We start from the raw sequence: 57671 nt of genomic DNA, 5'->3' as shown, positions 1-57671 counted from the left end.
GTTGCTTCGAGTAGGACGGCGGCGCTCGCCGGCGAGACGAGCCGGCCGATGATCCGTTCGCCCTCGTCGGTCTGCAACCGATAGACCCGCGCCGCCTCATCCGGGAGCCGGTTCCAGACCGGGAGCAGGAGGCCGGTCACGATGTGGAACGTGCCTTCGGTCAGTTCCGGAAGGGATGCGACCTCTATCTCCCACGCCCGCCGGAATTCTTCCGAGCTCGCGTCGCGCCAATGCGAGCGCTGCAAGGCCTCGACGGTGACCACATCGGCATGGGCCGGACGCAGCAGACGAACCCGCGGCTGAACCGAGCCGTCGTCCTGCATCAGCGCCGTCGCGGACAATTTGACGGCGGCGCGGCCCGATTGGTCGTTGATCATCAATCGCGATTTTTGCGAGGCGGTCGCATAGTCGAGCGCCTCGCCCAGCGTCGTGATCCGCGTCTTGTCCTTGCGCAGGATCGTCAGAAGCTGCGTCTCCGCGCCGCTCTTGCCATGCACGGCGATCGTCTGGCGGTTCGTGACGACAAGGCTTTCGGCCACCAGCGTCTCGACGCCGACGTCAAAGACGCCGCCCTGGATCGCCGCCTCGACCTGCGCTTCCATCAGCCCCTCGAACACCTCGAAGAGGAGGTTCTGCAGCGCGATCGGCAGAGCGAGGATGCGATTGAGGAAGGTCGAGATCGGCGGCAGCTCCTCCTTGAGGCTGCCGTCCTGGTCGGTGAGATCGAGCCCCGTCGCTTCCATAAAGCGCGTCAGCGAACAGCCTTCGACCTTGCCGGCATAGACCAGCTGATAGAGCCGGCGCAGCGCCGTGCGGCCGTAAGGGGATTCGAGATTGTCCTCGGGCCGGAACAGGCCCTGGCCGCCGGTCTGGCGCTGACCCCGCGTAATGGCGCCGAGCGTGTCGAGCCGCCGGGCGATCGTCGAGAGAAAGCGCTTCTCGCCCTTTACGTCGGTCGCGACGGGACGGAACAGCGGCGGCTGCGCCTGATTCGTGCGATTGGTGCGGCCCAATCCCTGGATGGCGTTGTCGGCTTTCCAGCCGGGTTCGAGCAGATAATGGACGCGAAGCCGCTGGTTCTTGGCGCTGCGCTCGGCGTGATAGGAGCGTCCCGTGCCGCCGGCGTCGGAAAAGACGAGGATGCGCTTCTCATCATCCATGAAGGCCTGCGTCTCGCCAAGATTGGAGGAGGCCGGACGTTTCTCGACGCAAAGCCGATCCGAGCCGTCGGCGTTGGTCTTGCGGACGAACCTTCGCGAGCGACCGGTGACCTCGGCCACCATCTCGGTTCCAAAGCGCTGCACGATCTGGTCGAGCGCGCCCTGCACGGCAGGAAGGGCGGCGAGATGCTCGATCAGACGATCCCGGCGCTCCATGGCCTCGCGCGACTGGACCGGATTGCCCTGCTCGTCGACCACGGGCCGAGAGTGCAGATCGCCGTTCTCGTCGGAATAAACTTCAAAGAGCTGGGTCGGGAAGGAATGGGTGAGATAGTCGAGAACATATTCGCGCGGAGTGATGTCGCAGGAAAGATCACCCCATTCTGAAGTGGGTATTTCGGCCAGGCGGCGCTCCATCAGCGCTTCGCTGGTCGAGACGATCTGAATGACGGCGGCATGGCCGGCTTCCAAGTCCCGTTCGATCGAGGCGATCAGGCTCGGGACCTTCATCGCCGTGATCAGGTGATTGAAGAAGCGCTGTTTATTGGACTCGAAGGCCGAGCGCGCGGCGCTCTTGGCGTTGCGGTTATAGGCTCGGCCGCCTTCGCCGGTGATATTCGCGGCTTCCAGCGCCGCGGTCAGATTGTTGTGGATGATCTCGAAGGCGCCGGCGTAGGCGTCATAGATGCGGATCTGCTCCACTGAGAGCTGGCGCTCCAGCATCTCGACTTCGACTCCGGCGTAGGAGAGGGCGCGCGAGGCATAGAGGCCCAGCGCTTTCAGATCACGCGCCAGCACCTCCATGGCGGCGATCCCGCCGGCCTCCATCGCCGCGACAAAATCCTGGCGCGTCGCGAAGGGCATGTCCGTCGAGCCCCACAGCCCGAGACGCGTGGCGTAGGCGAGATTGGCGACGGTCGTCGCCCCGGTCGCCGAGACATAAAGGACCCGGGCGTCGGGCAGGGCGTTTTGCAACCGCAGGCCGGCCCGGCCCTGCTGCGAGGCGCTCTTTTCGCCGCGCTCGCCTTTGTCGCCGACGGCGTTGGCGAGTGCGTGCGCCTCGTCGAAGACGATGACGCCATCAAAATCCGTTCCCAACCAGTCGACGATCTGCGACAGACGCGAAGCTTTCACCGCGCCGTCGCGGCCCTGGCGCTCGTCGGAGCGCAGGGTCGAATAGGTCGTGAACAGAATGCCCTCCGACAGCTGGATCGGGGCGCCCTGCTTGAAACTCGACTGCGGGACGATCTGCAATTTCTCCTGGCCGAGCGCCGCCCAATCGCGCTGCGCGTCTTCGAGAAGCTTGTCGGATTTGGAAATCCAAAGCGCCTTGCGGCGACCTTTGAACCAGTTGTCGAGAACGACGCCTGCGACCTGACGTCCCTTTCCGGCTCCGGTGCCGTCGCCGAGATAATAGCCGCGGCGGAAGCGCACGGCATTTTCGGCGTCATCCGGCGCGACGGAGACTGTATCGAAGCTTTCATCGACGAGGAAAGAGCCGGCGAGAAGGCTACTATGGGCTTCGCCGGCGTAGATGACGCTCTCGAGCTGCGCCTCGGAGAGGAGCCCCGACTCGACGACGCTTTTCGGGAGATGCGGCCGATAGGAAGGTTTTGGCGGCGCGACCGACGCCATGGCGGCGGATTGCACGAGCGTCGTCGGATGGGGCTTCGCGCCCGCGATCGCAATCGATTGCACCGCGTAGGACTCATAGAGCCCGGCGCTGAGCGCGTCGCCCGCAGGCGCTTTCCAATCACGCAGCTCATAGTCGAGTTCGATAGTCTCGACCGACGCCGCCGTGCGCGGCGCGGAAGCTGCAGCGACGCCCGCACTGGAACGCGGGGCAGGGCGCGCAGATTCCGCAAAGGCGAGCGGGGGAGTTGCACGATGCCTTACGGCGATCGGCGTCATCGATTTGACGCTCGCGCCAATGCCGCCGGGAACAGGCGCGTGGACGTCATCCTGCGCCCGCTCAACGAGAACCGCGCGCGGCGGCACCTCCCGCTGCACGAGCGCGAGCAATTCTGGAAGGTCCACAACCGGACCGAAGCCGCCGGGAAATTCCTTCGGGTTCTCAGCCGGCGTCTTGTCGAAAACCGTCATACGGCTCTCGACGCTCGTCCCATGTCGCGCGAAAAATCCACGGGCGAGTGACGCCGTAAACACAAGACGCCCTTGCTCCTGCAGGCGCTCGAAGCTTGCGCGCCAACTGTTCGATGTCGGCGCAAAGGTCTCGCCGGTGATCGCGACAAGCCGGCCGCCAGTTCGAAGCCTCGCAAGGCTCGCCCGAATATGCTCGAATGTCGCCGCAGCGTGCCGACCCTCGATCAGCGGCGACGAGGAGAAGGGCGGATTCATCAGCACGACGCTCGGCGTGACACTCGCGTCGAGGCGATCGTGAAGCTGCGCGCCGTCAAAACGGCTGAGCGGCGCTCCGGAAAATAGCAGCTTCAGGAGATCGGCCCTGGTCTCGGCCCATTCATTAAGGATGAGTTTCGCGCCGGCGAGCTCGGCGTGGATCGCGATCATCCCCGTGCCGGCGGAGGGTTCGAGCACAATGTCGCCGGCGCCGAGCCCTGCCGCGAGGCTCGCGACATAGGCGAATTCCAGCGGCGTCGAGAACTGCTGGAGCGCGTGGCTTTCTTCCGAGCGCCGCGTCTCGCTCGGCAGCAGCGCTCCGATCTTCGAGAGCATCGCCAGGACCCGCGCGGGCTCCTTGTTCGCGCGCGCAATCATCGCAGGGCCATAGCGGCGCAGGAACAGGACCTGCGCCGCCTCCAACGCCTCGTAAGCATCCTTCCAACGCCATGCTCCCTCCGCGTCGCTCGCGCCGAAGGCGCTTTCCATCGCCGCGCGCAGGCCGACGACATTGATCGGCTGGGCCTTGGCGAGCAGGTTGACCAGCGCTTGCGCCGCCATCATCAGGGCGTGCGGCTTGTCATCGGTCGCGAAGGAAAACTCGGCTTGGGTTGCTTTACTGCGGACAGCGGTGAAGCTCTGGCTCATCGATCATCTCCGGGATCATTGGCATCGGCCCGGGACGCTCTCTCTTGTCGCTTCCCGGGCTCGCCCTTCCCGGCAATGCCCTCTCGCTCTCCCTCTCCTCCCCGCCCACCCGCGCGCCAGCCGCCGAGCGCTGAGCGGTCCGAATATCCGGCTGATCGGCGAAAGGTCGCCGCTCATCACCGCGCTGACATATTCGGCGAGTTCGGCGGGGCGATCCAGTAACGACAGGGGCGCGAGATGATTGCGTCCTCCGTCATAGTCGTGCCGACCCTCGCAGGTTCGGATCAGAATTCCGCTGTCGGCGCCTGTCGCTGGTTGGCAAACTTGGACGTATAGCCGTTCATGGTGCAACGTGATTTCGCCGCTGACAGCGACGCCGCCGCGGTTCGAACGCAAGTCATATGCAACGTCCGGAAAGCGCAGTTCGCTTGCGAGTGCGCGCAACGCAGTCCGCGCTCGGCGATGGAAGGCTTTCTTCTGCTGATTGTCATAGGCGCAGCGTCGATACCAGTCGAACGTCATGACGACCTCCGCATAAGAAAAGAGCCCGCCGGTGAGGGCGAGCTCGTTCAAAGATGATTGGAATGAAGGAGTTGCGCCGACTATGGTCGTGTCCCGGGAAGTGGTGTAGCTCGGGCGGAGCAAGCGGCTCGCGACGCGCGCTTTTCATAGCGCCCTAGCGAGCGAGCGGCTTGCGGTGGTCATCGACGGTTCGCCGGTAGGATCGGGTTGCGACACGCCAACGCAACCGAGGAACTGCCGATGACCGATGAGATGATGAACCTGCGCGCGCTCGTGGAGAAGGCTCCCGACGCTGATATTTTGCGCGAGATGATCGGCTTCGCCGCCGAGCGGCTGATGGAACTGGAGGTCGGCGCGTTGACCGGCGCGGCCTACGGCGAAAAGAGCCCGGAACGCCTCGCCCAGCGCAACGGCTACCGTGATCGGACCTGGGAGACGCGTGCCGGCGCCGTGGAGCTGCGCATCCCCAAATTACGAAAGGGCAGCTATTTTCCGGGCTTCCTGGAGCCACGGCGGATGGCGGAGAAGGCGCTGACGGCCGTCATTCAGGAAGCCTACATCCAGGGCGTCTCGACGCGCGCGGTGGACGATCTCGTCAAGGCCATGGGCATGAGCGGCGTCTCGAAGAGCCAGGTCAGCCGCCTGTGCGAAGAGATCGACGAGCGGGTGAAGGCCTTCCTCGAGCGGCCGATCGAAGGCGACTGGCCCTACCTCTGGATCGACGCGACCTATGTGAAGGCGCGGCAAAACGGCCGCATCGTCTCGCTGGCGGCGATTGTCGCCGTGGGGGTCAACGCCGACGGCCGCCGGGAAGTGCTGGGCATGGACATCGGACCGTCGGAAGCCGAAACCTTCTGGACCGAGTTTTTGCGCAAGCTCCGTCGCCGAGGGCTGCGCGGCGTCAAACTCGTCGTCTCTGACGCCCATGAAGGGTTGAAGGCGGCGGTCGCCAAGGTTCTGCAATCGACCTGGCAGCGTTGCCGCGTCCACTTCATGCGCAACGCGCTCGCCCATGCCGGAAAGAGCGGCAGGCGGGTCGTTTCCGCCTTCATCGCCACCGCCTTCGCGCAAGACGACGCCGAAGCGGCGAAGGGACAATGGCGTAAGGTCGCCGATCAGTTGCGCCCCAAACTGCCGAAGCTCGCGATGCTGATGGACGACGCGGAACCCGACGTGCTCGCTTACATGGGCTTCCCGGCCCCGCATCGCGCCAAGCTGCACAGCACGAATCCGATTGAACGGCTGAACGGCGAGATCAAGCGCAGGACAGAGGTGGTCGGCATCTTCCCCAACGAAGACGCCGTCGTCCGGCTCGTCGGCGCCATCCTGCTGGAGCAGAATGACGAGTGGGCCGTGCAGCGAAGCCGCTACATGACGCTTGTATGGGGCTCTCTCCGTCAAGCCTGTTTTTTTGATCCTGTTCTTCCTAGCGACAAGAGCGTAAACGACGATAAGCGAGTTCGAGGGGAGCTATGGGCGGCGCACGGAACCGTGCCGCGACCTTGTATTCGGTGGGCTCGTTCGAGCCCGAACCATGATGCGCCATTCGCATCTGCGCCCGGCTCCGGGGCGGCGGTCCCTATCTGGAAAACGGCGTGAAAGCCACGTCATGTAACGGGTTGCCGCTGCCTCGGACTCGTCAGGCCCCTTGGGGCCATTCCGAAAATGCTCTTTGTTACGCGGGCCGCATCTTGAGCCCCTCCGGCGGCTCGGCGCCCATCGCCAAGCGCCAGAGCGCGATCAGCAGCTTGCGCGCAAACCCCACGATCAGCGACATGCGCCGCCGACCGCCTGCATCCGCGGAGCGCGCCCGAAACCAGAGGACAAGATCGCACTCTTTCTGGAAAACCAAAAAACGCCAGGCGAGCTGGACCATGCCGCGCCGAACGCGCGCGTTGCCGGCCCGCGAGAGGCCTCTCTCGCGTCGCCTTGATCCGCTCTCGTCGGGCGAGCCGGTCAATCCCGCGTAACGGGCGACGGCTCGTCTATCTCGTAAGTCGCGTAGAAAAATCTCGTGAGTGAGCATGTCTGCGGTCTCGACGCCAACGCCGACGACGCGAGTGAGCAGACGCACCATGCCGTTCGCTCTCTCTTCACACGGCTTCGCCTCATCGAGGCGAGCCACTCGCTGCTGTTCGATCTCCTTGATCTGCTCCTCGATGAAGCGTAGCCGGGCTATGTCGCGCCGCAGCTCGGCCATGGCGAGCGGCGGAATGGCGCCGCCTTCCGGGGTGCGCAGGCCGCCGAGCTGGTCAGCGGCTTTGCGCAGCGCGGGATTAAAACCGCGGACACCGAGACGAGCGAGCGACGCTTTCATACGGTTGATTATACGCGTGCGCTCGCCGACGAGATTTTCGCGTTCGCGTGTCGGCCGCTTAGCGTCTTCTTCCTCAATCGAAGGCGTCGCCGTCATGCTGCAATGGCCAGGCTCCCCCCGCAGCCAGCCGAGCAATACCCGCAGGAGAAGAGCGGCGTCGAGACGATCTGTCTTGGCGCGGCGGCGATCCCTGGACACAGCCACGCTGCTGGAGTGGATGACGTGCGCCTCAACGCCGCGAGCTACCAGCCAGCGCGCCAGCCAAAAACCATCCCGCCCAGCCTCATAGGCGACGACGAGACGTTCGATCCCTCGACCTGCTGAGCGACATTCGTCGCACCAACGCCTTACGAGCGTGAGAAGATGATCGGGATCGGGGTCCAGCTTTTTCAGAGGTTGGCGCTCCAGGCCAGGAAGCAGCCCAGTGACGAGCCATGTCGACTGGCTCATCTCGACGACCACGACGAGGGTGCGATCCTGATCGAAGGCTGCCGCTGCGCGGCCAGGGATAAAGCGATGCAGCATGAGGGCGTCTCCACGCTATTGAAGAGCGCCAGCCTGCCACGCTCGGCGCATACCCCATAGCATCTGGAAACGATCGCCCCGTTGAGCGATGATCCCATCGTTGGGCTGCCCGCCGTGGCCCCCTGACCAGCCCGGCCCTCGCCGGCGACCGTGATGACCGCGCTCATCTACACCACGTCATGGGACACGATCCCGACTATTCTGCAGCCGCGGGATAATCTGGGCCTTCGGTTGTCTCGTCGAGAAACGCCGGCAGCTCGTCGCCCTGCGCGATCGAAGCATCGCTCTCTGAAGCGCTCGCTCCCTCAATTGGAGCGGGCGCATCGAGGCGAGATGTGCGCAAACCCTCCGGTAGCCATCCCGTTCCTTGCAAGAGGCGTTCGGCCTCAGCGGCCATGTCCGCCTTCTTCAGGTGAGCGATCATCTGCGCCGTCTCCTCGCCCTTCGCCTCCCGCACCGCCGCGAGGATATGGGCCTTCGTGACCTTGCCGAAGAAGCTCTCCGCGGTGGCGTTCCAATAGGCGCCCATATCGAGCGCGAGATGCTCGGCGAGATGGTCCGCGTGCCGGAGCGCGCCGGTTCGTCTCTCCCAGGGCATATTCAGCGCATTGACGCTGAGGGCGATGCACAGCGCGAAGAGTTCGGCACGGATGGTCTCGTCCTGAGCGAGCAGCCAGGACCAGAGATCGCCCGCATCGGCGGGCAGGCGCATCTGCCAGTTCCCGAAGGATTCGAGAAGTGTTCGCGCCGCGAGGCTGTCGCCGATGCCAGGGGCGTGGGACCCGAGCATAGCGCTGCGCTCGGAGAGATCGAGGCAGGAACGGGAGCTCTCGCTGTAAAAGGCGTTCAGCGCCAGAGCATGCGTCGCGGCGAGAAACGCGGCTTGGGGATTGCTGGCCAGGCTTAAACGCATCGCCACGGTGCGATGGGCCGAGAGCTCGGCGACCATGAGGCCGGAGAGTTTTGGCGAGGTCTCGACCTCTTCTTCCGCGAGGGCGCAAGAGGCGGGGCCCGTATTCGTGTCCGCGCTCACTTTCGCGTCGCAGGCGCTCAACGGAGCGCCGGATCGCGGCTCCCCCTCTGCGGCTGGAACGCCACCCTCCTTGCGCGCTTCATCCTCAGGACGGACAAATCCACGCTCGGCCTTCAGCCGGCCATCGTAATCAATGCTGACAAATACGCCGGCGCGGGCGATCTCGGCGCTATCATAGTTCGCGGGACGGTCATCGACCATTGCGATCTCCGCCTCGAGTTCGGCCATGCGCCGATCAACCTCTTCCGGCAGATCGTCGGCGCTTTCATGCTCCTCCGAGAGACGATTATACTCGGCGACAGCGGCGGCGTAGCGGACTTGCTCTTCGTCGGTGAGCGGCGCTTGGGTTCCCGGCAGTCGCCGCAGGCCATTGGTGTGGCCGTAGGGGAAGTCGATCGCCGTCTCTGACCACTTCCAACCTTCGGCGCGGATTTCCGCGCCAGCTAGTTCGAGCTTCTCGCGTGCGAGACGATCGAGCAGCGCGGCGTCCTGCAGCCATCCCCCGTCGTCGCGGTTGAAGAGGTCGCGAAGCACGACGCCGCCCGCGGTCTCGTAAGATCCGACACCGACAAACAGCGCACGCTTGTCGGAGGCCCGAACCGCGCCTTGCGTCAGCTGGCGGCGGATCGCATAAGGTCCCGTGTCATAGGAGCGCGACAAGGCAGCCCAGACTTCCTCCTGCCTTTCGTGATCATGCGTGACGCAAAAGGCCATAAGCTGCTCGAGCGACAATTCCTCGGCCACATAGAGATCGAGCAGTTTGGGGCTCGCGGCGGCGAGTTTGAGGCGCTGACGTACGACCTGAGAGCCGACGAAAAATCGCACCGCAATGTCTTCGATGCTCAGTCCTTGGTCATGCAGGTTCTTGAAGGCCCGGAATTGATCGAGCGGATGCAGCGCCTCGCGCATCGTGTTCTCGGCGAGCGAGTCTTCCTCCTCGACGCCATCCGTCTTCACGATGCAGGGGACCGGCGCGTTCTTCGCGAGACGCTTCTGCTTGACGAGAAGTTTGAGAGCGGCGAGGCGTCGGCCGCCGGCGATCACGCCATATTTTCCGGCCTCGGCGCCGTCGCCATCGAGCGGTCGGACGCTCAGCGATTGTAGCAGTCCACGCCGGGCGATATCCTCCGCCAATTCCTCGACGCTCACCCCCGCCTTAATACGCCGCACATTCGCATCCGACGCGACGAGCCTGTCCAGCGCAATATCGCTCGCACTCACCAGCGTGATCTTCGACATTTCCATCGACTCCGCGAAGGGTGGGCGAAAGCCTCTCTCTCGTCCACTATCCCTTCGCTGAGCCAGAAGGGCCTCTCGCTCTCAGGTTGCCGCCTGGGTCGCTTCCAGACAGCCAAGTTGCCACGTTGGCTCCGGGGTGAGGGTAAGCGGAACATAAGAAAGCGTGTTCCAGGGCAGCGGATCGGCCGGCCTACCGCTATCATCGTGCCGCGGATCGCGCATTCCGTCATTTGGATCGAGATCCACCTTGCGACCGTCGATCATGGCAAGCCGCGCTCGCTGGCGTCAAGAATCTAAGACCTTCACGCCTCAGTCTACCTTGAGCGTTACCGAACCGGACAAGCAACTCCGGTTCGAGCCCCGTCGTCGCGGACGGTGAAAAATTCTCTGTCAGCTAAATTCTTCTTGACTATGGCTTCGTGTCATATCCGGGACCGCCAATCGGCGGCCATTGGAGGCATCTCCTCTCACGCTTGCTGCTGTCGAGCCCGCAGATGGGCAAGGGCCGGACGGAGCAAGAGCCGCTACGACGCGCGGCTCTAAGGCACCTAGGTTTGGTCGCCGTACCCAACCTCTGCTGGAGAGGATCGAGGCGTTGGGGTGTACGAGACCGCTCCATGGCAATATCGTCTGGTCCACTCCAATTGAACACCCCCCGGGAGAAGGCACAAGCGAGTTCCGATTCCAAACTCCAGCCTATTCGGCGACATCACATGCGGGATTCGCTATGTCCCTGCCCAATGTATTACGCCAAGCTTGTTGTTCGGTGATTTCAGCGATGCGCGCGCCCGCGCGGATATGATCGGCTAGCTGCTCACGTGCCTTGGTGACAATAGCCTGCTGGCCTTCAGGATCGAACGGCATCGCGCTTCTGGCGATGGCTCCGATCTTTTCGATATTTAGCCAAGCAGCCTTGAAACTGGCATCGTCTGAAGCAAGACCCTGTTCTCGCGACAGCGCAAGAAACTGCGAGGCGCGATCACTGTGTTTTGAGCGCTCGGCGTCGTCGAGTGCCTGGATACGAGATAGGAGCAAAGCGAACATTGGGGCTGGATCGGCCGACTGAAAACCTATGCGCGAGGCCGAATACCACGGTTCCCGATCTTCTGGGCGAATCGAAAATTCATAGCCTGCACGCTCGGCGACGCCGGCGAGCCAGATGCGTTGCACACGACCATTACCCTCGATGAATGGGTGGGCTGCATTGATTTCATTGACCAGCACTGCCGCCTGCTCGGCGAAGGCTGTGGGAGCGAGGCCGCGAAGTTGGTTGGCGACGCGGAACGCCTCAAACTGGCGCTCCATCCACGGCGTAATCTGTTCCGGCACCGCAAACGGTGCCGGACCGCGACCAGTCGTATATTTTCGTTCATCACCGGCCCAAGAATAGAGATCTTGGAATAGATGGCGGTGAATAGCCCTGAAGGCACCGTACGTGGGCTCCGTACATTCAAACGGCAGACCTTCGGCGATACGAATATCAGTGAAGAGACGCTCGGCCGCGTCCAGCGTCGCGGCTTCGCGTATCCCCAGTTGATTCACTAAGACCTGCGTGTCGGGGTAGACGATCTTCTCGTATTCGGCGCGCTCAGCTTCGCCACGCGGGCTCACTTTGGCTTCTTGGAAAAATAGTTCCGCAAAGCCTCGCGGCGCTTTTCAATAGTAGCGCCTCCCGCTTCCAGGCGCGCGAGAAGCTTTTCGGCCTTGTCGTCCCGGCCGACGCCTTCAATGTCGTTGTTCGCGCTCATCTGCTTACGGCGCCACGTGACGTCGGCAGGGGCTGAAGAGGTCCATCGGCTCATTTTGCTCACCGCGTCTCAGTGATTCGGATCGTCGATCATGCTCATATTAGAGCATACCTTCGTCGGCGCTATTCGCCGGCCTGACGATCGAGCAGCCTTCGCGCCCGGCCAATCCGCTCCTCCAGGCCAGCACGGAAGTTAGGGTCGCGCCGTCTGAGCTCAATATGCTCGGAAATCGCAGCGCGAATGACATCGGAAATGGGCCGCTGCTCGACGCTGGCAACCGTCTCCAGCGCCTCCGCTTGCTCCGGCGAAAGGCGGATTGTCATGGCTTTGCTGTCCTTCATGCGTCTCTTTAGACACCAAAATTATTAGGTTGTCAATAGCCTCGGTATCGTGGTATCTCGGTATCAAGCATGGGAGATACCCGATGAGCGAAGCCGAGCAGCATCCTGATGCCAACCCCCTCAAGCCCAAAGATCCCGCATTTTCGATCAAGATCGACCGTGAGGTCTACAAGGTTCACGTAGATCAGATGACCGGCCTCGAACTGCGACAGCTGAGCAATCCGCCGATTGGGGCGGCCCGCGACTTGTTCGAGGTAGTCCCCGGCGGCTCCGACATTAAGATCCTCAACGAGCAGGTGGTCCAGATGCGCAATGGATTGCGGTTTTTCACTGCTCCGGCTCAGATCAATCCCGGTGCCAAGAAGGGATAACGGACCCGTGCTTCCCCAGATCGATCAGGATTGTCTCGCGGAGCGGGCGCCAGGCCACACCGTATCGAGCGACGCGGGCATGATTTGCGTCGTCATCCCGGAATTTCCGTTGGGCCCAGGCTTTGATCTCTCAACCGCCGACCTCATGCTGCGGTTGGCACCGGGTTATCCGGACATCGCGCCCGATATGTGGTGGTTCCATCCGCCGGTGCGTCGCACCGACGGTACCCAGATTCCGGCAACACAGGCTATGGAGCATCATCTCGGCCGCGAGTGGCAGCGCTGGTCACGCCATTTGCAGCCTGGCCAGTGGCGCTCAGGGATCGACTCTCTCGAAAGCTATCTTGCCATCGTGCGGAGGGAGCTTGCCCTGGCAGCTCCAAAGGCCGCATGAGTGTTACGATCGTTCTCACCGATGCGGTCGCTGCTGCACTGATTGAGGCGGCGAGCAATCCGCTGGAGGTCGCCGGCGTCCTCCTGGCGGCAGTCCATCAAAACTCGGATGGCGATATTCGGCTTCTGGTCCGCCATCATAGCATGGTTGATCCGGCTGCTTACCGTGAACGCGACCGGAACCATATGGCGATCACCCCCGAAGGCTATGTGCCCGCGCTTGCCGAAGCCGAGGCGCTCGGCGCCATGGCGATCTGGTTCCACACACATCCCGGCCTGAGCGGCACGCCGCTGCCGAGCCTCGCGGACGAATCGGTCGATGAAGCGATAGCCGAACTCTTCCGCATACGCTCGGGTTCACCCTATTATGGTACACTCATCGTATCACCCCGCGAAACGGAGTTCGCTTTCTCCGGCACACTGCAGCCGGAGGAAGGTTACGGCCCCATCCGCTCGATCGACCGGCTTTGGATCGTGGGCGATCGCTGGCGCCTGATGAGCGCGATCAACGCCGAAGACCGACCACCCTCTCCGATCTTTGACCGGAATGTTCGCGCATTCGGCGGCGACATTCAGCGCGCGCTTGGCGATCTCAGGATCGCCGTGGTCGGCTGCGGTGGTACCGGATCGGCCGTTGCCGAACAGCTCGTCCGCCTCGGAGTTCGCGATCTGCTGCTCATCGACGCAGATCACCTCTCAGCCAGTAATGTCACCCGCGTCTACGGCTCGACCCCGGCGGATGTTGGCCGCCCCAAAGCTGGAATTCTGCGCGATCATCTTAACGCGATCGCACCCGATCTTTGCTGCGAGGCAATCGATGCGATGATTACACTCGAACCGACGGCGAGGCGGCTTGGCGATCGCGACCTCGTGTTCGGCTGCACCGACGACAATGCCGGGCGCCTGGTTCTCTCCCGGCTCGCAACCTATATGCTGACCCCCGTCATCGATATCGGCGTCCTGCTCAGCAGCAATGCGGCAGGCTTGCTGATGGGAATCGACGGGCGCATCACTATTCTCTCGCCGGGATCGGCGTGCCTGGTCTGCCGTGATCGCATCGATCTCGCTCGAGCGGGTGCCGAAGTCCTGACCCCCACCGAGCGGAAGCGCCTAGCCGATGAAGGCTATGCGCCTGCACTGGGTGGGACCGAGCCGGCGGTGGTCGCGTTCACAACGGCCGTTGCCGCGGCGGCCGTCAGCGAGCTGCTCGAGCGATTGATCGGCTATGGACCGGATCCCCGCCCTTCGGAAATCCTTCTCCGCATCCATGAGCGCGAAATCTCAATCAATCGTGCGGCACCCCGTCCTGGCCATTATTGCGATCCAGCAAGCAAGAAGCTCGGCTTCTCTGAGGCAACCCCCTTTCTCGAACAGGTCTGGCCCAAAATATGAAGCTTCCGTGGTGGGAATGGCTGCCCTTCAGGCGCTGGCGAATTGTCGGAACGGTCGAATTCGCGGACGAAATCCCCCAACGCCTGCCCAAGCGCGCTATGGTGCTGGTCGCTTCGGGCGGTCCGCCCAAATGGGTAGGTTTCAAATGCCCCTGCGGTAAAGGCCACGATGTCCTGTTGAATCTCGACCAGGGACGCCGCCCCACATGGACCTTGACGCTCTCACCGAAAGGAAAAATCACGATCGCGCCGAGCATCGACTATCTGGACGGCGGACGCCGGTGCCATTTCTTTTTGCGGAAGAGCAAGATTCTTTGGGCTAAGGACAGCATACGATGACCGAAGGCGAAATTACCGGTGGCGGGGACACGCCCACAGGCGGTCCCAAACGCTCGTTTAGCAAAACACCCATGTTCACGGCCCGGAATTCCGCGCGCTATGAACGGCAAGAACTCGTCAAGCAAATTGACGAAGCCGAGGGCACGCATCTCATATGTTATATCGGCGGCCCAAATACCGAGATCGATCGCAACGACCTCATCGGCTTCGTCGATCTGCTCCACAACATCCCAGAGGGCGAGCCAATCGACCTCTTCCTGCACACCTTCGGCGGCGACGTGGATGCTTGCGAAAAGCTAATTAGGCTGATTCATGCCAATGTCGTCGATAGTTCTTTCAGGGTCATCATCCCCGATGTCGCCAAAAGCGCTGGAACGCTCATGGCGCTCGGCGCAAACCAGATCCTGATGAGCGACACCTCCGAACTCGGGATGATCGACCCTCAATTTCCGATGCGTGACAACCAGGGCAATGAATTTTGGCATTCCGTTATTGCTTACTTGGACGCGCATGACGAATACGCCGCCGCGATTAGGAACGATCGGAACGACCCGGTCGCGCTGCTGCGCCTCGACAATTTCGATGCCAAGGTGGTGCGCAAGTTCCAGGGAATTCGCGATCGCGTGCGCACGTTCGCCGAGGACTTGCTGAAGCTGCGGGGTCTTCCGGCCTCCACTATCTCGAACGAACTCATGAGCCCGAGCCGCTGGAAAACTCATGGTCAGCCGATCAGCCATGAGGATGCCGCACAGCTAGGACTTCCCATCGTCTATATTCCAACGAACAATCCACGCTGGACGCGCTACTGGAAGCTCTATTGCCTGCAGCGGCTTGCTATCGGTCAGAACGGGAAGATCTTCGAATCCTCCTACGTTTCGCAAGTGATTGAGGAATGATGGGCGGCCCGTCGGCACTGCGTAGCTTGATCAGAAGAAGTTGATATTCTCGGCGATGGTCAATCGTGTACCCTGGTGCAGCGCAGTCATCAGGTTGGCCGGGTTGACAAGACGGCCACGGGGGCAGCCCGACGATGGATCATCGCTCAACGGTACGATGGTATCCGGCGTCATGTAAGAGTTGCGCAGCAATGCCCACTCGTCCTGTTCGAGCAGGACGGCGCCGACGAGGCGAATGGCGGCAGCTTCGTTGGGGAAGATGCCGACGACCTCGGTGCGTCGCTTGATTTCTTCGATTAGCCCTTCGATCGGGTTCGTGCGGTGCAGCTCAGCGCGACGCGCGGGCGGGAAGTCCATGTGGGCGAGCGCATCCGCTTGGGCATCGTCCATCAGTCGGCGAGTCTAGGCAGCTTGGGGCGCAACTGATCGGCAACCCTGCGCCACTGCCCTTTCGCGGCCTCGGCGTCGTTTTGCGCGAAGGCGACGGCGACGAAAGCCGAGACGAAGCGCCGTCCGCTTTTCCTGCATAGGCGGCGACCGCCGCCTTCAACCCTTCATAGGCGTCGGAGACGATGAATTTTACGCCGCGCAGCCCTCGGCGACGGAGCTTGAGCAAAAACTCGGTACAAAGGATCTCGGCTTCCGAGGGGCCGATGTCCGGGCCCAGCACTTCCCGGCGGCCGTCGGCGTTGACGCCCACGACGAAAATCGCCGCCAGCGAGACGATGCTGCCGGTTTGCCGGGCTTTCACATAGGTCGCGTCGACCCACAGGTAGGGCCAGTCGCCTTCGATCGGCCGCTCGAGGAAGGCCTACACGTTCGTCGATCGCTTCGCATAGGCGGCTGACCTGTCTCTTAGAGACGGCGCTCGTGCCCGCGGCTTTGACGCCTGGACGAGGCGTTTCGGGCTTATTTTTCCCTATGCGGTGACGGTCAACACGCCGACCTCCAGCTCCATCAGGCGTCCGGCGAAGCCTTCATTTCACGCTCATGACAAACCGTGCCGCTTTTTTTTCGCGCGCCGTCTGGGATACCCTAGTATGGTGCGACAATCTGCGTGAGAAGACTCTCATGCTGATTGTCGCGCGGCACCCTAGCGCGTGCAACTCGGCGCTGCTAACAATTGGTGGCGTAAGTGAAGGGGGCAGCGAGCGGTTGGAGTTCCCACTCCCGCGCGAAATCAACACCCATCGTTGCCGGCGTCGCGATCCACACCTCGAACTCCGGGCGGCGCTCGAAGAACGAAAGCGCTGCCGATAGGCCCGGCGCATCGTAGTCGGCAAAAATCGTAACGCGCCTCACGATTGGTGGAAGCGCGACTATCGCATAGCGATCGGCGCCAAGCGTCGCCCAAACGGGGAAGTTCTCGTGAAGCAAAGACGCAGCTGAGGCCGTCTCGAAGCCTTCCGCGAGCCCGATATGCTCAGCGGCGGGCGCGAGGCGCAGAAGTCCGTCGCCGAGCGGTCCGATCGCGCGCCGTGGGTGCGGCACATGGGCCTTTCGACGCCCGGAAGCATCGAGAAAGGTCAATTGAACGGCGACGATCGCCCGTGACGGCGCCTGCACAGCCGCGATGAGGCATGGGAAACGCCGTGTTTCGTCATAACGATAGGAGGGAAGGAAACGAATGGTGGGCGGCGGTATTGGCGGCAAGCGGCGTGAGCGAAGATAGGTCTCGGCGGGCGTGCCGGCGACAGGAAGCGCCGCCTTCCAAAGTTTCTGCGCAAGGGTGGAAGTGGTCTTCGATTTCGTCGCAAATCTCTGAGGCAATCGGTTTTCGAAGCGGGGCTGGGGGCCCAGGTTCGGCGCAAGCGCGTTCAAAGCGGCGATGATTTCACGGGGTTTGCAGCCGGCGAAGCAATGGAAAACAAGCGCGCGTTTTCCGTCGGAGACGCTGAGCGATGGACGCAGATCACCGCGCCCCTTGCCGTGCCCTTTCACGGGACAGGAGCAGAGGTAGCCGCCTCCCTCCGGCTTTCCGCCAAGCATTTTGGCTATTGTCGCGGCGTCGTGTTTGATCAGGGAATATATCCGCAACCAGGAAAAAGAAGACGCTCCTTTGGGGCCGCCGCCCGCCCTTCCGTAATCACGCCCCGTGGATCACCTCGCGTTCCGTCCACGGAGTGCGCAAGAAACAAGTGTCATCAAGTGCTCTAGCAGGCTGTTGAAAAACCCCTCGCACTGACGACGCTGTTGTGATTCCCTTCGCTTCAGGCAAGGGGGGCTTGGAATGCGCGGCGGGGACGAGCGGTCTGGGGCGCTATTCAGCTATGTGGACATGGAGGCGCGCGTTCCGCAAGCGCATCCCTTGCGAGTCATCCGCGACCTAGCGAACCAGGCACTCGCCGCTCTTGCCGGGGAATTTTCGGCGCTCTACGCCTCGACAGGCCGGCCCTCCATCCCGCCGGAGAAGCTGCTGCGCGCGATGCTGCTGCAAGCCTTCTACTCGATCCGCTCGGAGCGCCAGCTCATGGAGCGGCTCGATTTCGACTTATTGTTTCGCTGGTTCGTGGGGCTCGGGATCGACGATTCCGTCTGGGATCATTCGACCTTCTCCAAGAATCGCGACCGGCTGCTCGATGGCGACATCGCGGCGAAGTTTCTTGCCGCCGTGCTGGCGCAGCCGCGTGTGAAGCGGCTTTTGAGCAACGATCATTTCTCTGTCGATGGCACGCTGATCGAGGCTTGGGCGTCCATGAAGAGCTTCACGCCGAAGAGCGCGGGCGAAGGCGAGGCGAACCAAACGGACGATCCACCTTCGGGCGACGGCGGATCGCGCAACCGCGAAGCGGATTTCCATGGCGAGAAGCGTTCGAACGACACACATGCTTCAACGAGCGATCCGGACGCACGGCTTTATCGCAAGGGCGCTGGCAAGGAGGCGAAGCTGTGTTTCATCGGTCATGCGCTGATGGAGAACCGTAACGCTCTTTTCGTCGATGCCTGCCTGACGAAAGCCGACGGCCACGCCGAACGCGTCGCTGCGCTGCATATGATCGAGCCGCGGGCCGACCGGCCGAGGCGGATCACACTCGCGGCCGACAAGGGCTACGACGCCGAGGACTTCGTCAACGAGTTGCGCTCGATGCGGGTTACGCCGCATGTGGCGCAGAATGTGAGCGGCCGGTCATCTGCGATCGATGGGCGCACGACGCGGCATGGCGGCTACGGGCTCAGCCAGCGCATCCGCAAGCAGATTGAGGAGGGCTTCGGCTGGATCAAGACAGTCGCCGGGCAGGAGAAAACCAAGTTTCGAGGCTGCGACAGGGTGGGCTTCGCTTTCACCTTCGCGGCAGCCGCCTATAATCTGGTCAGGCTACCGAAGCTGCTCGCCGCAGCGTGAGATGAGAGACCGAAGCGCGCAAAGCGCGCGCGCTTCCGAGCCCTATCAACCGCGCCCACCTCCCCCCGAAAATCCGCTCCAGAGCGGAAGGCGGCGAGTAGCCCCTTTTTTCAACAGCCTGCTAGGGGAGTGTGGCGGCGGGTCAGCGTGAAATTTACCGCCTTCCTGCCTATCTCGAAAAACCTGAATGGGAGCGCATCGTCTCGCAAGCTCGCAGGTTGACGCGCTGTTTCCGCATTGAGCGGCGCATTGCCGTGGCCTCAGCGCATTTGACGCAGGTCAGCCACCCATCGCAATTTTTAAGACAGCGAGGGCGCCCCCAATGCCAGTCGCAAAAACGAATCCCGTATTCGCCATCAGCAGCAGCGCCTTAGCTCTTTGTTCATGGACATAGTCTTCAATAATGGCCTTCATGCCGAGGCGCATGTGGACGCAAAAGTTTAATATCGTAAGAAGAAGCACAATCGCGACCATTGGATGATGGAAACGCGTCACTACTTTGGCATGGTCGACGCGGAGGCTCGAAACGAAGATGATGATCGCGGCGAGCGTCAGCGGAAGGCCGAGGATCGATGTGACGCGCTGACGCCAGAAATCGCGGGTTCCGCCTTTTTCCGAAGTTAACCCGTCGGCGGGAGCGAGCGGCTTCCTTAGGCCTGTCATGTCAGAACTCCTTCAGAATCTCGCAACCCAAAGAAAGACGGTTCCCAAGAGCGATCCCACGATGGTGGCTTGCGCGAGATACTCGCGCCATGGGTAATCATGGGCGAAGCCAAGATCCCAGATGAGGTGACGCACGCCGCCGAGCGCATGATGCAATAGCGACCAGGTGAAAAAGAAGAGGAAGGCTTGGCCGACGATCGAGTTCATGAAATCCTGCGCCCGCGCGTAATGCGCGGGACCGACGGAAATCGCCATTAGCCACCAAACGAACAGTATCGTGCCGAAATAGAGCGTCACGCCAGTCATTCGATGGGCGATGGACATCGTCATGGTCAACGTAGGGCGATAAACCTGCAGGTGCGGCGATCTTGGACGCGCTTCGAGTCGTTCAACCATGATGGGTCGCCTCATCCTGATTTGCCGGTCAATTCATGGGATTCCAGCCTTCGGCTTCGGTTGTTAAGGGCCGTCTTGGGCTCTCTTAATGCTGGCGTTCGACGAGCATGTTCTTGATCATGGCGATTGCCTTGGCGGGTTGCAGGCCCTTTGGACAGGTCTTGGTGCAATTCATGATCGTGTGGCAACGGTAGAGGCGGAAGGGATCTTCGAGCCTGTCGAGCCGACTCTCGTCCGCCTCATCCCGGCTGTCGATGAGCCACCGATAAGCGTGAAGCAGCACCGCCGGTCCTAGATAGCGATCGGCGTTCCACCAGTAGCTTGGACATCCTCCGCTACAGCAAAAGCAGAGTATGCATTCGTAGTACCCCTCGAGCTTGGCTCGATCATGGGGAGTCTGCAAGCGTTCCTGTTCCGGCTCGGGAGTCCTCACCTTGAGCCATGGCTCGATCAGTCGGTGCTGAGCGAAAAGGTGGTCCAAGTCGACGACGAGATCTTTGATCACCGGTATGCGATTAAGCGGGAAGATACGGATTTCGCCCCGGATGTCGTCAATCGCTTGCGTGCAGGCCAACCAATTCCGACCATCGATGCTCATCGCACACGAACCGCAAATTCCTTCGCGGCAAGAACGGCGAAACGTCAGCGTCGGATCAATCTCATTCTTGATCTTTATCAGAGCGTCGAGGACCATCGGTCCGCAGTCATCACGGTCGACGTAATATGTGTCCAGGCGAGGTCCTGCCCCGGAATCTGGATCGTAACGATAAATTTGGAAAGCGCTTACGCGGCCGGCGGATTTCGCAGAAGGCCAAACCTTGCCCTGTGCAATCTTTGATCCGGCTGGAAGGCCAAAATTGAGAGGCAAATAGGATTTCATTGCGCGCGTCTGTCGAGCCCGGTTACGCAACGAGGTAATTTAGCGTCGGCTGAAGATTTGTCTATATTCCGCCAACAATGACCGGCGGAGGCGACGATTCGTGGCGTCGGGATGCACAAGGATGCCGGGCGACGGCGGACGCCGCGGGGAACGATATTTCCTCGTCAATTTCTCAATTCGGGAGTCGACCCCTTGGTTGGCGGCGCCGCATTGCCCAAGCGAATATTCATCTGCAATAACTCAGTTGCCCTTTCGGCAGAATGCGCCTTTGCCCTCGCCGAGGCGGAATCCGGGCCCATCGAAGTTCTGATTTATACAGCCGGGCTGGCTGGTTGGGTTGATGCGGAGTGGCGACGACAGCCGAGCTTCGAAGAAACTTGCGGCGCCGGCACGCTCGGGCGCGCTTCCTTACCGCGCGCCACGCGATCCGTCGATTGACCACCCGCGATTTTACAGCGTGGTGCGGGGGCAGTATCTCTTGCGCCTCCTAATGCGACCTAGCGATCTTTGACCCAGTCGCTTGCCCGCCAACTTTCTCCCGACGGCGCCCACGTTTCGCTTTCCATAATTATCGGCGCATCGTGGAGGGACCCGGGGATGCGGGAGATATTCCTCGGCCGTCCTGATGGCTTCTTCGTCAAACCCACTGACGCCGCCAGAAATCGCGCCCAACCTCGTGCGTCAGGATCCGTCGAATCGGAGCTTTGAGGTGGAAGACCCCATCCTGTCTGCGAGAAATGGTCATAGCCCGGGCGCGCGGCCGGCGTTCGAGCTCGCTGCAAACAGAGTCTTGGGTGCGTCTCTGTCGCCAAAGGGAGCATTATGGGTGCGGCTCAATTTCCTCGGTCATCGCCGCTAGGGACACGGTCGAGTGCGCGTAAGCGCCGCCCGCCCGCATCTCGGCGGCAACCCAGATGGCCTCCATCAGTTCCTGCTGGGTCGCGCCACGTCGCAAGGCTGCTTTGGTGTGTCCTCTGATGCAATAGGGGCACTGAGTTATGTGGGCTGCAGCAACGGCAATGAGCTGCTTCATCTTAGCGGACAAGGCGCCGTCCGCAAAAACTTTATGGCTGAACTCCTCGAACGCCGCCTCGATCTCGGGAGCAAGCGGTCGTGTCCCGGGAAGTGGTGTAGCTCGGGCGGAGCAAGCGGCTCGCGACGCGCGCTTTTCATAGCGCCCTAGCGAGCGAGCGGCTTGCGGTGGTCATCGACGGTTCGCCGGTAGGATCGGGTTGCGACACGCCAACGCAACCGAGGAACTGCCGATGACCGATGAGATGATGAACCTGCGCGCGCTCGTGGAGAAGGCTCCCGACGCTGATATTTTGCGCGAGATGATCGGCTTCGCCGCCGAGCGGCTGATGGAACTGGAGGTCGGCGCGTTGACCGGCGCGGCCTACGGCGAAAAGAGCCCGGAACGCCTCGCCCAGCGCAACGGCTACCGTGATCGGACCTGGGAGACGCGTGCCGGCGCCGTGGAGCTGCGCATCCCCAAATTACGAAAGGGCAGCTATTTTCCGGGCTTCCTGGAGCCACGGCGGATGGCGGAGAAGGCGCTGACGGCCGTCATTCAGGAAGCCTACATCCAGGGCGTCTCGACGCGCGCGGTGGACGATCTCGTCAAGGCCATGGGCATGAGCGGCGTCTCGAAGAGCCAGGTCAGCCGCCTGTGCGAAGAGATCGACGAGCGGGTGAAGGCCTTCCTCGAGCGGCCGATCGAAGGCGACTGGCCCTACCTCTGGATCGACGCGACCTATGTGAAGGCGCGGCAAAACGGCCGCATCGTCTCGCTGGCGGCGATTGTCGCCGTGGGGGTCAACGCCGACGGCCGCCGGGAAGTGCTGGGCATGGACATCGGACCGTCGGAAGCCGAAACCTTCTGGACCGAGTTTTTGCGCAAGCTCCGTCGCCGAGGGCTGCGCGGCGTCAAACTCGTCGTCTCTGACGCCCATGAAGGGTTGAAGGCGGCGGTCGCCAAGGTTCTGCAATCGACCTGGCAGCGTTGCCGCGTCCACTTCATGCGCAACGCGCTCGCCCATGCCGGAAAGAGCGGCAGGCGGGTCGTTTCCGCCTTCATCGCCACCGCCTTCGCGCAAGACGACGCCGAAGCGGCGAAGGGACAATGGCGTAAGGTCGCCGATCAGTTGCGCCCCAAACTGCCGAAGCTCGCGATGCTGATGGACGACGCGGAACCCGACGTGCTCGCTTACATGGGCTTCCCGGCCCCGCATCGCGCCAAGCTGCACAGCACGAATCCGATTGAACGGCTGAACGGCGAGATCAAGCGCAGGACAGAGGTGGTCGGCATCTTCCCCAACGAAGACGCCGTCGTCCGGCTCGTCGGCGCCATCCTGCTGGAGCAGAATGACGAGTGGGCCGTGCAGCGAAGCCGCTACATGACGCTTGTATGGGGCTCTCTCCGTCAAGCCTGTTTTTTTGATCCTGTTCTTCCTAGCGACAAGAGCGTAAACGACGATAAGCGAGTTCGAGGGGAGCTATGGGCGGCGCACGGAACCGTGCCGCGACCTTGTATTCGGTGGGCTCGTTCGAGCCCGAACCATGATGCGCCATTCGCATCTGCGCCCGGCTCCGGGGCGGCGGTCCCTATCTGGAAAACGGCGTGAAAGCCACGTCATGTAACGGGTTGCCGCTGCCTCGGACTCGTCAGGCCCCTTGGGGCCATTCCGAAAATGCTCTTTGTTACGCGGGCCGCATCTTGAGCCCCTCCGGCGGCTCGGCGCCCATCGCCAAGCGCCAGAGCGCGATCAGCAGCTTGCGCGCAAACCCCACGATCAGCGACATGCGCCGCCGACCGCCTGCATCCGCGGAGCGCGCCCGAAACCAGAGGACAAGATCGCACTCTTTCTGGAAAACCAAAAAACGCCAGGCGAGCTGGACCATGCCGCGCCGAACGCGCGCGTTGCCGGCCCGCGAGAGGCCTCTCTCGCGTCGCCTTGATCCGCTCTCGTCGGGCGAGCCGGTCAATCCCGCGTAACGGGCGACGGCTCGTCTATCTCGTAAGTCGCGTAGAAAATCTCGTGAGTGAGCATGTCTGCGGTCTCGACGCCAACGCCGACGACGCGAGTGAGCAGACGCACCATGCCGTTCGCTCTCTCTTCACACGGCTTCGCCTCATCGAGGCGAGCCACTCGCTGCTGTTCGATCTCCTTGATCTGCTCCTCGATGAAGCGTAGCCGGGCTATGTCGCGCCGCAGCTCGGCCATGGCGAGCGGCGGAATGGCGCCGCCTTCCGGGGTGCGCAGGCCGCCGAGCTGGTCAGCGGCTTTGCGCAGCGCGGGATTAAAACCGCGGACACCGAGACGAGCGAGCGACGCTTTCATACGGTTGATTATACGCGTGCGCTCGCCGACGAGATTTTCGCGTTCGCGTGTCGGCCGCTTAGCGTCTTCTTCCTCAATCGAAGGCGTCGCCGTCATGCTGCAATGGCCAGGCTCCCCCCGCAGCCAGCCGAGCAATACCCGCAGGAGAAGAGCGGCGTCGAGACGATCTGTCTTGGCGCGGCGGCGATCCCTGGACACAGCCACGCTGCTGGAGTGGATGACGTGCGCCTCAACGCCGCGAGCTACCAGCCAGCGCGCCAGCCAAAAACCATCCCGCCCAGCCTCATAGGCGACGACGAGACGTTCGATCCCTCGACCTGCTGAGCGACATTCGTCGCACCAACGCCTTACGAGCGTGAGAAGATGATCGGGATCGGGGTCCAGCTTTTTCAGAGGTTGGCGCTCCAGGCCAGGAAGCAGCCCAGTGACGAGCCATGTCGACTGGCTCATCTCGACGACCACGACGAGGGTGCGATCCTGATCGAAGGCTGCCGCTGCGCGGCCAGGGATAAAGCGATGCAGCATGAGGGCGTCTCCACGCTATTGAAGAGCGCCAGCCTGCCACGCTCGGCGCATACCCCATAGCATCTGGAAACGATCGCCCCGTTGAGCGATGATCCCATCGTTGGGCTGCCCGCCGTGGCCCCCTGACCAGCCCGGCCCTCGCCGGCGACCGTGATGACCGCGCTCATCTACACCACGTCATGGGACACGATCGAGCAAGCTGCTGACGCTTTCGGGCAATTTCCGGCGATGAGGAAGGATAAACAGGAGATGACATCGCAATTTCCTCTCGATCTGACATAGGATGCCTCGCACAGGCATCCAGTTAGGCGCATTTCTCAGGATGAAAACCTCTCTGCGTTTGCGTCCTGTGGATCGCTTCCAATCGCAAGCGTAAGCTCGACGAATTCTCGGTGTCCGTTTGCCGATCGCCTGGGTCGACTCTTTTCACGGTCGAGGTCATAGCCGCTGAGCAGGCGCTCGCTCGCGCCACCCTGTAGGCGGGTTTCCCTCCCGAGGGCGCCTCGTCAGCCGTAACTGACGCGTGCTCCAGGCGGTCGCGACGTTGGCGTTGCTGTTCATTCGCAATGCGTGCGAGCATCTTGGCGTGCTTGGGAAGGCCTCGCTTGTGAATGTCGGCAATAGAGGCGCCGCAGCGACGCTCCTGGCGCTTGTTGGTTTCGTCGGGAGCGCATCATTTCGACGCCCACTGCATCGTAGGTTTGTCGCCGACGGCCGATGTTGTGCGGCGCTTTCGACTCGTTCACATTGTTGTGTTTTGGGCTATCGCCCCAGCTGCGCGTTGGGGCGGAAGGCACTCCGCTAATCGGAGTGCCGTCTGGGCCTATATCTTGTGCAAAGCTGGTCACGCGCTATTGTTTCGAGAGCAAGTTCGCGCAGGCCAGCCACTACGGCCGCCGTCTTTCGAGAGGCGAAATCAGGCGAAAAACAATCGTCTTCGCCACGACTAAACTTGTTCCCCGCAATCGCCCATCGAACGTAAGGGAGAGAAGTCGATATGCCACCAGCCGCAAAGCGCACCGATCGGCCGAGCGAGGATCTCGTCAGCAATTTCCTGAAATGGGTTCTGCTCGCCGTCGCCATCGGGACTTTTGGTCTTATGGGTTGGGCGACCTCGGCCACATACCAGGCGTCGCCGCCGCAGCCCGACCGATTTATCGCCGCCGATGGAACAGTGTTGATGACAGCGGCGGACGTCGCCGCCGGTAAGGCCGGATTCCAAAAGGCCGATCTGATGGACTACGGCAGCCTTTACGGCATGGGATCCTATTACGGCGAGGATTACACCGCTTCGATCCTTGTTAGCCTCGCCGAGTCGACCCGTTACGACATGGCCATGGCCAGCCTTGGCAGGGAGTTCGGGGAACTCGGGGAGGATCAGCGGGCCGCCGTAACGGCCGCCATGCAGCGCGCGCTACAGGGGATCGATCTGACGAAGTCAGAAGTGGTGCTGCCCGACTCTGTGGCGAACGCCTTCCTCGCGGTACGGGACGAGGTCGTAAATTCGCTGAAAACGGCAAATCCCTCCGCCGGATGGACCCCCGCCTACAGCCTTGACCCGGAAGGCGCGCGACAAACGGCGGATTTTTTGGTCTTCTCGGCCTTCACCACGGTGGCGCGCAGGCCGGGCGCCAGCTGGTCCTGGACCGAGAATTGGCCGTTTGAGCCCTTGGTCGGCAATACGCCGACCCTCAACACCTTCCGGTGGACTTGGATCAGTTTCTGCTTCACCTTCTTCGCCTTCGGCGTCGTGCTGTTCATTTACGAGTTCTTTCTCAACAAGCGCGATGTCGGCCGAATGGATCCGATCCTGGCGGAATTTCGACCTCTTACGCGAAGCCAAAGGCGAATCGGCAAATACTTTGTCGTGGTGGCGCTGCTGCTTCTCGTTCAGATTGCGGCAGGAACGATCATGGCGCATTCCTATTACGATCGGACCAGCTTCTATGGGATCGCAATCAATGATATTTTCCCGTTCAATTTCCTCCGCGACGTTCATATTCAAGCCCCCATCCTATGGATCGGGCTTTCGTGGATTGGCGCCGCGCTCTTTCTCGCTCCGGCCATGGCGGGCGGCCATGAAGCGAAAGGACAACATTTCTTTGTCGACATGCTGTTCTGGACGACGCTGCTGATCATCGCCGGCGCGCTTGTCGGAAATTATTACGGGATTATGGGCTCGATCGACCGCTACTGGTTTTGGTTCGGCAATCAGGGACTTTCATATATCGAACTCGGACGCTTCTGGCAGATCGGCTTCTTTGCAGGCTTGCTATTGTGGAGCCTGCTCGTCATGCGCGCGCTTTGGCCGAGTGGACCCCTTTGGTGGCGCGCCGCAGGAGAATTTTGGTCGGGCCGCATAAGGCTCGAGCATCTGATCTGGGCTTCGACGATCAACGTGGCTGTTCTTTACGCCTTCGGCATGATACCGCTCACCGGCATCGAAAAGTCCTTCACGCTCACCGATTTCTGGCGCTGGTGGGTCGTCCATCTCTGGGTGGAGCAGTCTTTCGAGTTTTTCGCCTCCTGCATGAGCGCCTATCTTCTCATGGCCGTGGGTCTGGTGTCGCGTACGTTGGCGGAACGGGCGGTGTATTTTGAGTTGATCCTGATTTTTCTCGGCGGCGTTATCGGCACCGGGCATCATCTTTATTGGGTGGGCGGTCCCAGCATGTGGGTGCCGATGGGCAGCATGTTCTCCTTCATTGAGGTGTTGCCTCTGGTGCTCCTGGTCATCGAAGCAATGAACCAGTATCTTCTCATCAAGGCGCATCGCGAATTCAAGTATACGCTTGCGTACACATACGTCATTGGCGCGGCTTTCTGGAATTTCGTCGGAGCCGGCGTGTTCGGAGGCGGCACCCTCAACGCGCCGCTCGTCAACTACTATGAACATGGAACGTTCCTGACGCTCAACCACGCGCACACGGCGTTGTTCGGCGCCTTCGGTCTGCTCGCGATCGGCCTCATCTATTTCTGTCTGCGCTACGCCGTCGCGGACAGGAGCCCGTTTAACGAAAAGATCGGTTTGATCGCTTTCTGGCTCTATAATGCCGGCTTGGTGTTGTGGATCGCCTTGAATTTTTTTCCGATCGGGTGGTCTCAATTAGACGCGGTGTTCGAACACGGCTTCGCCTATGCCCGGAGCAACGCGTTCTATTCCAAGACACTGCTGTGGCAATGGCTACGGCTGCCGGGGGATGTTCTGTTTGCACTGGGAGCGCTTCTCATGGCGTGGGACTTCATCGTGAAGCTGCGCCCGCTTTTCTGGCAGGCAGCCGAGCGCACGGAGCCAACGCCTCGCCCCGAACCGGCCGAATGACCGCTGCCTGTCAGTTCAGCGCTACAAAGTTTTGGATTTGGGAAGGGAGGTTTTCTGGCTTCTCGTGGCCGCTTAACGAGCGCAGATGAGTATCTGTTTTGGTCAAGCCACGGGTAATGGCCATTTGTGGTTATCTCATAACAAAGCATTTGTCATTACATTGTGAGCTGATGCCATGAGAACTGTGAGGGCAAGCTTCTCAGGTTTTCCAGAACGAATGAATTGATCATATTTCGTCCTGAGATCTGGATTGTGTCGCACGACCACCTTCTTCGAGATTGTAACAGCTTTGAAGCGCAGCGCATGATCATTGCGGTACAGGAGCCAGCGTTTCCTTTGGCGATAACTGATCTGCGTCGACCTGAGTCCTAGTTGCTTCGCTCGGGATGCCAAATTCGAGCTGCTTCTCCAAAGACGGAGACGAGGACGACGCCCCGTAGCTATCGCACCGACAGAGTCTCAATCAGGCTTCAATCCCCCAAGTGTTATCAACATTGTCGTCGCTGCTGCAGGGGGATGAAGGGCGTTTAGAAGGTACTGAGCCATAATTGTCACACCGACCGCCATAGCCGTCGCGGCAACGCATCCAAGTGACATTTCAGCTGCGCTAATGGTTGGCGGGAGGGATTGCGCTTCAAAAAGAAAAAACGCCAAATAACCCGCGCAAACGCCAATTGCGTGGCCCACAAAGGTGTTCCATAACTTTGCGCCGGGTTCGTTTGGCGTGACCGTTTGCAGAAAAATCGTTGGTCCTAGGCTCGGAAACAGCCACGGCTGGCTTGCCCAAATCCCTAAACCGCCAATCGCGACCAATACGATCGACGAGACCAGCGCAGCATAAACACGTTGTAATCCGGTACGACGCGACAAAGTCTAATCCTCGCAGGTAAGAGTGCGACACGCCTTGGGACTGGTTCCGCGGCGCTGCTATCGATGCTCGATTGCCGTCGCCGCCTGGCTAAGCTTCAGCGCGCTAAAGGCGCAACATCAGTACATAATCGTTATAGAAGGGGGAAAACAAGCAGGCGGCCTCGGAGCTCAAACTTCATTAGCGCCCGAGCAACGGAATGGAACTTGCACTTAGTCTAATTGAGCGGTTCATCGCGGTGTCTCCTGCTGTTGATCCAGGTCGTGATTGACCCGCGTGAGCGGATCAAGCCCGCCGAGGCCAAGCAGAATCGCAAGCCATAGTAGCGCCGCGACAGCGAAGAGGCGCGCAAGCTCCCGTCCCCGGTCCAGCTCCATGAAAAAGAGGGCGATGAGACCGCTCATCAGCGCCGCAGGGGCCAGTATCAAGGGACGGAGCGCGCGATCGAACTGCTGAAAGCTTATCCATATCTCGAATGCAAGCAGCAGGAGCAGCGCGCCATAGGCGAGGGTGAGCTGTCGAAGCCGAGCGCCCATGGTCACCGCCCGATGAGATAGATGAGCGGGAAAAGAATGACCCAGACCATGTCGACGAAGCCCCAGTACAACCCCACGATCGTCGCAGGCGTATGCGCCGAAGCGGAAAAATGTTGGGCCCGGGCGAGGATCCAGGCAACGAGGCCGAGACCGACGAGAAGATGCAGACCGTGTATTGCCGTGCTGATGAAATAGAAGATGAAAAAGAGCTGCGCGCCGCCTTTAAGAGGTCCATCAATTGAGAAGGCTGCGCCCGGAAATAGCGATTTCCGAAAATCCTCGCGCCATTCGACGCCGAATTTGAGAAGGATGAAGCTCGCGCCCAGGAGCCAGGCAAATGCGAGGCAAACCCTCATGGCGCGCACTCGGCCCTTCCCGATAAAAGCGAGGCCGACGCTATAGGCGTAGCTGCTCGAAAGCAGGATCACCGTGTTGACGACGCCTATGGTCAACGAGGTTTGCCGCGCGCCGGCGTCGAATCCCGCGGCGTTCCAATGGCGCGCATAAATCCAGGCAAGGAACAAAGGTCCGAAGAAAAGCGCTTCGCTGGCGAGAAACAGCCACATGCCAGCGAAGGCGGTCTCCATCTGGTGTTTTGCGCTCGAAAACTGAAAGGCGTGGACGGCGTCACTCATTTCGCACGGCCTCCGTGCAGGGATATTGGTATGGCGGCCCGGTGACGACTGGCGTCGTCGAGAAATTCTCCGTCGGCGGCGGCGACGGCGTCGTCCACTCAAGACCTGTCGCTCTCCAGGGATTGGCGGCGGCGCGCCTTCCGTAAAATAGCGACCAGCCAAGATAGGCGAGCGGCAGAAGATAGCCGACAGCGAGGATCGTTGCGCCGGCGGAGGACAACACATTGAGCACCTGAAATTCCGCCGCGTAGGAATGGTAGCGCCGCGGCATGCCGAGATAGCCCAGCAAAAATTGCGGGGCAAAGGTGAGGTTGAAGCCGATGAAGATGATCAGCGCGGCTACCCGACCCCAGATTTCCGGATAGAGCCGCCCGGTGATCTTCGGCCACCAGAAATGCAATCCGGCGAAAAAGGCCGACACCATGCCTCCGACCATCACATAATGAAAATGCGCGACGACGAAATACGTTTGCGTGAGATGGACGTCGGCCGCGAGCGCCGCAACGAAAAGACCCGTCAGTCCGCCGATCGTAAAAAGGCCGATGAATCCGATCGCGTAGAGCATCGGGGCGTCGAAGCGGATCCAGCCCTTATGCATCGTGCCGATCCAGTTGAAGACCTTAATCGCCGACGGAACGGCGACCATATAGCTCAGAATCGAGAAAACGAGCGCCGAATAGAGCGACGTCCCGGCGACGAACATATGGTGGCCCCAGACCAGGAAACTGATGACCGCGATCGCAATGCTCGCCCAGACCACGAATTTGTAGCCGAATAGTTGTTTGCTCGAGAACGCCGGAATAATCTCGCTGATGACGCCGAATCCCGGCAGGATCATCACATAGACCGCCGGGTGGGAATAGAACCAGAAGAGGTGCTGAAACAGCAGCGGATCGCCGCCGATCGCGGGATCGAAGACCCCGATGCGGAAGATCCGCTCGAACGCCAGCAGGAGAAGCGTCATGGCCAAAACGGGTGTCGCAAGCACGAGAATGACGCTTGTCGCGTAGAGCGACCAGAGGAACACAGGCATGCGGTAAAAGGTCATGCCGGGCGCGCGAAGCTTGTGAATAGAAATGATAAAGTTGAGGCCGGTGGCGATCGACGAAAAGCCAGCGATGAAAATGGCGACAACCGTCGCCACGACATGGCCGTTAGAGTAGAACGAGCTCAGCGGCGTATAGAAGGTCCATCCGGTGTCAACGCCGCCGGCGACAAGCGCGTAAAGCGCCACGAGCCCGGCGAGGACGAAGAGATACCAGCTCAGCAGGTTAAGTCGCGGAAAGGCGAGATCGCGCGCGCCGAGCATCAGAGGAACGAGAAAATTTCCCAAAGTGACGGGGACGGCCGGAACGAGAAAGAACCAGACCATCACCACGCCGTGCAGAGAGAATAGCTTGTTGTAGGTTTCGGGCGAATCGAGCACGCCCTCCGGCAAGATCAGATTGTATCGAATGAGCGCGGCGGCGAAGCCGCCGATAAAAAAGAAGAAGGTGATCGTTGCGAGATAAAGGAGGCTGATGCGCTTGTGATCCGTCGTGAAGAGCCAGCTCTTCAACGTTGTTCCGTCGGTCAGATAGGATTCCTGGGGTGCAGCGATTCCGACGGTCACGGCGGCGCCTTTCATTTCAGCGATTTGATATAGGCAATCAGTTTCAGGAGATGCTCTTCGTCGATCTGCCCCGCGAACGACGGCATGATCTCCGGATAGCCGGCGACGCGCCGCTTTTGGGGGGTCATGATGCAGTCTCTGAGATATGCCTCGTCGGCTTTCACGATGCCGTCGGTGAGTTTCACTTGGGCGCCGTAGAGTCCGGCGAGCGCCGGCCCGATCCCGCCGGCGCCCTGGTCGCCATGGCAGCCGGCGCAGCCATGACGTCGGAAAACATCGGCGCCGGCTTCGACAAACGTCTCGCCCTTAGCGCCGCCTCCGAGCCAGCGTTCGTATTCCTCGGGCTCCATAGCCACGACTTGGCCGATCATGCTGGCGTGACCCTCGCCGCATAACTGGGTACAAAAGAGATGGTAAACGCCCGCCATTTCGACCGTGAACCACAAGGTTTCGTAGCGTCCGGGCAGAACGTCGTGCTTGATGCGAAAGGCGGGAACGGAAAAATCATGGATAACGTCTTCCGACGTCATGACGAGCTGAACCGGCTGTCGGATCGGAATATGCAGCGTATTGATCTCGCGTTGCCCGCCAGGATGCTCGACTTTCCACATCCATTGCTTGCCGACGACGTAGATCTGCAGCGCGTTGGCCGGCGGCTGAAAGAGGCGCACGTAGAGGTCGGCGCCCCAGATGAAAAGGCCGAAGAAGGCGGCCAAGGTTGCGACGGTCCAGGAAATTTCCAGGCGCCAGGTTTTCTGCGGGGGCTTGCCGCGATCGATCGGGCTGCCAGCGCGATATTTCACCATGTAACGGGCCATAAGCCCGAAGACGAGGGCGAGAACGGCCAACGACGCCAGCGTGAGCGCCAAGATTAGCGCGTCGACTTCCCTTGCGTCTACTGTCGCTTGAGGAAGAGTGAAATTCACGCGCCCGATCCCTCCCGACGAAAGGTGTAAAGCAGCGTCAAGCCGATAATGACGCTCATCGCAATGGAGAGTAGACGAAGCACCTTGACGATCGCGACCGAGTATCGACCTGTCGAGGCGTCGAAGTCGAAACATAGAAGTAGAATCGGCGAAGCAGGCGGCGAAATTTCGCCCGACGCCGCGCGCGACACCGCGAGTCGCGTGTCGGCCGGACTGAAGCCCACGCCGAGGAGATAATTCGATACGACGCCCGAGGGCGAGACGAACACCGCACCGACAGGATGCGCGATCGTCCGCCTCTCGCCCGCCGGCCGGCTGGCGAACCCGACAGCGTCGGCGACGCTTTGGATCGCATCGCGTTCGCCTGTCAGATAATGCGCGTGAGCCGCAAGCTGCGGCGCCGCAGCGTTCTCAAGATCGTGCGCCTTAGCTTGCGATGCGGTTGCGCTCGTGTCGGCGGGGTCGACGCTGATGGCGACGAAGACATAGTCCCGACCCGGAGCCATGCCAGACTTGGCGAGCGCCTGAATCAGGCCCGCGCGCAAAACGTCACATAGTTTGGGACATTGATAATAGCCGAGCACCAAAGCGAGCGGCGCGCCATTGAGGAGATCCGACAAACGAAGGAGACGTCCGGCTTCATCTCGGAACTCCCGCGGTCGCGGAAGCCGGGAGCCCGGTCTTTGCTCAAAGACGGCCCCTGCAATGTCGGGCGCCGGTTGGGCAGCGGCGGCCTGCGCCAGGACGCTGAACGCCACGATGATGGCGATGCGCTTCATGCAATTTCTCCTGTGGCTTATTCGCCGCTACCCCGCCAGTCGGCGCTTTGCCCCCCGCAGCTTGCGCAAGCGGAGCCTGTTCTGGCGCAGGCGGCCAGCCGCGAATCCCTTCTTTCGCGACGAGGCGCATCGCCTGCGCGATCGGGATATGCGCGCGGTCGGCGCTTTGATCGATCCAGCCTGTGCTGTTCAGTTGCGCCATCTCCTCGCTGTAGAAGCGCGCCATATCCGCCGCGGGATCGGGTTGCAGCGCCGGCGCCGGATAGGGCGAAAGGGGCAGATGCAGCGTGCGGTCGAGGAGCGAAGCTGGGAATAGCCATAGCACAAGCGCGGCCAAGAACGCCACGGCGAGCATCACCGTCGTCGCGCCGGCCCAAACGAAATTGGCCGAAACGTCGCCGGCTTCATGCTGTGCGGGCTCAAGGCCGGGTTTGGACATGCTTCGGCCCTCCCGTCGCAGTCATGGCATACGTGGCCGCGGCGGCGGCTATCGCCAAGACGCCAAGCATGACGCCGCCTTCGACCCAATCCAAACTAGCGCTGAAGGGTGGCGCGACCAACCACAGGCTCCGAAGTGCGGCGCCGAAGATCAGCAATCCGCAAAGCAGCATCATAGCGCTGCGTGAACGCTGAGCTCGTGGCGAAAGAAGAACAAGGAAGGGCAGAGCAAAATGGATGCCCGCGATCGCGAGAGCGAGCCCGCCCCAGAAGCCGCGCCAACGCAAATTATACCACGACGCCTCCCTTGGCAGGTTAGATTGCCATACGATGAGCAATTGCACGAAATCGAGATAGGCCCAAAGGATCGTCAGCGCGAGAAGCAGTCGGCCAAGCTGACGGAGAGTCTCGCGATCGGGCGACGCCGCAGTGGCGGCAAGAAAGATGGCGATCGAAAGCGCTGTTAGCGCCATTTCGGCGATTGTCATCATACCGAAAACGCTGGACGCGAATCTCGGATCGAGTGAAAGGATCGCATCGATCGAAGCAAAGGTCAGCGAAAGCGCGAGCAGGATCAGGCCCGGCGGCGCAATTTTTTCCAGCGCCCGCTCGGGCGATTGGTTGCGTAGCGCACGAAAAATGCCGCGCGCCAGCGCGAACCAGATCAGGAGATAGAGGGCGAGGCGCGCCGCGGCGGCGGGGCCGTTCAGATAGAAGGCATTGTCGAGCGCCGCGGTTTGCGGCTTGAGCCAGGGATACAGCTCTTTCGCCGCGAGCAGCAGCGGCACAAGGAAGGGTGCGAGCAAGGGCAATGTTCGGATGCCGGTGATAAGCTGCGAGCGTATGGCGAATCCCCAGCCACCGCCGGTGACGCAGTGGATCAGCAACAGGCCCATAGAGCCGAGCGGCCACGAGATCCAGGCTGTGAGCGCCGCAAGCCACGCATGAGGAAAGGCCCCCGAACCGCCCCATGCCGCCGCCGCAGCGACGCCGATCCCAATCGCCCCGAGAAGCGAGGCGCCCAGCCGTTTCATGGGTTCGCCCCTTTACGCGCCGCAGCAAGGTCGTTGGGTGTCGCGTTTTGGCTACGCTGCAACGCCTTGATGTAGGCGACGATCGCCCAGCGGTCGTTCGGCGGCGCCCGCGACGCGAAGGAGTACATGTCACCTTGGCCATTGGTGATAACGTTATAGAAATAGCGTGGCGGTTGTTCGCGCAACGCCGCGCTGTGATAGCTGGGCGGCGAAGGAAAGCCGCGGTGGGCGACCATGCCGTGACCGTCGCCGAGTTCGGAATGGCAAGGCGTGCAGAAGATGCGGTAGCGCTCCTGCCCGCGCTCAAGCAGCGCCAGCGTCACTGGCGGCGCCGTCAGCGTGGCTGCGCGAAAGCTGACGACGCCCGCGGGCGTCTCGGCGGGACCGACAAAGGGCGAATAGTTCTTCTGCTTCGACTGCACGCTCATGTCGTCGCAGCCGGCAAGCAGAACCATAACCACGAGCGCGCGTTTCACCGGCACATCTCCTCAAGGGACTGCGCGCCAAACTCGTTCAAGAGGCGCTTAAGGTCGCGCATTTGACTCGCGCTATGTGTATCGACAGCGACAATCCAGCCATCGTCCGAAGCTTTGCGGCTAGCGACCGTCTCATCGATTGGCTCAAAATAGGAAAAGAGAGGCGCGGCGAAGCAATAGCCGAAAATCGCCGCCAAAACTGCGGCGAGCATGCCGATCTCAAAGGCGATCGGAACAAACGACGGCCAGGAGAAATTCGGACGTCCCCCGATATTGAGGGGGTAGGAAACCATATTGGCGTAGGCTTCCATGCCAAACCCGCCGATAAAACCGATCGCGCCCGCAATGAGTATGATAGCGGGCAACACCGAAGGCGTACTCCTATCGTCGCGATCATTGGGAGAATAGGTGCGCACCGCGTCGAAGCCGCAGGTTTTCAGGCAATCGAGCGCATGTTCAAGCTCCTCGCTCGTCTTGAACGCCGCGACCACAACGCCTCGAATGTGCTTTCCACCCCCCGCCTCGCGGCTGTCCTGCGACACGGCGGTTGGCTCGTCACGATCGTTTCGCGGCTCGACGAGATCGGCGCATTGCGGCGGATCGCAGCGCTCCCCGAGTTGGGGGTCGAAAGAATAGACCGTGTCGCAATAGGGACAGATGATTTGCGTCGCCGCTCCCATATCCAGGAAAACATCCGGATGATCGTTCGGCGGCGAGGCGCCGAGGCACATGAACTTCTTCACACCCACAGCGATGCGCGAAACACCTAGCTCGTTGCGGAAATGTGGGATTGCTCGGGTTTGCATGTCCGCGGTTTCCGTCAACGCTCTTGCGAGGAGGTTTTAGACTTCTTGACGAGCTCTCGCATTTCGAACATGGAGATCGCGGGGAAGAATCTCACGGCGAGCAGGATCCCGGCGGCGAAGAGCCCGACCGAGCCCAAAAGCGATAGCCAGTCCCAGATCGTCGCGTGATAATCCCCCCACGCCGACGGTAGATGGGTGCGCCGCAGGCTCATCACGACGATCCCGTATCGCTCGAGCCACATTCCGACAATCACGCCAAGCGCGACGCCGATCACAACGATTTGATTTAGGCGGAGGCGTTGGCTCCACATCAGCTGTGGGGCAAGCACGTTGAAGGCGATCGTCGCCCAGTAGAGGATGGCGTATTCTCCCGCGATCTTGCTCTTAAATGAAAGGATTTCGGCGCGATCGCCGCCATAGTACGTCGTGAACGCCTCCATGAGGTAGGCGTAGGCGAGACACAAGCTGCTCGCCAGCAGCAGCTTGCCGAGAATATCGAAATGCCGCCCCGTAATGAAGCTTTCCAGCTTCAACAACCCACGAAGCGGCACGATAAGCAGCAGTACGGTCGCAAAGCCTGAGAGCAGCGCGCCGAAGACGAAAAACGGCGGAAACTGCGTCGAATGCCAGCCGACGGTCGCAGCGCCCGCGAAATCGAGGCCAACAATGCTGTGCACGGAGATGACCATCGGCGCCATGATCGCCGCCAGTGCGCCGTATGCCGCGCGATAATGACGCCATTGCCGGTCCGTCCCCCTAAAGCCGAGCGCCAATACGCCATAGAAGAGCTGTTGGCTGCGCGTTGTGGCGCGATCGCGCAGCGTCGCAAGATCGGGCATGAGACCGAAGTACCAAAATAGCAGGGACGACGTGACATAGGCGAGAATGGCGAAGAAGTCCCATAGCAACGGACTTCGAAACTGAGGCCAGAGCGTCATCGTATTGGGAAAGGGAAAAAGCCAATAGAAGAGCCACGGGCGGCCGAGATGCATGATCGGGAAGATGCCGGCGCAAGCGGCTGCGAAGACGGTCATCGTCTCGGCGAGACGGTTCAGTGAATTTCGCCAGTCGACCCCCGCCAAATAGAAAAGCGCGGAAATGAACGTGCCGCCGGAGGCGATGGCGATCCACCAGACGTAATTGATGATGGCAAAACCCCATGCGACCGGCCAGTCGACGCCCCACACGCCGACGCCGGCATAAAACAGCCAGGCCACGGAGACGACGAGCGCAAAAAGAAGCGTCAGTGATACAGCCAACGACGCCCACCACCAGAATGGCGCGTGTTTGGCCAACGGAACGGCGCAAATATGGTCCGTCATGGACGTCGTCGTTTCGCCAGGGAGGACGATCGGATCGTCTGGTCGCGGCGGCGCTCGATTTTTGGACACGGGAAATTCGCGCGCGTTCGGCGCCGAAGCCAGAGTCATCGCGTTTTTCCGATTTCCTGATTGCGGTTGACGATGCGCGCTTCGTAAGAGACGCGCGGGCGCGTGTTTTGTGATGCAAGTAGCGCATAACTAAGCGGGCTCTGCTTGCGCTCCCCTACAGCGGATCCGTTCTCGTTGAGATTTCCGAAAGTGAAAGCCTGCGTCGGACATGCCGCTTGGCAGGCTGTCGTCACTTCGCCGACGGGGCGGTTTTCGCGGTCGGCGTCGATTCTCTCCGCGGCGATGCGCTGCAGACAGAAGGTGCATTTCTCCATCACGCCGCGCGCACGCACCGTCACCTCCGGATTACGCGCCAGCGGCGAGCGCCGCTCCTCGCGCGCATAGGCGAAATAGTTGAAACGTCGCACCTTATAGGGGCAGTTGTTGGCGCAGAACCGCGTGCCGATGCAGCGGTTATAGACCATGACGTTGAGGCCCTCTGAGTCATGCACGGTGGCGCCAACGGGACATACTGTTTCACAGGGCGCCGCTTCGCAGTGCATGCAAAGCACGGGCTGAAAATAGGCGTTTGGTTGATCCGCGTCACCCTCGTAATAGCGGTCGATCCTGAGCCAGTGCAATTCGCGCTGGCGCAACACCTGATCCTTGCCGACGACAGGAATATTGTTTTCGGCCTGGCAGGCGACAACGCAGGCGTTGCAACCAATGCAAGCGTTGAGATCGATGCTCATTGCCCACGCCGCCGGGCCTTCTGGTTCGCGGCGATAGAGATTTTGCTCTGCGCCAGGCGCGGCCTGCTCGGTAAGGAAATCCTTGTTGTTCAAAAACTCCTCCAGAGCGCCCGTGCGCACAAAGTGACCAGCCATGTCGAACATCAGCTGGTGGCGCTCGACGCTGGCGATATCAACGCGTTTTCCGGTCTTTTCGACCTTCAGTTCGGTGTTGCGGCCCATGAGTGGATAATAATCATAGCCGCCGATCTCCTGATTTTCGCCAAGGCCAAGCGACGCGACCACGCAATTCTGCGCCTGTCCTGGAACAATCCAGATCGGCGCCGTCGCCTGAAAAGCGCCGACGGTCACGCGGGCGATATCGCCATTTTCAAGCTCGAGCCGCCGCGCCGTCTTTGGCGCGATCAGCAGGGGATTGTCCCAGGTGATCCTCGTCAGCGGACGCGGCAATTCGCGCAGCCATGGATTGGCGGCGTAGCGCCCGTCCCAGACATAGGGGTCGGGACGAAAAAGTAGCGTTAGCGTTCCCGAAGGAACATCTGGCGGGGATAAGGTGCGCGCCTGGGGCCTAAGCGTGGCGTTTGACCTTTTCGCGGCGGAGCCTTCGATAATTCCTTTCGCCAACGCCGCATTCCAGGCGTCCTTGGCGTCGTTCCTTCGCAATGACGCCCATACCGCCTTCACCATATCGAGCGTCGTCGGAGGCTGAGCCTGAGTCAGGAGAGCCAGCGCCTGGTGTGCGTCATAGCCGCCGTAGAGCGGCAGAGCTTGCGGTTGAACGATCGTCGCGGTTCCATCGAAGGCCCGCGCGTCGCTCCAGCTTTCCCACGGATGCAGCAGCGGCGCCGCGAAGAGCGCCGCGTCGGTTGTCTTGTTGGGCGATCGCGAGAGGGCGAAGGTGAAGGGAACACGCGCCATCGCCTCCGCGAAGCCGACTGCGCCTGGCGCAGCGAAGACGGGATTGGCGTCGAGAATAAGCAGAGCGCGCACGTCGCCTTTGCGCATTTCCTCCGCAAGATCCGACAAAGCGTGCGCGTCGCCGGCGTCGCGCAGGACGGGTGCGATCAGGTAGAAGGTGTTGTTCCTTGCGCCCAGCGCTTCATTCATCGCATGGACCAGCGCATGCGTTTCCGGGGGTTGCTCCGGCCCGACATGAATGAGCGCACGTCCTTTGTGGCTTCTGAGGTCGGCGGCCACTGCGTCAAGCCACTGCGGCGCGACGATCGGTTCATCGGCCAGGAGCGCGGCGGCGAGAGTCGTGACCAAGCGGTTCAATTCCTGCGGACCGGCGACGAAGCGGTGATCCGCCATGGCGCCGGTGAGCGTCGGAATCGTCTCGATCGCGTAAAGACGGTTCATCCGCGCCGTTCGCGTCGGGTTGCGGCGCGCCGCGAATCGTCGCGCCAAGCTCAGACTGCCCGGCGCACCGTTCAAAAGGTCGCTGTCGAGTGCAAGGATAACCTCGGCGGCCTCGAGATTCGGTATGGACTCCACAGCTTGCCCGTAAGCGAGTTGAGCGCCTTTCGCGACATTGACGCGGGAAAACGGCTCCCACTGAATCCAGCGCGCCTCTGGATAGGCCTTGAGCAGCGCGTCAATTTGCGCGACGAAGGTTGGCGAGGTGGTGGAGCCAGTCAGAATGCGCAGGCCGCGGCCACGCGATGAAACAATTTCGTCGCGCTCGAGCGCGAGTGCTTGCTGGAGTTCGCCTTCGCTCGCCGGCTCGCCGCGCTTTCTTATCGCCCAGTCGCGCTGCGGGTCGTAGAACTCCATCAGCTCTGCTTGCGCGAATACGTCGACGGCGCCGAGACTTGCAGGATGAAGCGGATTGCCGTCGACTCGGATCGGACGGCCCATGCGGTGCGCGACGATTACCCCCGTCGCATATCCGTTTAGCAAGTGCGCGCCGCTGAAGAAGTTCGGCAGGCCCGGCACGATGTTTTCCGGCGCCCGAACAGCGGGAACCAGCCGCGTTCCCTCGTCGCCGCATCCTGAAAGGCTCGCGGCGGCAGTTGAGGCGATGAGCATGCGAATGACGCGTCGTCGATTCTGCGGCGACGCTAGCGCCTCGGCCAGGTCAGGAAATTCATCCGAAAGGCGCTCGATCGTGGCCGCGTCAGCGACGAGTTCGTCCAGACTGCGCCATTGTTTGGCTATCTGTGACATATCGAACAATCCGTCAGCTTTCGACCGCCAATCCGATATTCGGCAAGCAGCGCGTCGGACGAACGAGTCTCGTCGGCTTCACGCCAATGCGTGTCGTAGATCTTGTCCTTTGGCCTGAGTTTGGGGCCAGGATCGCGGTGGCAGTCGAGACAAAATTTCATGGTGAGCGACTTTGCCTTGAAAGTGAGCGGCATCTGCGCGACGTCACCGTGACAGCTAGAGCAGCCAACCCCTTTGGCAATGTGAATGCTATGGTTGAAATAAACGTAGTCGGGCAGGTCGGTGACGCGACGCCAGGCGAGCGGCTTGTTCTTCGCGAGGCTTTCCCGCACAGGCGCGAGCATGGCCGCATTTGTCCAGACCTGCGAGTGACAGGTCATACAGGTGTAGGTCGGCGGCATCCCGGCGCTTGACGAGGCTTCGACGGATGTGTGGCAGAAGCGGCAATCGAGGCCTAGTCCGCTGACGTGATGCTGATGGCTGAAGGGCGCGGGCTGTAAAAACGTCAGTCCGACGTTTCGCGCGTAATCGCTGCGCGGTCCGAACCAAAGCAGAAGGACGATGGAGAACAGCATGACGGCGCAGCCGGCAAGCCCAAGCTTCGCGATGAGATTGGCGGAGGGTCTGAAGATTGCGGCCAATGTCTCTTCTCTCCCGTCGCGACCTCCGCCTAGCCTGAGAAACTAGGAGTCTCGCTTCCGTTGTCCATAATCGGAAATCAGGGGAGAGCGGTGCGCGCCCTTGTGAGCGCCGATGAGGCTATGCGAAGGCCGAGGAAAGGCCAAGGATCGCCTATCCGAAAGCTGATCTTTGACCATATGCCGGCCCTTGCGGGGCTTACTGCGATCGATCGACAACCTTTCCCCCCGTCGTCACGGGATGTCACGCTGACCGGTCATTAAGCTGCGGTGACCATTTCGGCACCATGAAGCCACCGCTCGTGAACTACAGGCGCCATCGCGCCTTTGAGCGCCATTACAGGGAATGGCTGACATCGCGGCGGCTCCGTGACAACGGGGGTTTCGACATGGAGGATGAGAATAACTGGTTCGCAGGCGTCGATTGGGCGTCGCAGACGCACCACGTGCGCCTGTCGGACCCCAAAGGCGCCAAGATCGGCGAACACACCTTCGCGCATGGTGGCGAAGGTCTGAAGGAGATGGCCGATTGGATTCTCAAATCCGCCGACGCGGCGCCCGAGCGGGGCTTCCAGGTTTACGCCATCAATCCCAAGCAACTCGATCGCTTCCGCGACCGTTTCTCGCCCGCCGGCGCAAAGGATGACAGCCGCGACGCTGAAGCGCTGGCGGACGCGCTGCGCACCGACAGGCGCAGCTTCCGATTGCTGGCGCCGCTCGATCCAGTATTGCGGGAATGGCCGCGCGTCGCCGGCGACCTTCGCGTAGAACGCAACCGCCTTTCCAATCGAGTCCGCGAACTGCTCTGGCGCTACTATCCGCAGTTTCTCGAACTCTCCGACGACGTCACCGCGGATTGGATGCTCGAGCTGTGGCGCCTGGCTCCAACGCCCGTCAAGGCCAAGCGCGTCCGCGAAGCCTCGGTCGAAGGTCTCGTCAAGCGCTACCGCCTCCGCCGCATCACTGCTGCTGAGGTCCTGGAGCGGCTCAAGGCGAATTTCTCGTTGCCTGTGGAACAGCGAGCGCCGCAACGGCCATCTCGACGCCGTCGCTCACCGCGTCGCGCTGGTCAACCGCCAGATCAGCGAGACCAATAGCGAGATCGATCGTCTGACCGAACGGCTCGCGGGTGGAGAGGGCGATGCGGAGGGGCAGAGAGAAGAGGAGCGCGACGTGACGATCCTGCGATCCTTGCCGGGCGTCGGCAGAATCGTCCTCGCCACACTGTTCGCAGAAGCTCAGGACGCACTGCAATGCAGAGATTACCACGCGCTGCGCTGCCTGTGGGGCGTCGCGCCAATCACGAAACGATCGGGAAAGAGCAAGATTGTGCTCATGCACCAGGCGGCGCACGTCCGGCTGCGCAACGCCGTATACCATTGGGCCCGCACCGCCGTGCAGCACGATCCGCGAAGTCGGGCCAAATATGCCGCATTGCGCGCCCGAGGCCATGGTCACGGCCGTGCCCTACGCTCGGTCGCCGATCGCCTGCTGGCCGTCCCCTGCGCCATGCTCGAATTCTAGACCAATCTTCAACCCGAGCCTCCTCGCGAAATTCAGCTATCCCCACCCTTGACCGGACTTTACAAACGGTGGGACCCCCCACGCCCGCGCGAATCTCAAGGTCAAATGACCAATAGGGGGTCATTGGAGAGCAACGATACAGCCAGGGACACGCGTCATTCTGTAAGCCGAAGGCCGACCACGCCGAGCACAACAAGACCGATGCTGAGCAGCCGAAGCGGCGTCGCCGGCTCGCCAAGCCAGACTATGCCCGTCGTGGCAGTTCCCGCTGCACCGATGCCTGTCCAGACCGCGTAGGCCGTGCCGATCGGCAGAGACCTAACGGCAATCGCCAGCAACCCCGCGCTGACGCCCATCGCGGCGAGTATGCCCATCGAGGGCAGAACTCTTGTGAAGCCCCCTGCCGCTTTTAGCCAGACAGCCCAGATGACCTCAAATATAGCCGCAACCAGCAAAATCACCCAGTTCATACCCCACCTCACAGACCGACGGTTTTGGAGCGCCGCCGCACTAAGCTCAAACAAAATGAACGCTACGCCGGTTCATCCGAAGGTCACGCCCTTCAATTCGCGAAAACGGCTTCTGGTTTCTGCTTTTTGTTTCGGTCGGAACGCTAGGGCTGGATGACTTCGCCTCGCTATGGCCTTGCGGCGAGAGGACTACGGAAAGCCTGACCGGGATGCATGTCTCGGTCGTGGGCCTTCTTTATTTCACGTATTGGTATCCGCTCTGGCGCCGGCGCCGTCCGCGGGAGCATCGGTCTATACCGTCCGCAGTTCCGATTGTGCGGCCATTGCCTGAAAGAAGCATTGCCAGCACTCCACGCCGCCTCGCCGTCCCGTGCGAGCGGCAAAGACGCCGGAAGCTACCGCCATTGACCTACCACGTCGCGCTAGCGTCGCGGGGGGTAATCACAAGGGCTCCCGCGCGAGGGCCCAGATTGAAGGCGCCAGCGCCGCCACTATTTAACGCGACAATCGGTGGCGCAACGTCCATTGGTGCGATTTGAAAGCGGCTGCGACGCGGCGCGTCAGGTCGCCCGCATCGGATTACTTCTAGGAGGGGCAATGCATCGGCGATGAAACTGAACGCTCTGCTTCACGCCATCGGCCTGTCCATCGCGCGTTATTTGACGACCGAGGTCGAAGCGCATCCGCTCACCGCGCCTGAATCGATCGAGCGCTTGCACGACTTCTGCGACCAAGGCGACGTAGTTCTCGTCGAGGGACGCTCACGTATTTCCTAGCCAATCAAATATCTGACGCAATCGACATGGTCCGCACGCGGCGCCCTTCGTCGGGTCAATCGCCGGATGTGCAGAAGCTGACGGCGAGCCACATGTCCTCGTCGAAGCCGATCTCGCCGATTGTTGCTGACGTCGCTTAGGCCTCGTTTACCTGAATTTCATCGCCTATCTCGTGATCTGGTAAGGCAACCTGCCTGGCAGGGTCTCCTGGTTTTCGTTCCGCGAGAGATGGCCATGGCCGCTCGTCGGCGGACTCGCCTTCCTCTTCGGCGCCCTTCTGCCGATTGGCGCGCGCTACTTTTCGAGCGGATCCGCTCGAGCCGCAGGGCGTTGCGCTTCATCGGCGCGACGGCGCTCGTCGGCGTCGCCTTCTATTACGCCTATCTGATCGCGCCGCCATTCGGCGCGCGCGGCTCGGCTCGGCGATCCTCGCCGCCGCGGGCATGTTCTGTCTGGTTGGCGCATTCACCTTCGGGCCGGCGCGGACGCTGCGCTTGTGAGGTTGCCGCCATGAGCCAGAACGCGCCGGAAAAGGAAAAGGTCGCGCCACTTGGCGTCGACGCGCTTCGGGTGTTTTTCTTTGGGATCGGCATACTCGTGGCGCTGGCGGTCGCGCTGGCCGCGATGGTTGCGTTTTACAACTGGAATGTCCCCGCGCGAAGCGCACCGACACCGAAGGCTTTTCCGTCCCCCAACGTCTTCGCGTCGCATGGAAACGAGCGGCGCAGACTTGATGAGGAGCAGCGAAGCCATCTCGAGAGCGGCGCCATTCCGATCATGCAAGCGATGGCGTTGATCGCGGCGAGAGGTCAATCTGCCTATTCGCCGCTGCCGCAGATCCAGGAACAACCACAGCAGATAGTTGTGCCACGGGTGTCGTCACGCGCCGCCGTGACCCCGACTCATCCCAAGGTCCCCCGCTAAAAGCCTCATCGTCACAAAAAATCGCGCGGCTCCCGATAGGCGGTCACTTTTCGCCGGGAAGCGACGTCTGCTCTCCGAGAGTATCGCGAACGTAAAGCTTATTGACCAGCACGAAGGCGATCACGGTGATCGGCGCAGCAAAAATTGCTCCGAGTCCTCCGAATAGCGCAGTTATCGTTACAATGCTGAGCAGCATCACCGCGGGTGGGATGTAGGTCAACTGTCTCTGGATCAACGGCATGATTAGATGGCCTTCAGCCTGGTGGATGAGGAGATAGGCGATGATTGTCCACAGCACCGCGGAGAGGTTTACTGTGACAGCGACAAGTATGGCCGGCAAGGCGGAGAGGATAGGGCCGAGATAGGGAATGAATTCCAGAATGCCGGCGATCAGGCCGAGCGCAAGCGGGGAGGGGAGCCCGATGAGTAGAACGGCGGCGCCAGAAAGAGCGCCGATGATGACCATTTCAATGAGCTGGCCAAGAAGCCAGAGGCGCAACCCGTCCTCGAGGTGATCGATGACGTCGTTCATTTCGTTACGCCATGCATCGGGGCAGAGCTTGAATATTCCCGTGCGATAGAGCACAGGCTGCGCGGCGATATAAACGCCCGTGAAAATGGTCACCAGTATAGCCAGGAAAAACGTGGCGCTGACGCGAAAAATGCCGCCGAGGAGTTGACCAATCGGAACATTTGCGTTTGCAAGATGACGCATGACGGACTTGCCGAAATCGGATTCTTGCATTGCCGCCGTAGCGCTTTGCCTCGCTTCCTCGATCCTGGCGAGAACAACGCCAAGATCGGAAATCACGCCGGAGCCGAAAAGATACCCGGCGCCGCCAATGACGCTGGCGATCAATAGTCCCGAGAGCATGAGCGCGACGCTGTACGGGACCTTTATTTTCCGGAAGGGCGACGCGCCCAGGCTCAACAATGTGGCGACCAGCAAGGCTCCGACCGCAATCAGAACCACGTCGAAGAGATACCAAACCAGAACGGGCGCAAGCGCCAAGCAGACGAAAATAGACGCGCGCTTTGTAAATTCCGTGGTTGTTAACATTGCAGCAGCCTGATCCCCTGGCTTGTTCGCAGTTCGCCGCTTTGCGGTGAAACCCGTTCGCCGGGAGCCGGTTCCGCGCGCATCGCAAGGCGCGAGCGTTGCAGAAGCCCAGTAATGCCCTAGCGGGATCGCTGCCCGAAGTATCGATTCAGCGCTGCAAATATGACACCCGCACCTCCGGATCCCGCCGCGTCACATTTAGCGCCAGGGTCAGCGCCCGATAAGCTTCTCGGTCAAGAGCACTCGTTCTTTCGGGCGGTTGGAGATGAGGCGTAAAGCAGCGCCTGATGCAGGACCTGAATTATTTTCGCACATGCCCGCCCCCTCACCTGATCAATCAACGCCTTGGAAGAAGTGTTCCTGTCTGCATTTTCCTGGAGGTTGAAGCTGAACGGCGACGCTCGCAAAATGCTGCGCGCCTCTGTAAACTCTTCACATGAGCCTGTGGCGGGGCTATAGCGCCAAGGCGAAGTTTTCGCGCTGGATAAAATGAGTGATGAAATTGTATTGGTGACGGGCGCAAGCGGGTTCATCGGCGGAGCTGTCGCACGGCTGCTGATTTCGAAAGGCGAGAGAGTGCGGGCGCTCGCGCGCCCAACCAGCTCCAAAGACAATATCCCGCCGCAGTGCGAGACCGCCGAGGGCGACATTACCGATGCGGAAAGCGTCCGCGCCGCCATGAAGGGCGTGCGCCGGGTTTTCCACATCGCGGCGGATTACCGGCTTTGGGCGCCGGATCGGGAGACGATGTTTCACGCCAATGTGCGGGGCTCTGAGATTATCATGCGCGAGGCGTTGCGCGCGGGCGTCGAACGTGTTGTGCACACCAGCAGCGTCGCCACCCTCGCCGCCGCCAATGGCCATCTTTGCACAGAGATGTGCCGGCTTTCTCCTGAAAAGGCGATTGGCGCCTATAAGCAGAGCAAGATCGTCGCTGAGCATTTGGTCGAGCGGATGGTCGAGAAGGATGGGTTGCCTGCCGTGATCGTCTGCCCAGCGGCGCCTCTTGGGCCGGGCGACGTCAAACCGACGCCGACAGGCCGACTGGTCGCGGAAGCGGTGCGCGGCGGGATGCCAGCGTTCGTCGATACCGGCCTTAACGTTGTGCATGTCGATGACGTCGCTGCGGGCCATTTGGCGGCCATGGAGCGGGGGATAATCGGCGAGCGTTATATTCTTGGTGGCGAGAATATGACTTTACTGGACCTTTTGGTCGAAATTTCCCGCGTAACCGGTCGAGCGCCGCCGCGTTTCAAATTGCCCCCGGGACCGCTCATGCCCTTGGCCTATGTCAATGAATGGGGCGCCCGACTGATCGGCTACGAGCCCTTCCTTCATTGCGACGGCCTGAGAATGTCCCGCACGCGCATGTTCTTTGACGACCACAAGGCCCGGCGCGAACTTGGCTACGAAACGCGGCCCGCACGGCTGGCCGTGAGAGACGCAGTCGAATGGTTTCACCAAACGGGCCCCTCCAGAGGGTGATGCACCACCGCCTTGCCCCACCGGCGCTGAGTTCGTTTATGCGAAAACTGGAATGCGCGGCGCCCAAGGGCGCATGCCAACCAAGCCCCGGTGGAGTCCTCCGGTTGAGCTCCGCGCATACCTATTCTTAAGGCAAGGGCTACCGGATCGGGAGGCTCAGAGCCTTGTCGCCTAGTCGAGGTGCGCAAGCGCTGCCGGACTTCGCGAGCCGTCGTCGCGAACGCGAGCGGCTCTCGCGACGCCGGGCACAATGCAGGCCTTGCACATAAACACCACCGAAAGGCTAGTGCCGCCGAACCCATCAAGGGCGTCTAAGCGTCGGTCTCCATCGCTGCCTTCGATGCGGCGCAGGCGCGAACGGCTGAGCAAATGGGCGTCAGATCCTCCTCGACGAAAGTTTCCTTCACCAACAGCCGTTGCGCGGAGTCCTTGTGAATCTCGGCGCATTCTCTCAGGATCGCGTCGGCGCGCGCAAAGGCTTGCGCAATGAGGTCGCGAATTGCCCGATCGATCCTCGCGCTGGTTTCCTCGCTGCCCTCCGCCTGCTGTGGTTTCAGGCCTCTAGGATTGAGATACAAGGGCTGCTGCGAGAGATAGGTCGCCTGGCCGAGATCCGGCTCCATCCCATAGCGCGCAGCCATTGCCCGCGCCATTTCGGTCGCTCTCTGAAGATCATCAGCCGCGCCAGTGGTCGCTTCATGGAAAACGAGCATTTCCGCGGCGCGACCGCCGAGTAAAACCGCCATGCGGTTCATCAACTCCGAGCGAGTCATCAAATATCGGTCTTCCGTCGGCATCTGCATCGTATAGCCGAGCGCGCCGACCCCGCGCGAAATGATTGAAACCTTCTTGATGGGGTCCATTCCCGGGAGCGCCATCGCAACAATGGCGTGTCCCATTTCATGATAGGCGACAATGCGTCGCTCCTGCGGATTGAGCAGGCGCTGGCGCTTTTCGGGCCCGGCGACGATGCGCTCGATCGCTGCGACGAAATCTTCCAAAAAGACGGATTTAGCCTCCCTGCGCGTCGCAAGCATCGCCGCCTCATTGACGAGATTCGCGAGATCCGCGCCCGTGAAGCCAGGCGTGAGGGCGGCAATTTGCGCTGGATCGACATCCGCCGCAAGCCGAATTTTCTTAAGATGCACATTCAGAATGGCGATGCGACCGTTTTTATCGGGCCGGTCGACGCTAATCTGTCTGTCGAAACGGCCCGCGCGCAACAGCGCCGGGTCGAGCACTTCGGGGCGGTTTGTCGCGGCCAACAAGACGACGCCGACCGTTGGATCGAAGCCATCGAGCTCGCTGAGCAGCTGGTTGAGCGTCTGCTCTTTCTCATCATGGCCGCCGGGGAATCCGGAAACGCCGCGCGCGCGCCCCAAGGCGTCGAGTTCGTCGATAAAGATGATGCAGGGCGCGTTGGCGCGCGCCTGAACGAAGAGATCCCTTACACGCGCCGCGCCGACGCCGACGAACATTTCGACGAATTCGGAGCCGTTGATCGAAAAGAACGGCGCCCGGGCTTCGCCCGCGACGGCCCGGGCGAGCAAGGTCTTGCCCGTGCCGGGCGGTCCCACCAGCAGTATCCCCTTCGGAATATGCGCGCCCAGACGTCCGTAGGTCGCCGGATCCTTCAGGAAGGCGACGACCTCCTGAAGCTCCTCCTTGGCTTCATCGACGCAGCGACGTCGGCGAAGCCCACTTTCGTATTCTTTTCGACATAAACCTTGGCCTTGCTCTGTCCAATTGACATCATTGAGCCGAGCCCTTGATTCATGCGGCGCGCCAGCAGACTCCACAGAAAGAAAAACAAGGCGGTGGGGATGATCCAGGAGAGCAGAGTCGAGACCCAGGTATTCTCGACAACGCCCGAGAATTTCACCTTGTTCGTCTCGAGTTCTTTCGCAATGGCCGGGTCGACCCTAGCGGCGACTACCTGCTTGCGCCCGTCAGGCAGGGGCGCCTTCAGCTTCCCTCGAAGATATTGCTCCGACACCTCGACCGTGGCGATTTTGTTCTCCTGAAGCAGCATTTCAAACTCGCTGTAGGGGATAACGTCCACCTTCTGCGCCGCGCTCCAATATTGTTGCAGGACCAGGATCGCGATAACGGCAAGAAGCAGATATTGAAAGCCCATCTTCCACCCATGCCCCGGCCTCCGTTCGACGGCGAACCTCCCTCAAAACGCCCTCTCAAAGAAAAACGGCCCTTATTGGTGGCAAGCCATCGGGACGGCCAAACATTATCGCGTGCGTTTAATCTGGTGAACGTAGTTCTGTTTCCCTCCGCGTATGTTGCTTCCCTACGCGCTGTAATACCAGCTGGCGGGCAGTGACGGTGACGGATCGTTCGGTCTGGGTAGAAGTTTTAGCGTCGACAGTTCGCCTGAACATCAAGCGCGCCCCCGCGTTGATATCGGCGTCGGGACGCGCCTTTGCGACAACCGACGCGGAACCTGTCGGCGGTAGGCGCATTGACGAAGCCTTGCAGTGCATTTGGGAGAAAGGCTCGAAAGCCCTCGCGGGCGTCATCAACGCCCCCGGGATCGGCGACAACCACAAACTGGACTCTTGCTTTGCTGGCGCCCTCGTTCTGATGAATCTGCTTTCGACGGTCATAAGCGTTTCACTCGTTTTCGCCATGGAGGATGACGATGACACGGTCTCGTATCGTTACGGTTTGCCTAGCTCTGTTCGGGTTTGCGGGCTACGGCGTTTGCCTTGCGAAAGATCAGCCCCGCGGCGCCGATTTCGCCGTTGCAACGCCGCCGTTAGGCCTGCCGACGCTCGCGCCGATGCTCACGAAGGCGTCGTCGACGGTCGTCAACATCGCCGTGGAAGGAACCATGCAGGTCGAGCGGAATCCCCTCTTTCAGGATCCTTTGTTCCGACGCTTTTTCGGTATTCCACAAGGCCCGCTAACCGAACGGTTTCAGGCGGTCGGGTCAGGCGTCGTCATCGACGCCGCACGCGGTTATGTGGTCACCAACAATCACGTGGTGAAGAACGCGCAGCAGATACAAATCACGCTTCTGGATCGCCGCCAGTTCGACGCGAAAGTGGTTGGAACCGACCCCGCGACAGACATCGCCGTTTTGCAGATCGAGGCGGATAATCTAGCGGCGATGCCCCTCGGCACGTCAAGCGACCTGAAGGTGGGCGACTATGTCGTCGCCATCGGCAATCCGTTCGGCCTCGGCCAAACCGCGACTTTTGGCATCGTCAGCGCACTGGGCAGAAGCGGCCTAGCCATCGAAGGCTATGAGGATTTCATCCAGACCGACGCCTCCATCAATCCGGGCAATTCGGGCGGCGCTCTGGTCAACGCCGCCGGCCAGCTCATCGGCATGAATACCGCAATCCTCAGTCAGAGCGGGGGCAACGTCGGCGTGGGCTTTGCGATCCCTATCGACATGGTGAAAGCCATTTCGCAGGAGCTCATCCAGTTCGGCAAGATATCGCGCGGAGAACTTGGCGTGCGCCTGCAGAGGCTCACCCCGGTTCTCGCGAAAGCAATGAAACTTGACGTCGCTTCGGGCGCGTTAGTCGCCGATGTCTTTTCCGGTTCCCCCGCCGAGAAAGCCCGCATCGAACCCGGAGACGTCATCATTAAGATGGATGGCATCGCCGTGACCAGCGCCAATGATTTGCGCATTCGAATTGGCGAGAAAAGGCCTGATGTCACGATTCGCCTTACATTGCTGCGCAATGGCGACGAAGAGACCGTTATGGCAACACTTAAGGCCGAGCGAAGCGAAGCGGCGGAAACGCCGCCGCCCGTAGAGAGGAAGAGGGCTTTCCTTTCGGGTCTGACGGTGGGCCCGATTCCAGCGTCCGATCCGGAGTACGACAGGCTCCGTGGCGTCTATGTCGAGCAGGTCCAGCCGGCAAGCACGGCGGCGCTTGCGGGGCTCGAGAAAGGAGACATCATCACGCGCGTCGATCGCGCGCCTGTCGACTCGGTGCGCCAGTTCGATCACATCTTGCGCGCGCGATCAAAACGGGAGCCCCTGCTGCTGGAGGTAAGGCGCGGCGGCGCGTTGATGTTCGTCGCCGTCGCCTAATTATCCGCGAAACAACGCTCTGTGGAAAGGTTTCGAAAAGCGGCGTGACGCGGGCTGGGTGGACGCTTGGGAAGGCAGCCAATATGCCGTTTGCGTTTGCCGCCTGCGGCCGGCTCCGGTCGCGAGAGGCCAGCCTGCAGGCGGCCGCGGAGAAGCCCTACAAGATCGGCTGAGCGGATTGGCAGATTATACGCAGGGAAGCGATGCAGCGGCTGATCGAAAAGGCGCTCAGCTGGAGCTGAATCCTCCGACGCGGCTTGCTTGTGGGCCGGATTCATTTCGGAGCGTGACACTACCACAAGTTACTCCTTCACTGGAGACACGCATCGCGGACTTGATTTAGAGTTCGTCCAAACGACCCTCCGTCACCATCCATCAACAGGGTTATGATCACGACGAACGTCGGCTATGGGGTGACCGATAACAGAGTTCGATATGGTATTTTAAAACTCACGGCTATGGCAACGGCACTGCCGAATCTTAGTTATTTCGTTCGGGATGCAGAAGGCGGGCGGCTTCCCCGAAAGCCGAGACCAGAGCGACGCCCATGGCGATCGCTAAGACAGAGCCCCAGTCAGGTTTCAGCCCCCCGAGCGTCACCAACATTGTTGTCGCGGCTGCAGGCGGATGTAGAGCCTTTAGAACATATTGAGCCATTATTGTCAGACCCACCGCAAAGGCCGTTGCGCCAACCCGCGCCGGCGACATCGCGTCGGTGGGCGTTGCGAGGGACTCCGATACAAGGAAAAGCGCCAGAAACCCTGCGCAAACGCCCGCAGCGTGGCCCGCCAGCGTGTTCCAAAGCCTTGCGCCCGGATCGTTGGGCGTGACTGTTTGGAGAAAGATTGTCGGTCCGAGGCTTGGGAACAGCCAGGGCTGTCTTGCCCAAATCCCAAGGCCGCCAATCGCCACCAGTACAATGGATGAGAGAAGTGCGGCATATGCGCGCTCTCGAAGAATACGGCCCGACAAAACTCGCCTCACGGTTCCGGAGTTTCTGCCTTATGGCTGAAACCAGCCCAAGCCGGGTTTGTTCGCCTCTAGTTTACCGGGGACAAAAGGCGCAATCATTTTTGGCTGAAACGAACCGCCCGTTTTCAGAACTCACAGCGAGAGCACCAGGCTTGATCCCGTCCTCTATAGCAGAGCTTATCTGATTTCTTACCGCAACGATGCCTGCGCTGTTTACGTAAGAGTCTAGACTGCTGGTTGCAGGCGCGACGCCGGTCGTCACAATCGGCGTGATGGCCGCGACATCCTCCGTGCCATGCAGCGCCGATGGAAAGAGACCGCCGAAGGGGAGTTTTGCGCGGCCCACACCAACGGTCTCGACCGATGGCGGGAAACGGACCGACATTCCGGCATTCGGAAAGAGGGGCCGCCGAGTATCGCGACGGCCTTGCCTTTGCGCGACTGTCTTCACCTCGTCCGAATTAGATGGGCCCTTTCGCGCTTTTTCCTGAACGTCCTTCTCAGCGGCTGAGTTCTAAATTCTACGATCCGGACCCATTGAAAAGGAACGGTTCCCGGATTGAAAGCTCTGCTGCGAGTCCAACAGGCGGAACCATTTCTGGTCGCATTCGTTCGTTTCCGTTATGGGAAGGAAACGGAATGGAGCTTGTCATTACTTCCATATGGGCGGCCGCCGTCGCCATTTTGATCTACCGAGCGATAGCGCAAAGCCGCCTGCTTCCAGACGCGCGCCAAAATGTCTCGCTGTCCCCGCCGCCGGCCTCGAGCGTCCTCGTCGTCGTGCCGGCGCGAGACGAGTCGCTCAATATCGCAGCCTGTATCGATGCGCTATCGCGCCAGACCTATCCCAGGTCGCGAATTTTCGTTCGAGTGGTCGACGACCACTCGAGCGACGACACCTTGCGTATCGCGCATAGGGCGACGTCTCGGCACGAGGGCTTTTGTGCTTTCGCCAGCCCGCCACTTCCACCGCGCTGGGTGGGGAAGTCCCACGCATGCTGGACCGGGGCAACGCAAGACATCCATAATCCACCCGAATGGATATGCTTTATCGATGCGGACGTTGCGGTGGAGCCGGGGCTGCTGGTCACAGCGATCAAGCAGGCCGAGGCGCAATCGCTAGATCTCCTGTCGCTTGCGCCGAAACAAATTTTGGGGACATGGACGGAGAGACTTGTGCTGCCCTGTGGACTCTTTTGCCTGGCCTTTTGTCAGAATCTGAAAAAGCTGCAATCGGAAGAGTGCGCGGACACGACTGTCACTGGCCAGTTTCTTCTCGTTAGAGCTGAGTCGTATTTCTCAGTCGGCGGACACCAAGCCGTCGCTAGCGCGATTTGCGAGGATGTCGCGCTTGCCCGGAGGCTGAAGCAGCATGGCGGGCGCGTCGCCCTTCTCGACGGGCGCGAGCTGCTCTCCACGCGCATGTACCGCGACTGGCGGGCGCTGAGAGCCGGTCTCGCCAAGAATCTTGTCGAAACATTTGGAGGTCCCGCCCGCACAATCTGGACGGCGATGGGGGCGGTTCTTCTTGCCTGGGCGGCAATCGCCATTCCGCTCATAGACGCGTCCGCATGTGCCCTTCACGCGCCTTTCGCCTGCGAAGCGCTCGGTCTTGCGCTCACGGCCTCTACGGCCGCATTCGGACTCCATCTCGCCGGGGCCCGTTTCTTCGGCATTCCTCTTTGGTACGGGCTTCTTTTTCCGCTGGGGTATTCGCTCGGCGCCTGGATCGCGGCACAGAGCCTTCAGTGGCGGATCAATGGCCGCATTAGCTGGAAAGGCCGTGTATATCGATGACGCAGACGAGAAGCTGGCCTTTTGGACTCCCGGCGCAAGGAAACGCGAGCGGCGCGGCGCTCGCCATCGTTTTCGCAATTTCTGTGATCGTCTTCCATGAGATGAGATGGGCGCTCCTGCCTTTCGTCCTCGCCGGCTTGTTGGCTTACCTCCTCAATCCGCTTGTGAACTGGATTTCCTCGAGATTTGGGTTCTCGAGGATCCGATCGGCGGTCGCTGTCTTCGCTGCGCTTGTGGCGATCGTAATTGCAGGAGGGTGGCTGGGCCTCCCGCCGCTTTGGCGCGAACTCGGACGTCTCGTTACCGATCTGCGATCGATCCTGGAGGCTTTTGCGCATAGCCTCGTCGATGACCGGGCGGTCGTGATTTTGGGAAAAAACATGGATGCTGCGCAAATCGCCGAGTCGGCGACGAGCGGTCTGCGCGACTGGATTGCCCAAACTGGCCGCGCTACTGAGCTGGCCACATTAACCTTCGCCGCCGTTTTCGGATCGATTCTCGTCCTTGTGCTTTTGTTTTATCTACTGGTGCAGGGGCCGGAGATTGTGCAGGGCGTTCTCTGGCTCGCGCCGCCGGATAAGCGCCAGGCGATCGAACGGGTGTGGGCAAGGCTGGGACCGCTGCTATGGAGGTACGTCCTTGGCGTCCTTATCGTGGTTGCCAGCACGACGCTCGCCGCTTACGTCGGACTCGGACTCGTGCTCGGTCTGAAACATGCCTTTTTTCTCGCCTTGCTCACCGGCTTCCTCGAGATGGTCCCGGTTCTCGGGCCGGGCGCATCGGCGCTCATCGGCGGCCTTGTCGCCATTCAAAACGCTACAGGACTTGGCCCAGTGGTCGCCTACGCCCTCTACGTGATCTTCCTGCGGCTGACAATCGACCAGCTACTTGGTCCATTGGTGCTCGGCGCCGCCGCGACGCTCAGCCCGGTGGTCATTATTTTCTGCTTCCTAGTCGGCGGAACGCTTTTCGGCGTTCCGGGAATCATCCTCGCCGCTCCCGTAGCCCTAACGATCAAAACCTCGCTCGTGGTTCTGCGGGATGAAGCGCCGGTGGGATGAGGAGCCATGTTTATCCGACAAAACGCACTGTCACGGTTGAGAAAAGCGTTCGCCGAGGCATCGCCGCCCTTGCGTCTCGTGTTCTGGGACGGAGTCGTCTTTGACTTTGCGGATTCGCCGACGGTCGTGATTACGTTTTCGTCGCCGAAACAATGGAGGTCCTTGCTTCGCGGCAACTTTTCTGCGTTAGGAGACGCCTACGTGAGCGGTGGCCTCAAGGTTGAGGGTCGCCCGGAAGACATTATTGAAGCCGGCGTTCGCCTTTCCGAAAGATTAGAGAAAACCCCCGCGTTGGGTTTTCTGAAGTCAATATTAAATCTCACCATGCGTGCGAACTCGCTCGACGAGGACGCGGCCAATGTGAGACGCCACTACAACGTTTCTACCGAGTTCTACAAACTCTGGCTGGACAAGCGCCTCGTCTACTCCTGCGCCTATTTCCATGACGGAAATGAGGATATTGACCTGGCGCAGGAGTATAAGCTTGATCATATCTGCCGCAAGCTGTTGCTCCAGGCGGACGAGAAATTGCTTGATGTCGGATGTGGCTGGGGGGCTCTATTGCACTGGGCTGCAGAGCGCTATGGAGCGCTCGGCTTCGGAATTACGCTGAGCGAACGCCAGTTTGAGGAGGCTCAAGGGAGACTCGCGCATCTGGGCAATCGGACAGGGATTGCGCTGCAACATTACAAAGAGCTTACCGACAATGCCTCGTTCGATAAGATCGTCTCGGTTGGGATGTACGAACACGTAGGGTCCTCAGCGCTTCCGGCGTATTTTAGGAAAATGGCGGCGCTACTCAAGCCTGGCGGGATGTTTCTGAACCACGGGATCATTGCCACCGGCGGCTCGAAATCCGGACCAAGCGGCGGGGCATTCATAGAACGCTATGTTTTTCCAGGCGGATCGGTTTCGTCCCTCTCAAGGATCGTGCAGGAAATCGCGGACGCGGGATTAGAGGTCATCGATATAGAGGATCTCCGTCCGCACTATGCACGCACCCTAATGCACTGGTCCGAAGGGCTCGAACAACACAAGGAAAGCGCCATCGAAGCAGCAGGGGCCGAAACGTATCGCATCTGGCGAGTTTATCTCGCGGGGATGGCTTACGCGTTCGATCGAGGCTGGCTCTCTATTGCCCAGGTGCTAGCATTGAAACCCAAGGACGGCAGACCTTCTCAGCGAGCGTGGACGCGCGCACACCAGTATGTTTCGTAACTTTTTTCGATCCTTGCTCCATAAGTTCCGTATTGCGGTAATTACGAATGGAGAGTTTACGGCGCCTGTATATCTTGATTGCATGTCCTCAACACGCTTTTCTGGGGCTAAGCAGAAGCCCCCCTCATTATATTGGATGCTGACCCGTTTGGTAGACACAATCGACCGTCGTCTGCGCAGCCGTCTTCACATTACTGAATTTTCAAACTCACCCGACTGTCTGTTTCGCTTGCAGATTATCGAGAACGACGAAGCCTTCGCGCTTGAGGATGGAACCTTGCTTCAACCGGGGGATCGCCTCGCCGATCTTCATTTCTGGAATGAACATGTGCCCATCGTACCGATAGATGGCCCAACCTTGGCGTTCGCGCGTCGCATCGAGCGTTGCCTGGATCTCTCCTTATCTGAAATCGCTCGCTATCTTGCTGCGCACGCGGACCTCGGCGACATAAAGGCAGTCCGCGGAAATATGAGCCTAGGCTCTAGCGGCCGTTCCGAACAGATCGCCAGGATCGCGTTGAAATATGGTTTCGAGAGGGTTTCTCGACGCAAGCCGCTGTCGTTCGGAGACGCGCTTCATCAGTTCGGCGAAAATATCCTCATCACCTTGTTGGTTATGAGGAGGAACCCAAGCGCAATCAGGATCGATACGCTTTGGCGCGATCGTACCTTAACTTACCTCTCGAGACAGACGCTGGAACGGAGATACAACCATTAGTTGCTCAAACAGTCCGTCCATCTTTTTTTAAGATAAGTGCGGACGGATCCAAGACGTTCAATCCTGCCGGATGATGCCGATCAAGATCACCAATGTGCGGTTAGGAGAAGATGCATAGCTGGCCGACCATTCTTTCGATGGTGTGCGCCTCTGGCGCGGCCGTCGGTTGCGTCTACCTGGCGGTTGCCATCCTGGCGGTAACCAAGTTCCCGCGGCGGCAGGCGCCAAATTCTGCCCCGGCTGCGCCAGTAAGCGTGTTGAAGCCTTTGCACGGAGACGAGCCGGGCTTGGCGGCCAGGCTTTCGGGGTACTTCGATCAGAATTACGGGGGCGTTGTCCACATGGTTTGCGGCGTGCGGGAGGATGGCGACGGCGCCGCTGAGCATGCGCGTCACGTCCGCCGCGGGAACCAAGGGTCTGTCGATCTGATCGTCAGCGCGCGTGAGCATGGGCCTAATCGAAAGATTTCCAATCTCGTGAATATCCTGAGTTTGGCGAGACACGATATCCTGGTCATTTCGGATAGCGACATCGAGGTCGGGCGTGACTACTTGGCCCGCGTGGTGGCGGAATTGCACGAAGAGAACGTTGGGGCTGTGACGTGTCTTTATCATGGCGTTTCATCAAGGAACATATGGTCGCGTCACGAGTCGCTTGTCATTAATAGCCACTTTTTGCCGAATATGGTTGTCGCGGTCACTTTCGGTCTCGCTAATCCATGCTGCGGCTCAACGATCGTTGTTCGAAGACGCACGTTAGAGGCTATCGGAGGATTCGAACGTTTTGGCAAGCATTTGGCCGACGATTACGAAATTG

Annotated in this window: 47 protein-coding genes and 6 pseudogenes (1 of these 53 running past the window's edge); 21 read left to right on the top strand and 32 right to left on the bottom strand. The window is 60.8% G+C overall.

Annotated elements, in window-relative coordinates; translation table 11 throughout:
* Positions 1–4166: the 5' portion of a strawberry notch-like NTP hydrolase domain-containing protein gene (locus WOC76_RS00265; RefSeq protein WP_341102599.1), read on the bottom strand. The gene continues 313 nt to the left of window position 1, outside the view; 4166 of the gene's 4479 nt are visible here — the first part of the coding sequence; its start codon is at positions 4164–4166; its stop codon lies beyond the left edge, outside the window.
* Between the two features lie 762 nt (positions 4167–4928).
* Here WOC76_RS00265 and WOC76_RS00260 point away from each other — a divergent pair.
* Positions 4929–6068, top strand: a pseudogene (locus WOC76_RS00260) (IS256 family transposase); the annotation flags it as partial.
* A gap of 295 nt (positions 6069–6363) precedes the next feature.
* On the opposite strand, the gene WOC76_RS00255 reads toward WOC76_RS00260, so the two are convergent.
* From WOC76_RS00255 to WOC76_RS00230, 6 genes are all read right to left on the bottom strand, one after another.
* Positions 6364–7530, bottom strand: a complete 1167-nt coding sequence (locus tag WOC76_RS00255; protein ID WP_341431217.1) for an IS110 family transposase — start codon at positions 7528–7530, stop codon at positions 6364–6366.
* Positions 7531–7726: 196 nt separating this feature from the next.
* The gene (locus tag WOC76_RS00250) at positions 7727–9802 is read right to left on the bottom strand and encodes a ParB/RepB/Spo0J family partition protein (protein ID WP_341102596.1); all 2076 of its coding nucleotides are present in this window, start codon (positions 9800–9802) and stop codon (positions 7727–7729) included.
* 81 nt (positions 9803–9883) lie between these two features.
* Entirely contained in the window at positions 9884–10066 is a 183-nt protein-coding gene (locus WOC76_RS00245) for a hypothetical protein (RefSeq protein WP_341102594.1), read from the bottom strand.
* A 432-nt stretch (positions 10067–10498) separates the two neighbouring features.
* Positions 10499–11413, bottom strand: a complete 915-nt coding sequence (locus WOC76_RS00240; protein WP_341431216.1) for a Fic/DOC family protein — start codon at positions 11411–11413, stop codon at positions 10499–10501.
* The gene (locus tag WOC76_RS00235) at positions 11410–11550 is read right to left on the bottom strand and encodes a hypothetical protein (protein ID WP_341102589.1); all 141 of its coding nucleotides are present in this window, start codon (positions 11548–11550) and stop codon (positions 11410–11412) included. The genes WOC76_RS00240 and WOC76_RS00235 overlap by 4 nt, the downstream gene beginning before the upstream one ends.
* Positions 11551–11672: 122 nt before the next feature.
* Positions 11673–11891 (bottom strand): DUF6290 family protein, encoded by a 219-nt coding sequence (locus WOC76_RS00230; RefSeq protein ID WP_341102587.1) that lies wholly within the window; start codon positions 11889–11891, stop codon positions 11673–11675.
* A gap of 83 nt (positions 11892–11974) precedes the next feature.
* Between WOC76_RS00230 and WOC76_RS00225 the strand changes: the two genes are divergently transcribed.
* Genes WOC76_RS00225 through WOC76_RS00205 form a run of 5 tightly spaced genes read left to right on the top strand, consistent with a single transcriptional unit; the run spans position 11975 to position 15281 of the window.
* Positions 11975–12262, top strand: coding sequence for a hypothetical protein (locus WOC76_RS00225; protein WP_341102584.1), 288 nt, complete (start codon positions 11975–11977; stop codon positions 12260–12262).
* 7 nt (positions 12263–12269) lie between these two features.
* A complete protein-coding gene (locus tag WOC76_RS00220) occupies positions 12270–12656 on the top strand; it encodes an E2/UBC family protein (protein WP_341102581.1) in 387 nt (128 codons plus the stop codon).
* Positions 12653–14047: a HesA/MoeB/ThiF family protein gene (locus WOC76_RS00215; protein WP_341390099.1), complete on the top strand. Its 1395-nt coding sequence runs from the start codon at positions 12653–12655 to the stop codon at positions 14045–14047. The genes WOC76_RS00220 and WOC76_RS00215 overlap by 4 nt, the downstream gene beginning before the upstream one ends.
* Entirely contained in the window at positions 14044–14385 is a 342-nt protein-coding gene (locus WOC76_RS00210; protein WP_341102576.1) for a DUF6527 family protein, read from the top strand. The genes WOC76_RS00215 and WOC76_RS00210 overlap by 4 nt, the downstream gene beginning before the upstream one ends.
* A complete protein-coding gene (locus WOC76_RS00205) occupies positions 14382–15281 on the top strand; it encodes an SDH family Clp fold serine proteinase (protein WP_341102574.1) in 900 nt (299 codons plus the stop codon). Before WOC76_RS00210 ends, WOC76_RS00205 begins: the two co-directional genes overlap by 4 nt.
* A gap of 120 nt (positions 15282–15401) precedes the next feature.
* Here the strand turns inward: WOC76_RS00205 and WOC76_RS00200 are convergent.
* Positions 15402–16168, bottom strand: a pseudogene (locus WOC76_RS00200) (transposase); the annotation flags it as partial.
* A 229-nt stretch (positions 16169–16397) separates the two neighbouring features.
* Positions 16398–17051 (bottom strand): DUF7146 domain-containing protein, encoded by a 654-nt coding sequence (locus tag WOC76_RS00195; protein WP_341102572.1) that lies wholly within the window; start codon positions 17049–17051, stop codon positions 16398–16400.
* Positions 17052–17511: 460 nt separating this feature from the next.
* Here WOC76_RS00195 and WOC76_RS00190 point away from each other — a divergent pair, with 460 nt between their 5' ends.
* Complete coding sequence (locus tag WOC76_RS00190) at positions 17512–18624, top strand: IS5 family transposase (RefSeq protein WP_341102391.1); 1113 nt, start codon at positions 17512–17514, stop codon at positions 18622–18624.
* 279 nt (positions 18625–18903) lie between these two features.
* Here WOC76_RS00190 and sdhD read toward each other — a convergent pair whose 3' ends face one another.
* The 4 genes from sdhD to WOC76_RS00170 all read right to left on the bottom strand — a co-directional run bounded on the left by sdhD (position 18904) and on the right by WOC76_RS00170 (position 21659).
* Complete coding sequence (sdhD, locus tag WOC76_RS00185; RefSeq protein ID WP_341102570.1) at positions 18904–19287, bottom strand: succinate dehydrogenase, hydrophobic membrane anchor protein; 384 nt, start codon at positions 19285–19287, stop codon at positions 18904–18906.
* Positions 19288–19299: 12 nt separating this feature from the next.
* Positions 19300–19683 (bottom strand): succinate dehydrogenase, cytochrome b556 subunit, encoded by a 384-nt coding sequence (gene sdhC / locus WOC76_RS00180; RefSeq protein ID WP_341102567.1) that lies wholly within the window; start codon positions 19681–19683, stop codon positions 19300–19302.
* A gap of 85 nt (positions 19684–19768) precedes the next feature.
* Positions 19769–20563 carry a succinate dehydrogenase iron-sulfur subunit gene (locus WOC76_RS00175; RefSeq protein WP_341102561.1) on the bottom strand — a complete coding sequence of 265 codons (795 nt, stop codon included), beginning with the start codon at positions 20561–20563 and terminating at the stop codon, positions 19769–19771.
* 820 nt (positions 20564–21383) lie between these two features.
* Positions 21384–21659 (bottom strand): carboxymuconolactone decarboxylase family protein, encoded by a 276-nt coding sequence (locus WOC76_RS00170; protein ID WP_341103018.1) that lies wholly within the window; start codon positions 21657–21659, stop codon positions 21384–21386.
* 169 nt (positions 21660–21828) lie between these two features.
* Between WOC76_RS00170 and WOC76_RS00165 the strand changes: the two are divergent.
* Positions 21829–22968: pseudogene (locus WOC76_RS00165) on the top strand (IS256 family transposase); the annotation flags it as partial.
* A gap of 295 nt (positions 22969–23263) precedes the next feature.
* Here WOC76_RS00165 and WOC76_RS00155 read toward each other — a convergent pair.
* A pseudogene (locus WOC76_RS00155) lies at positions 23264–24429 on the bottom strand (IS110 family transposase).
* 153 nt (positions 24430–24582) lie between these two features.
* Here WOC76_RS00155 and WOC76_RS00150 point away from each other — a divergent pair.
* Both WOC76_RS00150 and WOC76_RS00145 read left to right on the top strand, forming a co-directional pair.
* Positions 24583–24711: a hypothetical protein gene (locus WOC76_RS00150; protein ID WP_341102552.1), complete on the top strand. Its 129-nt coding sequence runs from the start codon at positions 24583–24585 to the stop codon at positions 24709–24711.
* A gap of 715 nt (positions 24712–25426) precedes the next feature.
* Complete coding sequence (locus WOC76_RS00145; RefSeq protein ID WP_341431214.1) at positions 25427–27751, top strand: nitric-oxide reductase large subunit; 2325 nt, start codon at positions 25427–25429, stop codon at positions 27749–27751.
* 459 nt (positions 27752–28210) lie between these two features.
* Here WOC76_RS00145 and WOC76_RS00140 read toward each other — a convergent pair whose 3' ends face one another.
* From WOC76_RS00140 to WOC76_RS00075, 14 genes and pseudogenes are all read right to left on the bottom strand, one after another.
* Positions 28211–28621 (bottom strand): HPP family protein, encoded by a 411-nt coding sequence (locus tag WOC76_RS00140; RefSeq protein ID WP_341102544.1) that lies wholly within the window; start codon positions 28619–28621, stop codon positions 28211–28213.
* 228 nt (positions 28622–28849) lie between these two features.
* A complete protein-coding gene (locus WOC76_RS00135) occupies positions 28850–29155 on the bottom strand; it encodes a cytochrome C oxidase subunit IV family protein (protein WP_341102541.1) in 306 nt (101 codons plus the stop codon).
* 2 nt (positions 29156–29157) lie between these two features.
* The gene (locus tag WOC76_RS00130) at positions 29158–29790 is read right to left on the bottom strand and encodes a cytochrome c oxidase subunit 3 (RefSeq protein WP_341102539.1); all 633 of its coding nucleotides are present in this window, start codon (positions 29788–29790) and stop codon (positions 29158–29160) included.
* A complete protein-coding gene (locus tag WOC76_RS00125) occupies positions 29783–31417 on the bottom strand; it encodes a cytochrome c oxidase subunit I (RefSeq protein WP_341102536.1) in 1635 nt (544 codons plus the stop codon). The genes WOC76_RS00130 and WOC76_RS00125 overlap by 8 nt, the downstream gene beginning before the upstream one ends.
* Entirely contained in the window at positions 31414–32328 is a 915-nt protein-coding gene (coxB, locus tag WOC76_RS00120; protein WP_341102531.1) for a cytochrome c oxidase subunit II, read from the bottom strand. Before coxB ends, WOC76_RS00125 begins: the two co-directional genes overlap by 4 nt.
* Positions 32325–33107, bottom strand: coding sequence for an SCO family protein (locus WOC76_RS00115; RefSeq protein WP_341102529.1), 783 nt, complete (start codon positions 33105–33107; stop codon positions 32325–32327). Before WOC76_RS00115 ends, coxB begins: the two co-directional genes overlap by 4 nt.
* On the bottom strand, positions 33016–33546 hold the full coding sequence (locus WOC76_RS00110; RefSeq protein ID WP_341102526.1) for a hypothetical protein: 531 nt from the start codon (positions 33544–33546) through the stop codon (positions 33016–33018). The genes WOC76_RS00115 and WOC76_RS00110 overlap by 92 nt, the downstream gene beginning before the upstream one ends.
* Positions 33527–34579: a hypothetical protein gene (locus WOC76_RS00105; RefSeq protein WP_341103056.1), complete on the bottom strand. Its 1053-nt coding sequence runs from the start codon at positions 34577–34579 to the stop codon at positions 33527–33529. The genes WOC76_RS00110 and WOC76_RS00105 overlap by 20 nt, the downstream gene beginning before the upstream one ends.
* Complete coding sequence (locus WOC76_RS00100) at positions 34576–35055, bottom strand: c-type cytochrome (RefSeq protein ID WP_341389928.1); 480 nt, start codon at positions 35053–35055, stop codon at positions 34576–34578. Before WOC76_RS00100 ends, WOC76_RS00105 begins: the two co-directional genes overlap by 4 nt.
* Entirely contained in the window at positions 35052–35597 is a 546-nt protein-coding gene (locus WOC76_RS00095; RefSeq protein ID WP_341431242.1) for a DUF3341 domain-containing protein, read from the bottom strand. The genes WOC76_RS00100 and WOC76_RS00095 overlap by 4 nt, the downstream gene beginning before the upstream one ends.
* A gap of 102 nt (positions 35598–35699) precedes the next feature.
* Positions 35700–35786 (bottom strand): annotated as a pseudogene (locus tag WOC76_RS00090) (zinc-finger domain-containing protein); the annotation flags it as partial.
* A gap of 89 nt (positions 35787–35875) precedes the next feature.
* Positions 35876–37183 carry an NrfD/PsrC family molybdoenzyme membrane anchor subunit gene (gene nrfD, locus WOC76_RS00085; RefSeq protein ID WP_341102520.1) on the bottom strand — a complete coding sequence of 436 codons (1308 nt, stop codon included), beginning with the start codon at positions 37181–37183 and terminating at the stop codon, positions 35876–35878.
* Positions 37184–37287: 104 nt separating this feature from the next.
* Entirely contained in the window at positions 37288–40149 is a 2862-nt protein-coding gene (locus tag WOC76_RS00080; RefSeq protein ID WP_341102516.1) for a TAT-variant-translocated molybdopterin oxidoreductase, read from the bottom strand.
* Entirely contained in the window at positions 40137–40790 is a 654-nt protein-coding gene (locus WOC76_RS00075; RefSeq protein ID WP_341102514.1) for a cytochrome c3 family protein, read from the bottom strand. The genes WOC76_RS00080 and WOC76_RS00075 overlap by 13 nt, the downstream gene beginning before the upstream one ends.
* Before the next feature lie 443 nt (positions 40791–41233).
* On the opposite strand from WOC76_RS00075, the gene WOC76_RS00070 reads away from it, so the two are divergent.
* Together WOC76_RS00070 and WOC76_RS00065 are read left to right on the top strand one after the other, a co-directional pair.
* Entirely contained in the window at positions 41234–41884 is a 651-nt protein-coding gene (locus WOC76_RS00070) for an IS110 family transposase (RefSeq protein WP_341431212.1), read from the top strand.
* Between the two features lie 76 nt (positions 41885–41960).
* Positions 41961–42311 (top strand): IS110 family transposase, encoded by a 351-nt coding sequence (locus tag WOC76_RS00065; protein WP_341102509.1) that lies wholly within the window; start codon positions 41961–41963, stop codon positions 42309–42311.
* Between the two features lie 155 nt (positions 42312–42466).
* On the opposite strand, the gene WOC76_RS00060 is transcribed toward WOC76_RS00065, so the two are convergent.
* The gene (locus tag WOC76_RS00060) at positions 42467–42781 is read right to left on the bottom strand and encodes a DMT family transporter (RefSeq protein WP_341102506.1); all 315 of its coding nucleotides are present in this window, start codon (positions 42779–42781) and stop codon (positions 42467–42469) included.
* 608 nt (positions 42782–43389) lie between these two features.
* Here WOC76_RS00060 and WOC76_RS00055 point away from each other — a divergent pair.
* Both WOC76_RS00055 and WOC76_RS00050 read left to right on the top strand, forming a co-directional pair.
* On the top strand, positions 43390–43557 hold the full coding sequence (locus WOC76_RS00055; RefSeq protein WP_341102504.1) for a hypothetical protein: 168 nt from the start codon (positions 43390–43392) through the stop codon (positions 43555–43557).
* Between the two features lie 510 nt (positions 43558–44067).
* Positions 44068–44481 carry a hypothetical protein gene (locus WOC76_RS00050; RefSeq protein ID WP_341102501.1) on the top strand — a complete coding sequence of 138 codons (414 nt, stop codon included), beginning with the start codon at positions 44068–44070 and terminating at the stop codon, positions 44479–44481.
* Between the two features lie 43 nt (positions 44482–44524).
* Here the strand turns inward: WOC76_RS00050 and WOC76_RS00045 are convergent, their stop codons facing one another.
* Entirely contained in the window at positions 44525–45541 is a 1017-nt protein-coding gene (locus WOC76_RS00045; protein ID WP_341102499.1) for an AI-2E family transporter, read from the bottom strand.
* Between the two features lie 489 nt (positions 45542–46030).
* Between WOC76_RS00045 and hpnA the strand changes: the two genes are divergently transcribed.
* Positions 46031–47026, top strand: coding sequence for a hopanoid-associated sugar epimerase (hpnA, locus tag WOC76_RS00040; protein ID WP_341102497.1), 996 nt, complete (start codon positions 46031–46033; stop codon positions 47024–47026).
* Between the two features lie 311 nt (positions 47027–47337).
* Here hpnA and ftsH read toward each other — a convergent pair.
* Positions 47338–49163: pseudogene (gene ftsH / locus WOC76_RS00035) on the bottom strand (ATP-dependent zinc metalloprotease FtsH).
* 516 nt (positions 49164–49679) lie between these two features.
* On the opposite strand from ftsH, the gene WOC76_RS00030 reads away from it, so the two are divergent.
* On the top strand, positions 49680–51089 hold the full coding sequence (locus tag WOC76_RS00030) for a DegQ family serine endoprotease (protein WP_341102494.1): 1410 nt from the start codon (positions 49680–49682) through the stop codon (positions 51087–51089).
* Positions 51090–51569: 480 nt separating this feature from the next.
* Here the strand turns inward: WOC76_RS00030 and WOC76_RS24145 are convergent, their stop codons facing one another.
* Entirely contained in the window at positions 51570–52073 is a 504-nt protein-coding gene (locus WOC76_RS24145) for an HPP family protein (RefSeq protein ID WP_445730563.1), read from the bottom strand.
* A 627-nt stretch (positions 52074–52700) separates the two neighbouring features.
* On the opposite strand from WOC76_RS24145, the gene WOC76_RS00025 reads away from it, so the two are divergent.
* The 5 genes from WOC76_RS00025 to WOC76_RS00005 form a co-directional block, all read left to right on the top strand.
* Positions 52701–53858, top strand: a complete 1158-nt coding sequence (locus WOC76_RS00025; protein WP_341102492.1) for a glycosyltransferase — start codon at positions 52701–52703, stop codon at positions 53856–53858.
* Positions 53855–54919 carry an AI-2E family transporter gene (locus tag WOC76_RS00020; protein WP_341102489.1) on the top strand — a complete coding sequence of 355 codons (1065 nt, stop codon included), beginning with the start codon at positions 53855–53857 and terminating at the stop codon, positions 54917–54919. Before WOC76_RS00025 ends, WOC76_RS00020 begins: the two co-directional genes overlap by 4 nt.
* Positions 54920–54925: 6 nt before the next feature.
* On the top strand, positions 54926–56137 hold the full coding sequence (locus WOC76_RS00015; protein ID WP_341431211.1) for a class I SAM-dependent methyltransferase: 1212 nt from the start codon (positions 54926–54928) through the stop codon (positions 56135–56137).
* Positions 56138–56273: 136 nt separating this feature from the next.
* Positions 56274–56855 (top strand): YkoP family protein, encoded by a 582-nt coding sequence (locus tag WOC76_RS00010; protein ID WP_341102485.1) that lies wholly within the window; start codon positions 56274–56276, stop codon positions 56853–56855.
* A 110-nt stretch (positions 56856–56965) separates the two neighbouring features.
* Positions 56966–57671 (top strand): glycosyltransferase (locus WOC76_RS00005; RefSeq protein WP_341431210.1); only part of this gene is annotated, 706 nt, incomplete at its 3' end.

The sequence above is a fragment of the Methylocystis sp. IM3 genome (assembly GCF_038070105.1).
Taxonomy (GTDB): domain Bacteria; phylum Pseudomonadota; class Alphaproteobacteria; order Rhizobiales; family Beijerinckiaceae; genus Methylocystis.
Note: the sequence above shows the minus strand (reverse complement) of the source record. Positions and strands in the feature narration are given on the sequence as shown.

Coding starts and splice junctions, on each gene's coding strand:
- WOC76_RS00255 (WP_341431217.1), bottom strand. CDS start 7,530: ATGCTGCATCGCTTTATCCCTGGCCGCGCAGCGGCAGCCTTCGATCAG.
- WOC76_RS00250 (WP_341102596.1), bottom strand. CDS start 9,802: ATGTCGAAGATCACGCTGGTGAGTGCGAGCGATATTGCGCTGGACAGG.
- WOC76_RS00245 (WP_341102594.1), bottom strand. CDS start 10,066: ATGATCGACGGTCGCAAGGTGGATCTCGATCCAAATGACGGAATGCGC.
- WOC76_RS00235 (WP_341102589.1), bottom strand. CDS start 11,550: ATGAGCGCGAACAACGACATTGAAGGCGTCGGCCGGGACGACAAGGCC.
- WOC76_RS00230 (WP_341102587.1), bottom strand. CDS start 11,891: ATGAAGGACAGCAAAGCCATGACAATCCGCCTTTCGCCGGAGCAAGCG.
- WOC76_RS00225 (WP_341102584.1), top strand. CDS start 11,975: ATGAGCGAAGCCGAGCAGCATCCTGATGCCAACCCCCTCAAGCCCAAA.
- WOC76_RS00215 (WP_341390099.1), top strand. CDS start 12,653: ATGAGTGTTACGATCGTTCTCACCGATGCGGTCGCTGCTGCACTGATT.
- WOC76_RS00210 (WP_341102576.1), top strand. CDS start 14,044: ATGAAGCTTCCGTGGTGGGAATGGCTGCCCTTCAGGCGCTGGCGAATT.
- WOC76_RS00205 (WP_341102574.1), top strand. CDS start 14,382: ATGACCGAAGGCGAAATTACCGGTGGCGGGGACACGCCCACAGGCGGT.
- WOC76_RS00190 (WP_341102391.1), top strand. CDS start 17,512: ATGCGCGGCGGGGACGAGCGGTCTGGGGCGCTATTCAGCTATGTGGAC.
- sdhD (WP_341102570.1), bottom strand. CDS start 19,287: ATGACAGGCCTAAGGAAGCCGCTCGCTCCCGCCGACGGGTTAACTTCG.
- sdhC (WP_341102567.1), bottom strand. CDS start 19,683: ATGGTTGAACGACTCGAAGCGCGTCCAAGATCGCCGCACCTGCAGGTT.
- WOC76_RS00175 (WP_341102561.1), bottom strand. CDS start 20,563: ATGAAATCCTATTTGCCTCTCAATTTTGGCCTTCCAGCCGGATCAAAG.
- WOC76_RS00150 (WP_341102552.1), top strand. CDS start 24,583: ATGACCGCGCTCATCTACACCACGTCATGGGACACGATCGAGCAAGCT.
- WOC76_RS00145 (WP_341431214.1), top strand. CDS start 25,427: ATGCCACCAGCCGCAAAGCGCACCGATCGGCCGAGCGAGGATCTCGTC.
- WOC76_RS00135 (WP_341102541.1), bottom strand. CDS start 29,155: ATGGGCGCTCGGCTTCGACAGCTCACCCTCGCCTATGGCGCGCTGCTC.
- WOC76_RS00130 (WP_341102539.1), bottom strand. CDS start 29,790: ATGAGTGACGCCGTCCACGCCTTTCAGTTTTCGAGCGCAAAACACCAG.
- WOC76_RS00125 (WP_341102536.1), bottom strand. CDS start 31,417: ATGAAAGGCGCCGCCGTGACCGTCGGAATCGCTGCACCCCAGGAATCC.
- WOC76_RS00115 (WP_341102529.1), bottom strand. CDS start 33,107: ATGAAGCGCATCGCCATCATCGTGGCGTTCAGCGTCCTGGCGCAGGCC.
- WOC76_RS00110 (WP_341102526.1), bottom strand. CDS start 33,546: ATGTCCAAACCCGGCCTTGAGCCCGCACAGCATGAAGCCGGCGACGTT.
- WOC76_RS00105 (WP_341103056.1), bottom strand. CDS start 34,579: ATGAAACGGCTGGGCGCCTCGCTTCTCGGGGCGATTGGGATCGGCGTC.
- nrfD (WP_341102520.1), bottom strand. CDS start 37,183: ATGACGGACCATATTTGCGCCGTTCCGTTGGCCAAACACGCGCCATTC.
- WOC76_RS00080 (WP_341102516.1), bottom strand. CDS start 40,149: ATGTCACAGATAGCCAAACAATGGCGCAGTCTGGACGAACTCGTCGCT.
- WOC76_RS00060 (WP_341102506.1), bottom strand. CDS start 42,781: ATGAACTGGGTGATTTTGCTGGTTGCGGCTATATTTGAGGTCATCTGG.
- WOC76_RS00055 (WP_341102504.1), top strand. CDS start 43,390: ATGAAACTGAACGCTCTGCTTCACGCCATCGGCCTGTCCATCGCGCGT.
- WOC76_RS00050 (WP_341102501.1), top strand. CDS start 44,068: ATGAGCCAGAACGCGCCGGAAAAGGAAAAGGTCGCGCCACTTGGCGTC.
- WOC76_RS00045 (WP_341102499.1), bottom strand. CDS start 45,541: ATGTTAACAACCACGGAATTTACAAAGCGCGCGTCTATTTTCGTCTGC.
- hpnA (WP_341102497.1), top strand. CDS start 46,031: ATGAGTGATGAAATTGTATTGGTGACGGGCGCAAGCGGGTTCATCGGC.
- WOC76_RS00030 (WP_341102494.1), top strand. CDS start 49,680: ATGACACGGTCTCGTATCGTTACGGTTTGCCTAGCTCTGTTCGGGTTT.
- WOC76_RS00025 (WP_341102492.1), top strand. CDS start 52,701: ATGGAGCTTGTCATTACTTCCATATGGGCGGCCGCCGTCGCCATTTTG.
- WOC76_RS00020 (WP_341102489.1), top strand. CDS start 53,855: ATGACGCAGACGAGAAGCTGGCCTTTTGGACTCCCGGCGCAAGGAAAC.
- WOC76_RS00015 (WP_341431211.1), top strand. CDS start 54,926: ATGTTTATCCGACAAAACGCACTGTCACGGTTGAGAAAAGCGTTCGCC.
- WOC76_RS00010 (WP_341102485.1), top strand. CDS start 56,274: ATGCTGACCCGTTTGGTAGACACAATCGACCGTCGTCTGCGCAGCCGT.